At 73.3% G+C, this 57204-nt stretch carries 46 protein-coding genes (1 of these 46 only partly in view); 28 read left to right on the top strand and 18 right to left on the bottom strand.

The window, feature by feature from the left end; genetic code table 11:
* From ACFVDM_RS36605 to ACFVDM_RS36575, 7 genes are all read left to right on the top strand, one after another.
* Nucleotides 1–1154, top strand: the 3' portion of a protein-coding gene (locus tag ACFVDM_RS36605; RefSeq protein WP_383651004.1) for a bifunctional 3,4-dihydroxy-2-butanone-4-phosphate synthase/GTP cyclohydrolase II. It extends 145 nt beyond the left edge of the window; only the last 1154 of its 1299 coding nucleotides appear in the window; its start codon lies beyond the left edge, outside the window; it ends in the stop codon at nt 1152–1154.
* Nucleotides 1155–1191: 37 nt separating this feature from the next.
* Nucleotides 1192–1677, top strand: coding sequence for a 6,7-dimethyl-8-ribityllumazine synthase (gene ribH / locus ACFVDM_RS36600; protein WP_360857857.1), 486 nt, complete (start codon nt 1192–1194; stop codon nt 1675–1677).
* A gap of 35 nt (nt 1678–1712) precedes the next feature.
* Nucleotides 1713–1985: a phosphoribosyl-ATP diphosphatase gene (locus tag ACFVDM_RS36595; RefSeq protein ID WP_018524273.1), complete on the top strand. Its 273-nt coding sequence runs from the start codon at nt 1713–1715 to the stop codon at nt 1983–1985.
* A gap of 59 nt (nt 1986–2044) precedes the next feature.
* Nucleotides 2045–2893: an ATP phosphoribosyltransferase gene (gene hisG, locus ACFVDM_RS36590; protein WP_383651003.1), complete on the top strand. Its 849-nt coding sequence runs from the start codon at nt 2045–2047 to the stop codon at nt 2891–2893.
* A gap of 22 nt (nt 2894–2915) precedes the next feature.
* Nucleotides 2916–3368, top strand: coding sequence for a PH domain-containing protein (locus ACFVDM_RS36585; RefSeq protein WP_383651002.1), 453 nt, complete (start codon nt 2916–2918; stop codon nt 3366–3368).
* A gap of 186 nt (nt 3369–3554) precedes the next feature.
* Nucleotides 3555–4919 carry a hemolysin family protein gene (locus ACFVDM_RS36580; protein WP_383651001.1) on the top strand — a complete coding sequence of 455 codons (1365 nt, stop codon included), beginning with the start codon at nt 3555–3557 and terminating at the stop codon, nt 4917–4919.
* Nucleotides 4916–6013: a hemolysin family protein gene (locus ACFVDM_RS36575; protein WP_383651000.1), complete on the top strand. Its 1098-nt coding sequence runs from the start codon at nt 4916–4918 to the stop codon at nt 6011–6013. Before ACFVDM_RS36580 ends, ACFVDM_RS36575 begins: the two co-directional genes overlap by 4 nt.
* Before the next feature lie 53 nt (nt 6014–6066).
* Here the strand turns inward: ACFVDM_RS36575 and ACFVDM_RS36570 are convergent, their stop codons facing one another.
* Both ACFVDM_RS36570 and ACFVDM_RS36565 read right to left on the bottom strand, forming a co-directional pair.
* The gene (locus ACFVDM_RS36570; protein ID WP_383650999.1) at nt 6067–7986 is read right to left on the bottom strand and encodes an AAA family ATPase; all 1920 of its coding nucleotides are present in this window, start codon (nt 7984–7986) and stop codon (nt 6067–6069) included.
* Between the two features lie 359 nt (nt 7987–8345).
* On the bottom strand, nt 8346–8975 hold the full coding sequence (locus ACFVDM_RS36565) for a uridine kinase (RefSeq protein ID WP_383650998.1): 630 nt from the start codon (nt 8973–8975) through the stop codon (nt 8346–8348).
* Nucleotides 8976–9146: 171 nt separating this feature from the next.
* Here ACFVDM_RS36565 and ACFVDM_RS36560 point away from each other — a divergent pair, with 171 nt between their 5' ends.
* Both ACFVDM_RS36560 and ACFVDM_RS36555 read left to right on the top strand, forming a co-directional pair.
* Complete coding sequence (locus ACFVDM_RS36560) at nt 9147–10508, top strand: peptidase C39 family protein (protein WP_383650997.1); 1362 nt, start codon at nt 9147–9149, stop codon at nt 10506–10508.
* A 114-nt stretch (nt 10509–10622) separates the two neighbouring features.
* On the top strand, nt 10623–10775 hold the full coding sequence (locus ACFVDM_RS36555; RefSeq protein WP_383650996.1) for an SCO1431 family membrane protein: 153 nt from the start codon (nt 10623–10625) through the stop codon (nt 10773–10775).
* A 68-nt stretch (nt 10776–10843) separates the two neighbouring features.
* On the opposite strand, the gene ACFVDM_RS36550 is transcribed toward ACFVDM_RS36555, so the two are convergent.
* Nucleotides 10844–12106 carry a glycoside hydrolase family 18 protein gene (locus ACFVDM_RS36550; protein WP_383650995.1) on the bottom strand — a complete coding sequence of 421 codons (1263 nt, stop codon included), beginning with the start codon at nt 12104–12106 and terminating at the stop codon, nt 10844–10846.
* A gap of 381 nt (nt 12107–12487) precedes the next feature.
* Here ACFVDM_RS36550 and ACFVDM_RS36545 point away from each other — a divergent pair, with 381 nt between their 5' ends.
* Nucleotides 12488–13660, top strand: a complete 1173-nt coding sequence (locus ACFVDM_RS36545) for an acyl-CoA dehydrogenase family protein (protein WP_383650994.1) — start codon at nt 12488–12490, stop codon at nt 13658–13660.
* Between the two features lie 485 nt (nt 13661–14145).
* Here ACFVDM_RS36545 and ACFVDM_RS36540 read toward each other — a convergent pair whose 3' ends face one another.
* The gene (locus ACFVDM_RS36540) at nt 14146–14544 is read right to left on the bottom strand and encodes a hypothetical protein (RefSeq protein WP_383650993.1); all 399 of its coding nucleotides are present in this window, start codon (nt 14542–14544) and stop codon (nt 14146–14148) included.
* 202 nt (nt 14545–14746) lie between these two features.
* Here ACFVDM_RS36540 and ACFVDM_RS36535 point away from each other — a divergent pair, with 202 nt between their 5' ends.
* From ACFVDM_RS36535 to fxsA, 4 genes are all read left to right on the top strand, one after another.
* On the top strand, nt 14747–15187 hold the full coding sequence (locus ACFVDM_RS36535) for an Lrp/AsnC family transcriptional regulator (RefSeq protein ID WP_383650992.1): 441 nt from the start codon (nt 14747–14749) through the stop codon (nt 15185–15187).
* A gap of 77 nt (nt 15188–15264) precedes the next feature.
* Nucleotides 15265–16905, top strand: a complete 1641-nt coding sequence (locus ACFVDM_RS36530) for an amidohydrolase (RefSeq protein ID WP_383650991.1) — start codon at nt 15265–15267, stop codon at nt 16903–16905.
* A gap of 526 nt (nt 16906–17431) precedes the next feature.
* Nucleotides 17432–18199 carry a polyprenol monophosphomannose synthase gene (locus ACFVDM_RS36525; RefSeq protein WP_383650990.1) on the top strand — a complete coding sequence of 256 codons (768 nt, stop codon included), beginning with the start codon at nt 17432–17434 and terminating at the stop codon, nt 18197–18199.
* Between the two features lie 62 nt (nt 18200–18261).
* Nucleotides 18262–18837, top strand: a complete 576-nt coding sequence (gene fxsA / locus ACFVDM_RS36520; protein WP_383650989.1) for an FxsA family membrane protein — start codon at nt 18262–18264, stop codon at nt 18835–18837.
* Between the two features lie 423 nt (nt 18838–19260).
* Here the strand turns inward: fxsA and ACFVDM_RS36515 are convergent, their stop codons facing one another.
* From ACFVDM_RS36515 to ACFVDM_RS36500, 4 genes are all read right to left on the bottom strand, one after another.
* The gene (locus ACFVDM_RS36515) at nt 19261–19635 is read right to left on the bottom strand and encodes an RNA polymerase-binding protein RbpA (RefSeq protein ID WP_003959706.1); all 375 of its coding nucleotides are present in this window, start codon (nt 19633–19635) and stop codon (nt 19261–19263) included.
* A gap of 275 nt (nt 19636–19910) precedes the next feature.
* A complete protein-coding gene (locus tag ACFVDM_RS36510; protein ID WP_383650988.1) occupies nt 19911–21293 on the bottom strand; it encodes an MFS transporter in 1383 nt (460 codons plus the stop codon).
* A 45-nt stretch (nt 21294–21338) separates the two neighbouring features.
* The gene (locus tag ACFVDM_RS36505; protein WP_383650987.1) at nt 21339–22103 is read right to left on the bottom strand and encodes a glycerophosphodiester phosphodiesterase family protein; all 765 of its coding nucleotides are present in this window, start codon (nt 22101–22103) and stop codon (nt 21339–21341) included.
* Nucleotides 22100–22762, bottom strand: coding sequence for a YitT family protein (locus ACFVDM_RS36500; protein ID WP_383650986.1), 663 nt, complete (start codon nt 22760–22762; stop codon nt 22100–22102). The genes ACFVDM_RS36505 and ACFVDM_RS36500 overlap by 4 nt, the downstream gene beginning before the upstream one ends.
* A 100-nt stretch (nt 22763–22862) precedes the next feature.
* Between ACFVDM_RS36500 and ACFVDM_RS36495 the strand changes: the two genes are divergently transcribed.
* On the top strand, nt 22863–24362 hold the full coding sequence (locus ACFVDM_RS36495) for a PLP-dependent aminotransferase family protein (protein WP_383650985.1): 1500 nt from the start codon (nt 22863–22865) through the stop codon (nt 24360–24362).
* Nucleotides 24363–24424: 62 nt separating this feature from the next.
* On the opposite strand, the gene ACFVDM_RS36490 is transcribed toward ACFVDM_RS36495, so the two are convergent.
* Nucleotides 24425–26017 (bottom strand): hypothetical protein, encoded by a 1593-nt coding sequence (locus tag ACFVDM_RS36490; protein WP_383650984.1) that lies wholly within the window; start codon nt 26015–26017, stop codon nt 24425–24427.
* Between the two features lie 37 nt (nt 26018–26054).
* Entirely contained in the window at nt 26055–26249 is a 195-nt protein-coding gene (locus tag ACFVDM_RS36485; RefSeq protein ID WP_018103962.1) for a hypothetical protein, read from the bottom strand.
* A 298-nt stretch (nt 26250–26547) separates the two neighbouring features.
* On the opposite strand from ACFVDM_RS36485, the gene ACFVDM_RS36480 reads away from it, so the two are divergent.
* From ACFVDM_RS36480 to ACFVDM_RS36455, 6 genes are all read left to right on the top strand, one after another.
* A complete protein-coding gene (locus ACFVDM_RS36480) occupies nt 26548–26940 on the top strand; it encodes an ankyrin repeat domain-containing protein (RefSeq protein WP_383650983.1) in 393 nt (130 codons plus the stop codon).
* A 220-nt stretch (nt 26941–27160) separates the two neighbouring features.
* The gene (locus ACFVDM_RS36475) at nt 27161–28582 is read left to right on the top strand and encodes a HEAT repeat domain-containing protein (RefSeq protein ID WP_383650982.1); all 1422 of its coding nucleotides are present in this window, start codon (nt 27161–27163) and stop codon (nt 28580–28582) included.
* A 150-nt stretch (nt 28583–28732) separates the two neighbouring features.
* Complete coding sequence (locus ACFVDM_RS36470; protein WP_383650981.1) at nt 28733–32446, top strand: hydantoinase B/oxoprolinase family protein; 3714 nt, start codon at nt 28733–28735, stop codon at nt 32444–32446.
* A 72-nt stretch (nt 32447–32518) separates the two neighbouring features.
* Entirely contained in the window at nt 32519–34045 is a 1527-nt protein-coding gene (locus ACFVDM_RS36465) for a hypothetical protein (RefSeq protein ID WP_383650980.1), read from the top strand.
* An 85-nt stretch (nt 34046–34130) separates the two neighbouring features.
* Nucleotides 34131–35060 carry a hypothetical protein gene (locus ACFVDM_RS36460; RefSeq protein WP_383650979.1) on the top strand — a complete coding sequence of 310 codons (930 nt, stop codon included), beginning with the start codon at nt 34131–34133 and terminating at the stop codon, nt 35058–35060.
* 59 nt (nt 35061–35119) lie between these two features.
* The gene (locus tag ACFVDM_RS36455) at nt 35120–39859 is read left to right on the top strand and encodes a hypothetical protein (protein WP_383650978.1); all 4740 of its coding nucleotides are present in this window, start codon (nt 35120–35122) and stop codon (nt 39857–39859) included.
* Nucleotides 39860–39892: 33 nt separating this feature from the next.
* On the opposite strand, the gene ACFVDM_RS36450 is transcribed toward ACFVDM_RS36455, so the two are convergent.
* A complete protein-coding gene (locus tag ACFVDM_RS36450) occupies nt 39893–40387 on the bottom strand; it encodes a hypothetical protein (protein WP_383650977.1) in 495 nt (164 codons plus the stop codon).
* A gap of 401 nt (nt 40388–40788) precedes the next feature.
* On the opposite strand from ACFVDM_RS36450, the gene ACFVDM_RS36445 reads away from it, so the two are divergent.
* From ACFVDM_RS36445 to ACFVDM_RS36430, 4 genes are read left to right on the top strand one after another with little or no spacing between them, the layout of a single operon-like run.
* Nucleotides 40789–43614 (top strand): nitrate- and nitrite sensing domain-containing protein, encoded by a 2826-nt coding sequence (locus ACFVDM_RS36445; RefSeq protein ID WP_383650976.1) that lies wholly within the window; start codon nt 40789–40791, stop codon nt 43612–43614.
* Nucleotides 43611–44054, top strand: a complete 444-nt coding sequence (locus ACFVDM_RS36440) for a roadblock/LC7 domain-containing protein (RefSeq protein WP_383650975.1) — start codon at nt 43611–43613, stop codon at nt 44052–44054. The genes ACFVDM_RS36445 and ACFVDM_RS36440 overlap by 4 nt, the downstream gene beginning before the upstream one ends.
* Before the next feature lie 9 nt (nt 44055–44063).
* Nucleotides 44064–44486, top strand: a complete 423-nt coding sequence (locus ACFVDM_RS36435) for a DUF742 domain-containing protein (protein WP_383650974.1) — start codon at nt 44064–44066, stop codon at nt 44484–44486.
* Nucleotides 44467–45072 carry an ATP/GTP-binding protein gene (locus ACFVDM_RS36430; RefSeq protein ID WP_383650973.1) on the top strand — a complete coding sequence of 202 codons (606 nt, stop codon included), beginning with the start codon at nt 44467–44469 and terminating at the stop codon, nt 45070–45072. The genes ACFVDM_RS36435 and ACFVDM_RS36430 overlap by 20 nt, the downstream gene beginning before the upstream one ends.
* 19 nt (nt 45073–45091) lie before the next feature.
* Here the strand turns inward: ACFVDM_RS36430 and ACFVDM_RS36425 are convergent, their stop codons facing one another.
* From ACFVDM_RS36425 to ACFVDM_RS36410, 4 genes are all read right to left on the bottom strand, one after another.
* On the bottom strand, nt 45092–46282 hold the full coding sequence (locus ACFVDM_RS36425) for a lipid-transfer protein (protein WP_383650972.1): 1191 nt from the start codon (nt 46280–46282) through the stop codon (nt 45092–45094).
* Entirely contained in the window at nt 46279–46746 is a 468-nt protein-coding gene (locus ACFVDM_RS36420) for a Zn-ribbon domain-containing OB-fold protein (protein ID WP_383650971.1), read from the bottom strand. Before ACFVDM_RS36420 ends, ACFVDM_RS36425 begins: the two co-directional genes overlap by 4 nt.
* 48 nt (nt 46747–46794) lie before the next feature.
* Nucleotides 46795–47142 (bottom strand): Mpo1-like protein, encoded by a 348-nt coding sequence (locus ACFVDM_RS36415; protein ID WP_383650970.1) that lies wholly within the window; start codon nt 47140–47142, stop codon nt 46795–46797.
* A gap of 122 nt (nt 47143–47264) precedes the next feature.
* On the bottom strand, nt 47265–48071 hold the full coding sequence (locus ACFVDM_RS36410; protein WP_383650969.1) for a M15 family metallopeptidase: 807 nt from the start codon (nt 48069–48071) through the stop codon (nt 47265–47267).
* A 105-nt stretch (nt 48072–48176) separates the two neighbouring features.
* Between ACFVDM_RS36410 and ACFVDM_RS36405 the strand changes: the two genes are divergently transcribed.
* Nucleotides 48177–48686: an NUDIX domain-containing protein gene (locus ACFVDM_RS36405; RefSeq protein WP_383650968.1), complete on the top strand. Its 510-nt coding sequence runs from the start codon at nt 48177–48179 to the stop codon at nt 48684–48686.
* A gap of 124 nt (nt 48687–48810) precedes the next feature.
* Here the strand turns inward: ACFVDM_RS36405 and ACFVDM_RS36400 are convergent, their stop codons facing one another.
* Complete coding sequence (locus tag ACFVDM_RS36400; RefSeq protein ID WP_383650967.1) at nt 48811–51162, bottom strand: glycoside hydrolase family 31 protein; 2352 nt, start codon at nt 51160–51162, stop codon at nt 48811–48813.
* A gap of 250 nt (nt 51163–51412) precedes the next feature.
* Here ACFVDM_RS36400 and ACFVDM_RS36395 point away from each other — a divergent pair, with 250 nt between their 5' ends.
* Together ACFVDM_RS36395 and ACFVDM_RS36390 are read left to right on the top strand one after the other, a co-directional pair.
* Nucleotides 51413–53389: an acetoacetate--CoA ligase gene (locus ACFVDM_RS36395; RefSeq protein WP_383650966.1), complete on the top strand. Its 1977-nt coding sequence runs from the start codon at nt 51413–51415 to the stop codon at nt 53387–53389.
* Nucleotides 53390–53456: 67 nt separating this feature from the next.
* A complete protein-coding gene (locus ACFVDM_RS36390) occupies nt 53457–54377 on the top strand; it encodes a hypothetical protein (RefSeq protein WP_383651009.1) in 921 nt (306 codons plus the stop codon).
* An 85-nt stretch (nt 54378–54462) separates the two neighbouring features.
* On the opposite strand, the gene ptsP is transcribed toward ACFVDM_RS36390, so the two are convergent.
* Both ptsP and ACFVDM_RS36380 read right to left on the bottom strand, forming a co-directional pair.
* Entirely contained in the window at nt 54463–56133 is a 1671-nt protein-coding gene (gene ptsP, locus ACFVDM_RS36385) for a phosphoenolpyruvate--protein phosphotransferase (protein ID WP_383650965.1), read from the bottom strand.
* A 76-nt stretch (nt 56134–56209) separates the two neighbouring features.
* Entirely contained in the window at nt 56210–56659 is a 450-nt protein-coding gene (locus ACFVDM_RS36380; protein WP_383650964.1) for a PTS glucose transporter subunit IIA, read from the bottom strand.
* Nucleotides 56660–57204: the final 545 nt, after the last annotated feature.

Raw genomic sequence — 57204 nt, 5'->3', positions numbered from 1 at the left:
GCGACCTCGTCATCGCGGCCGAGAAGGCCACGCCCGAGATCGTCGCCTTCATGATGAGCGAGTGCCGCGGACTGATCTGCGCACCCATGGAGAACGACGAGCTGGAGCGGCTCGCCCTGCCGCAGATGGTCGACCACAACACCGAGTCGATGAAGACCGCCTTCACCGTCTCCGTCGACGCCTCCGGCGCCCACGGCGTCACCACCGGCATCTCCGCCGCCGACCGCGCCACCACGCTCCGGCTGCTCGCCGGCGGCACCGCCGGTCCCGGCGACTTCGTCCGGCCCGGCCATGTCTTCCCGCTCCGCGCCCGCAGCGGCGGCGTCCTCGTGCGCAACGGCCACACCGAGGCGGCCGTCGACCTCGCCCGGCTCGCCGGACTGCGCCCCGCCGGGGCGATCGTGGAGATCGCGGGCGAGGACGGCGTCATGCTGCGGCTGCCCCAGCTCGTCCCCTTCGCCCGCAAGCACGGACTGACGATCATCTCCATCGAGGACCTGATCGCCTACCGCCGCAGTTCCGAGCCGACGGTGCGCCGCGAGGCCGAGGTACGGCTGCCCACCGACTTCGGCTCCTTCACCGCCTACGGCTACCGCTCCACGGTGGACGGCGTCGAGCACGTCGCCCTGGTCCACGGCGACCTCGGGGACGGCGAGGACGTCCTGGTCCGGGTCCACTCCGAGTGCCTGACCGGCGACATCTTCGGCTCCCAGCGCTGCGACTGCGGCCCCCAGCTGCACGCGTCCATGCGCCGGATCACGGAGGAGGGGCGCGGCGTCGTCGTCTATCTGCGCGGGCACGAGGGCCGCGGCATCGGCCTGCTCTCCAAGCTGCGCGCGTACGAACTCCAGGAGCGCGGCGTCGACACCCTGGACGCCAATCTGGAGCTCGGACTGCCCGCCGACGCGCGGGACTACGCCGCCGGCGCGCAGATCCTCAAGGACCTCGGCGTGCACAGCCTGCGGCTGATGACGAACAACCCCGAGAAGACCGCGGCGATCGTGCGCCACGGACTGACCGTCACCGGCCGCGAGCCGATGCCCGTCCAGGCCGGTGAGCACAACCTCCGCTATCTGCGCACCAAGCGCGACCGCATGGGGCACGACCTGCCCTGGCTCGACGCCGCCACGGCGTCGACCTGCGGCAACCAGTGATCCACCCGCACGCATCAGGAACGGAACCAGGAGAGACATGAGCGGCAAGGGCGCACCCGAACTGTCCGTACGCAACTGCGGCGACCTGCGCGTCGCGGTCGTCGCGGCCCAGTGGCACGAGAAGGTCATGGACGGACTCGTCGACGGCGCGCTGCGCGCCCTGCACGAGCTGGGCATCGACGAGCCGACCCTGCTCCGGGTCCCCGGCAGCTTCGAACTCCCCGTCGTCGCCAAGGTGCTGGCCGGCCGCGGCTACGACGCGATCGTCGCGCTCGGCGTGATCATCCGGGGCGGCACCCCCCACTTCGAGTACGTGTCCCACGGCGTCACCAACGGCCTCACCCAGGTCGCCGTCGACACCGGCGTCCCCGTCGGCTTCGGCGTCCTCACCTGTGACACCGAGGAGCAGGCCCTCGATCGGGCGGGCCTGGAAGGGTCCAATGAGGACAAGGGGCACGAAGCGGTCACCGCCGCCGTCGCCACCGCCGCCACCCTCCGCTCGGTCAGCGAACCCTGGCGCTGAACGGGGGTCCCGGACCCCGTATTCTTGAGGGCATCATGGCGAACAAAACCTTCGAAGAGCTCTTCGCCGAGCTCCAGCTCAAGGCCGCCAACGGCGACCCCTCCACCTCCCGTACCGCCGAACTGGTGGACAAGGGCGTGCATGCCATCGGCAAGAAGGTCGTCGAGGAGGCCGCCGAAGTCTGGATGGCCGCCGAGCACGAGAGCAAGGACGCCGCCGCCGAGGAGATCTCGCAGCTGCTCTACCACGTCCAGGTGATGATGGTGGCGCGCGGGATCAGCCTCGACGACGTCTACGCCCACCTCTGATCACGACCTCCGCACCCGCCCGACGCCCCAGACCCCCTTCGCAAAGGAAACCCGACCTCATGCTGCGCATCGCCGTCCCCAACAAGGGTGCTATCTCCGGGCCTGCGATGGCGATGCTCCATGAGGCGGGCTACAAGCAGCGCAAGGAGTCCAAGGAACTCGTCCTGGTCGACCCGGAGAACCAGGTCGAGTTCTTCTACCTGCGCCCCCGCGACATCGCGATCTACGTCAGCTCCGGCCGCCTCGACATCGGCATCACCGGCCGCGACCTGCTGCTGGACAGCGGAGCCGACGCCGAGGAGATCCTTCAGCTCGGCTTCGCCCGCTCCACCTTCCGCTACGCCACCAAGCCCGGCACCGCCGCCGGCCCCGCGGACTTCGACGGCATGACGATCGCCACCTCCTACGAGGGCATCGTCGCCAAGCACCTGGCCGAGACGGGGGTCAACGCCTCCGTCGTCCACCTCGACGGCGCGGTCGAGACCGCCATCGAGCTGGGCGTCGCCCAGATCATCGCCGATGTCGTCGAGACCGGCACCAGCCTGCGCAACGCCGGCCTGGAGGTCATCGGAGAGCCGATCATGACCTCGGAGGCGGTCGTCATCCGCCGCACCGGCGCCCCCGCCGACGACGCCAAGGTCCAGCAGTTCCTGCGCCGCCTCCAGGGCGTCCTGGTCGCCCGCAGCTACGTGATGATGGACTACGACTGCCGCGTCGAGCACCTGGAGCGCGCGGTCGCCCTCACCCCGGGCCTGGAATCCCCGACCATCTCCCCGCTGCACCACGAGGGCTGGGTCGCGGTCCGGTCCATGGTCGCCTCGCGCGAGGCGCAGCGGATCATGGACGACCTCTACGACCTCGGCGCCCGCGCCATCCTCACCACGGCCATCCACGCCTGCCGCCTCTGACGGCCGGAGACAGAAGAGAACCATGCCGGCCCCCGCTCTCCCCGCCCTGCCCGTCACCTTCCGGCCCACCCGCACCCGGGTGGTGCTGCTCGGTGTCGGCGTGGTGATGTTCGCCGTGATCACCGCGGTCGCCTTCACCCTCGAACAGCTCAGCGGGGGAGAGCGGGTCAGCTTCGTCTTCACCGCCGCGCTCTTCCTCGGTGTGCTCGCCCTGCTCAGCCGCCCCAAGGTGGTCGCCGAGGACAGCGGGGTGACCGTGGTCAATCTCACCCGCACCCGACGGCTGTCCTGGCCCGAGATCGTGCGCGTCAACCTGCGGGCCGGCGACCCCTGGGTCTATCTCGACCTCAGCGACGGCACCAGCATGCCGGTCCTCGGCATCCAGCCCGGAATCGCCAAGGAACAGGCCATCCGCGACGCCCGTACGCTGCGCGCGCTCGCCGAGACCCGCGGCACCGGCACGGACAACGGCTGAGCCCCCTGCCCCACCGGGCCCGTTGTTGACTACTCTGGAGGACGGCGGCGCCCCGGTGCGCCCCGCCCCGCGTTGCACGGCCCCCGAGGCCGGCGGGGCTTTCCTTCGACCCGAGGAGTGACTCCTTCCAGCAATGGACGGATCGTCCGGTAGTACCTGCGCCGCCCCATCGACGGAGGCGGCGGCATGACCACCCCCCTGCTGCTTCTCAGTGCGGCATTCCTTCTCATCCTGGCCAACGGGTTCTTCGTGGCGGCCGAGTTCGGTCTCGTCACGGTGGAACGGGCGGACGCCGAGAGCGCCGCCACCCGGGGCGACCGACGGGCCCGCACCGTCGTCGACGCCCTGCGGGAACTCTCCTTCCAGCTCTCCGGCACCCAGCTCGGCATCACCATCACCTCGCTGGTGGTCGGCATGCTCGCCGAACCGGCCCTCGCCCGGCTGCTGGACGGCCCCCTCGCCCTGACCGGTCTCCCGGACGGCGCCGTCTCCGGCGTCAGCGTCGTCATCGGCATGCTGCTGGCGGCCGCCGTCCAGATGGTCATCGGCGAACTCGTCCCGAAGAACTGGGCGGTCTCCCGGCCGCTCCAGGTCGCCCGCTTCGTCGCCGGCCCCCAGCAGGTCTTCACCCGGGTGCTCCGCCCGGTCATCGGCCTGCTGAACACCGTCGCCAACCGGCTGGTGCGCCTCCTCGGCGTCGAACCGGCCGAGGAGCTGGCCTCCGCCCGCACCCCCGGCGAGCTGGTCTCGCTGGCCCGTCACTCGGCCGAGGCCGGCACCCTCGAACAGGACACCGCCGACCTCTTCGTCCGGACCCTGTCGCTGGCCGGGCTCACCGCCCAGCACGTCATGACCCCCCGGGTGAAGGTCAGCGCCCTTCAGTCCTCGGCGACCGCGGCGGACGTCCTCAACCTCACCCGCGCCACCGGCCTCTCCCGCTTCCCCGTCTACCGGGAGCGCATCGACGAGGTCATCGGCATGATCCACCTCAAGGATGCGCTGGCCGTGCCCGCCGAGGACCGGCTGCGGACCACGGCCGGGCGCATCGCCGTACCGCCGCTGCTGGTCCCCGAGACGCTGCCGGTCGAACAGCTGCTCCAGCGGCTGCGCAAGGAGCAGCCGATCGCCGTCGTGGTCGACGAGTACGGCGGCACCGCCGGGGTCGTCACCCTTGAGGACATCATCGAGGAACTCGTCGGCGAGGTCCGCGACGAGCACGACGCCGAGGGCGCCGACCGCCCCGAGCTGGCCCCCGCGGCCCCCGAGGACGGGCGTCCCGCCTGGGACGCCGAGGGCAGCTGCCGGGTGCTCACCCTGCGCCGGATAGGACTCGACGTGCCCGACGGGCCGTACGAGACGGTCGCCGGACTCGTCGCCGACCTGCTCGGCCGGATCCCCGCCCCCGGCGACCGGGCCGAACTGCCCGGCTGGCGGATCTCCGTCCGCCAGGTCGGCCACTACCGGGCCGAGAAGGTGCGCTTCGTCCGTACGGCCGAGGTGCCGTCCGCGGACGACGCGTCGTCCCACGGGGTGCTGGAGGCGGCCCGATGAGCCTCGTCCAACTCCTCTTCGCCGGACTCCTGGTCCTGGCGAACGGCTTCTTCGTCGGCGCGGAGTTCGCCCTCGTCTCCGTGCGCCGCAGCCAGATCGAACCCCTGGCGGCGGAAGGCTCGGGCCGGGCCCGGCAGGTGCTGTCCGGGCTGGAGAACCTGCCGCAGATGATGGCCGCCGCGCAGTTCGGCATCACCGTCTGCTCGCTGACCCTGGGCGCGGTCGCCGAACCCACGGTGGCGCATCTGCTGGAGCCGGTCTTCCACGCGGTCCACCTGCCCGAGGGGCTGGTCCACCCGCTGGGCTATGTGCTGGCCCTCGCCCTGGTCGTCTTCCTCCACCTCGTCATCGGCGAGATGGTCCCGAAGAACCTGGCGATGGCCGCGCCCGAGCGCACCGCGCTCTGGTTCGGCCCCGGCCTGGTCGGCTTCGCCCGGCTCTGCCGCCCGGTCACCTCGGCGCTGGGCGCCTGCGCCCGGCTGGTGCTCCGGCTCTTCGGGGTCGAGCCCAAGGACGAGGTGGAGGCCGTCTTCACCAGTGAGCAGCTCAACCGCCTGGTGGAGGACTCCGGACAGGCCGGGCTGCTGGAGCCGGAGGCGCAGGAACGGCTGGAGGACGCCCTGGAGCTGGGCAGCCGCCCGGTCACCGATGTGCTCCTGCCCCGCCCGAGCCTGGTGACGGTCGACCCGTCGGTCACCCCGCGCGGCATGGAGGAGCTGACCGTACGGACCGGTTTCTCCCGATTCCCGGTCTGCGCCGGGGGCGGCGGCCCGTTCATGGGCTATCTGCACGTCAAGGACGTCCTCGACCTGGAGGACCGGGAGCGGGCCGTTCCGCAGCACGTGTGGCGTCCGATGGCGACCGTACGGGCCGAGCTGCCCCTCGACGACGCGCTGACCGTGATGCGCCGCGCGGCGACGCATCTGGCGCAGGTCGCGGACGCCTCGGGCCGGATCCTCGGCCTGGTCACGATGGAGGACGTGCTGGAAACGCTGGTCGGTGAGGTACGGGACCCGGCGCACCGGGTCGCGGAGCCCCGCCGCACCGAGGAGCGCCCGGCCGGCTCCGACGACCGCCCCGTCCTGGCGGTCTGACCGTCCGGCTCCCGGCCCCGGCCCCCGCCCGTCCGGCGGGGGCCGGGGCCGTCTCACAGCTCGGGCGGCTCCGTGCGGCCCCGGCCCACCGGACCCCGGCCCGAGAGCACCTCGCCGTAGGCCTGCATCAGGTCCGGCAGCCGCAGCGTCGCCAGATCGTCGCGGGTCGGGACCGTCGTACAGCCCGAGAGCCGCAGATCGCGGTAGGCACAGCTCTTCTCGTACAGCGTGCGCAGGAAACGGCCGTTGCCCAGCTCGTCGAGCCAGCCCTGGTCGACGACATGGCCGCTGATCGAGCGCAGCTCCTCCAGCGACTCCTCGTCCCAGACGTCCCCGTTCTCGGCGGCCAGCACCTCGCCGATGGCGGTGAGTTCCAGGGGGCGGTAGCTGGGGAAGTCCACCCGGGTGGTGAACCGGGAGGAGAGCCCGGGGTTGGTGGAGAGCAGCCGGTCCATGCCCTCCGGATACCCCGCCAGGATGACGACGAGATGGTCCCGGTTGTCCTCGGCGCGTTTGAGGAGCACCTGAAGGGCCTCGTCGCCGTACGCGTCGCCCTTGCTGTACCCCGTGTTGGCGAGGCTGTACGCCTCGTCCACGAAGAGCACCCCGCCGAGCGCGGAGTCGATCAGCTCATTGGCCTTGACCGCGGTCTGCCCCAGGAACTCGCCGACGAGGTCGGCCCGTTGGGCCTCCACCAGATGGTCGCCGCCCAGCAGTCCGAGCGCGTAGAAGACCCGGCCGAGGATGCGGGCCACGGTCGTCTTGCCGGTCCCGGACGGCCCGGAGAAGACGAAGTGCCGTTTCGGGGGCTGGACGGGCAGGCCCTGGCCGGCCCGCAGCCGCGCCATGTTCAGCTGCGCGGACAAGGCCTTGACCTGCCGTTTCACCGGCTCCAGCCCGACCATCCGCTCCAGCTCCGCCAGGGCCTCGGCGAGCAGGACGGGATCGCTGGGGCCGGCGGGGAAGGGCTGCGGGGCGGACTGTCCGGGTACGACGGTCTTCCGCCGCGCGCCGGCCGGTGCGGGCACCCGCCCGAGACCCGGCAGCTCCGGCTCCTCGCCGCCCGGCCGCAGCTCCCGGCCGTCGACCAGATCGGTGCCCAGCGGTCCGTCGGCGTCCGGCTGCGTGCCGGCGAAGGCGCTGTCCGCGCCGGGGCCGCCCATCGGCACGGTGGCCAGGCCCGCCGCCTCGTCCGCCCCCTCCTCCAGCCCGTCGTAGTCCGCGATGGCCGCGAGCCGGGCGGAGGTGTCCATGAACGCGGGGTCGATCCGGTGGACCGCCCGGTACAGGGGGAGGGCGGCGGCGCTGCGGCCGGTGCCCTCGTGGGCGCGCGCCAGCCAGTAGCGCAGCTCCTTGCGCTGCGGCTGCTCGCTGCGGCAGCGCATCAGCGCGGTGGCGAGCAGCGGTTCCGCCTGCCCGTACATCTCCAGCCGCACCCGGGCCATGCCGCCGAAGAGCCCCGCCTCGATGCCGAGGAGCTGATCGTCGATCAGGGGCTCGGTGTGGCGGACGAGCTGTTCCCAGTCCTTGACCAGGTAGGAGCGGCAGGCGTGCAGGAAGCGGACCTGGGGGTCGGTGTCGACCGGGGGGAGTCCGGCGAGCGCGCGGTCCAGCTCGGCGACGTGCCGGCCGTCCAGCCAGTGCGAGGCGTGGGCCAGTAAGAGGTCGCGCGGGCTCTCCAGCACCGGCTGCACCCACCAGCCCAGCCAGTACCAGGAGTTGAGGGTACGGCGGTGCCGGGCGCGCTGGTCCCCGAAGCGGTCGCGGTGCCGGTACATCTGCAGCAGCGCGGTCGTCGTGTCGACCCGCAGCGCGTGGAGGCCCAGCCAGGCGTCCGCCATGCCGGGATCCATGCGCACCGCCGCCGCGAACTCCTCCTCGGCCTGCGGATAGGCGCCCATGGTGCAGGCGTCCACGCCGCGCAGCCACGCGAGGTCGGCCGGGGCCTGTGCGCCCTGCGTGCCGATGTCCATCAGGCCCCCCACAAGCCGTGCCCCCAGGATGTCCCGCCGCGCGACGGCCCGCGGGGGCGCGCCGAATCACTGTGCAATGGACGGGAATTGACCGCACCGAGAGGCATCGTACCTGCGCAGGGAGTGTGCGACTAAGGGCGCCGCAGGCCGAAGAGGGACCGTGACCCACGGTGAGCGGAGAGCGGTGACGCGCGGCGGGAAGGACCGGCCGGGCACAGGACGAAGCCCCCGATCACGGGGGAACAACCGGGGGCTTCGCGTCTGTGGGGGCTCCGAAAAGCCGCACATTGAGAACGTAAGACCTGTACCGCCCCCGGGTCAAGCGGAGTTGGGGTACTTCCCGAGCGATTTCCGACTGCTCAGTATGTCGGCCCGTGGTGATCACGGTGGGTGACGGAATGGTTTATTCCTGCTTCCGTACCGGTTCTCTCCAGCCACTCGTATCCCACAGGCAACTGCCGTATCAGGGCATCGGCCGAGGGGCGCGAGGGATCTGCCGCGAAGTGGTCCGTTTCGGCCGCCGTCCAGCCGTTCCAGAAGGTGTGCTGCGCCGGTCCGTCCCGCCGCCGGCCGCGCTCCCAGGCCGCGGCGGCCGGCAGATCCATCCACAGCAGCCGGGCGAGCAGCGGGCGCAGCGCCCGGCGGCCGGCGCCCACCCCTTCGACGAGGACCACCGGCGCGGCCGGCAGCGCGCGCGGCGGGCCGAAGGCACGCGCGGTCCAGTCGTACGGGGTGTAGCGGGCGGTCTCGCCCCGGGAGAGGGGCCCGGCCACCTGGTCGTGGAACCGGCCGGTCCAGTCGAACAGATGCTCGTGGGAGGCGAGGTCGTCCAGATGCAGGACGGGGGTCCCGCCGAGCGCCGCGGCGAGCCGGGCGGCGAAGGTGGTCTTGCCGGATCCCGCGTGCCCGTCGACGGCGATCAGCCGGACCGGTCCGCAGGACGGCGGCAGGGCACGCAGCCGCGCGGCGTGGCGGGCGAGGTCGTTCATGGCCCCAGCCTACGAGGCGCGCCGAAGCAGTCGCAGGTCACGCCAGTGGTCCAGTCCAATATTGGTTCTTCGGCGCGAGGCGAATCGCTGGCAGAACCGGGTCCGCAACCGCGATAGTTGGCGCACTGTCGTGCACCGCAGCCCCCTCCGCCGACGACCGGGAGTCCCGCCATGCCCAGTCCGACCTCACGCAGAACCCTGCTCACCGCCGCGATCGCGGCGGCCGCCGGAGCCGGAACGGCCGGGGCCGCCGTCCCCGCCTCGGCTGCCCCGGCCCGGCCCGACGCGTCCCCGGCGGCGGCCTCCCTCGTGGACAACCGTTTCTGGAGCAGCTACACCGACTGGCGCTGCGGCTCGGGCGAGGGCACCCGCGCGGTCGCCGGCCGCCGGGCCGGACTGGTCATCGGCCATCCGCAGGGCCGCACCGAGTACACCGACCCGCACACCGGGACCACCGCCGCCTGGGACTACGCCACCTGGACCTCCCCGGTGCACCGTTCGAGCGTCCCCGCCACCGAGGTGATCGCCTCCTGGAACGCGCACACCCCGGCCGGCACCTGGATCCAGATCGAACTGCGCGGCACCTACTCGGACGGCACGGAGACCCCCTGGTACGTCATGGGCCGCTGGGCCGCCGGCGACGGCGACATCCGCCGCACCTCGGTCGACGACCAGAGCGACGGCAAGAGCTCCGTATGGACCGACACCTTCTCCGTGGACGACGCGGCGAGCGGTCTGCGCCTGCTCTCCTACCGCCTGCGCCTCACGCTCCACCGCACCCCCGGTACCGCGCTGACCCCCACGGTCTGGCGGGTGGGCGCGATGGCCTCGGACATCCCCGACCGCTTCACCGTGCCCGCCTCGGTGTCCGGCCTCGCCCGGGAACTGCCGGTGCCGCGCTACTCGCAGAACGTGCACGTGGGGCAGTACCCCGAGTACGACAACGGCGGCGAGGCGTGGTGCAGCCCCACCTCCTCGCAGATGATCATCGAGTACTGGGGCCGCACCCCCTCCGCCGAGGACCTGGCCTGGGTCGACCCCGCACTGCCGGACCCGCAGGTCTGCCATGCCGCGCGGTACACCTACGACTACCAGTACGAGGGCTGCGGGAACTGGCCGTTCAACGCCGCCTACGCCGCCACCTACCGCGACATGAGCGCCGTGGTGACCCGGCTGGGCTCCCTGACCGATGTGGAGACCCTGATCGGGGCGGGCATCCCCGTCATCACCTCGCAGTCCTTCCTCAAGGAGGAACTGACCGGCGCCGGATACGGCACCTCCGGCCATCTGATGACGGTCATCGGCTTCACCGCGAACGGCGACGTGATCGCCAACGACCCGGCCTCCCCGAGCGACGAGGCGGTGCGGCGGGTCTATCTGCGGCACGAGTGGGAGACGATCTGGCTCCGCACCAAGCGCCGCAACGCGAGCGGCACTGTGGTGTCGGGCACAGGCGGCGTCTGCTACGTCTACTTCCCGGCCCACCCCACGCCCCGCCAGCGCCGGGCCCTGGCGGCCGTCGGCATCTGCTGACCCCGCGCGGCGGTCCCGGGGGAGTGACGAGCGTCTCTACCCCGGGGCGCGTCGGGCTGGCACTGTGGATCCGTCCTCGGGGGACATCACCGCAGGCCGACCGAACGAGATGCCATGACCGCGACCGCCGCCGCCCTCACCGCCCCCGCCCGTCGCCGTGCGCGCACCGGCGGGCCCGACGACCGCTCGAAGCTGCTGGAGCACGTCCTCGGCTGGACGCTCGTCGTCGTCATCGCGATGCTCGTCACCCAGCTCGGCCTGATGTGACGCGCTGGGCATGACGGGGGCGGGAAGCCGGTCCGGCTCCCCGCCCCCTCGACGCCGCCGCGAGCGCGTCAGTCGATGGCCTTGATCAGCTCACCGTTCGTCGTGTCCCCGCTGAGCTCCCAGAAGAAGGTGCCTCCCAGGCCCTGCTGGTTCTTGTACGCCATCTTGGTGCCGATGGTGGCGGGGGTGTCGTAGCTCCACCAGTTGGTGCCGCAGTGGGCGTACGCGGTGCCGGCGACGGTGCCGGTGGTGGGGCAGCTGTTCTTGAGGACCTTGTAGTCCTCGATGCCCGCCTCGTAGGTGCCGGGGGCGGCTCCGGTGGCGGTGCCGCCGGGAGCGTCCTGGGTGACGCCGGTCCAGCCGCGGCCGTAGAAGCCGATGCCGAGCAGCATCTTGGACGCCGGGACGCCCTGCGCCTTCAGTTTCTCGATGGCCGCCTCGCTGGTGAATCCCTCCTTGGGGATGCCCGTGTACGAGGTGAGCGGGGAGTGCGGGGCCGTCGGGCCCTTCGCGTCCCAGGCGCCGAAGAAGTCGTACGTCATCGGGTTGTACCAGTCGACGTACTGGGACGCGCCCCCGTAGTCGACGGCGTCGAGCTTGCCGCCGTCGGAGCCGTCCGCGCTGATCGCCGAGGTGACCAGGTTGTTCGCGCCGAACTTGCTCCGCAGCGCCGACAGCAGCTCGCCGTAGGCGTCGCGGCCGCTGGTGTCGCAGGTGAGACCGCAGGCGTTCGGGTACTCCCAGTCGATGTCGATGCCGTCGAAGACATCGGCCCAGCGCGGGTCCTCGACCAGGTTGTAGCAGGACTCGGCGAACGCGGCCGGGTTCTTCGCCGCCTCGCCGAAGCCGCCGGACCAGGTCCAGCCGCCGAACGACCAGATCACCTTGAGATCCGGGTGCAGCTTTTTCAGCTTGCGCAACTGGTTGAAGTTGCCCCGCAGTTCCTGGTCCCAGGTGTCGGCGACGCCGTCGACCGACTGGTCGGCGGTGTAGGCCTTCTCGTAGTCGGCGTAGGAGTCGCCGATGGTGCAATTGCCGCCCTGGACGTTGCCGAAGGCGTAGTTGATGTGGGTGAGTTTGTCGGCCGAGCCGGAGGTCTCGATGTTCTTGACGTGGTAATTGCGCTGGTAGACACCCCAGTTGGTGAAGTATCCGACCACTTTGCCACCGGCCGCTGTGGGGGCGGCCGGTGCTGCTGCCGGTGCGGCGGCGGGCGCCGCGCCGGCCTGTCCGGTGCCCGCGACGCCCAGCAGGGCGGCGCCGAGGGCGGCGGTACAGGCGGTGGCGGCGAGTGCCCGGAGACGGGCTCCCGTGCGGTGCGATCCGGTCATGGGTTGCTCCTCGTGGGGGAGGGGACGTGCCGGTGGACGACCGGCCGCGCACGCTCGATTTGGCATGAACGCGCAAAGCCGGTCCGCTCGGAACCGTAGATGGACTAGACCAGTTGGGTCAATGGTGCGGACCAAGTCCGATGATCGACTCGGCCGTCTCCGGGCAGGCCCCGGCGTTTTCGATCACCCGGTGACGGATGCCGTCCGATCGGGCATACTCGACCCGCCACAGCCGCCTGCCGCCTCGTCCCGCAATCCGGGAGGGCACCATCGGCTGGGCCCAGTGTTTTCCGGGCATCGTCCGGAGATCCCCCCGGCGGCGCCCGCGCACACCCCGCGCGCGCGACCGCCGCAACGCCCGACAGGGAGGAGAGCGCCGTCATGTCCGACCGTGCCCCGCAACCGGTGGAACGCCGTCTGCCCACCGAGGAGTCCAGGCAACTCCTCACGCTCGTCCGCGACATCGCCCAGCGCGAGATCGCGCCGAAGGCGGCGGAGGAGGAGGACGCGGGACGTTTCCCGCGCGAGATCTTCACCCTGCTCTCCGAATCCGGCCTCCTCGGACTGCCCTACGACTCCGCCCACGGCGGCGGCGACCAGCCGTACGAGGTCTACCTCCAGGTCCTCGAAGAGCTGAGCGCCGCCCGGCTCACCGTCGGACTCGGCGTCAGCGTCCACTCCCTCGCCTGTCACGCGCTCGCCGGTTACGGCACCAAGGAGCAGCAGGCCGCGCACCTCCAGTCGATGCTCGCGGGGGGTCTGCTGGGCGCGTACTGCCTCTCCGAGCCGGCCTCGGGCTCCGACGCCGCCTCGCTGCGCACCAAGGCCGTGCGCGACGGCGAGGACTGGGTCCTGAACGGGACCAAGGCGTGGATCACGCACGGCGGCATCGCCGACTTCTACACCGTCCTGGCCCGCACCGGCGTCGACGGCCCCCGCGGGATCACCGCCTTCCTCGTCCCGGGCGACGCCGAGGGCCTGGGTGCGGCCGTCCCCGAGAAGAAGATGGGCATGAAGGGCTCGCCCACCGCTCAGCTCCACTTCGACGGGGTGCGGGTCTCCGACGCGCGCCGGATCGGCGAGGAGGGCCAGGGCTTCGCGATCGCCCTGTCCGCGCTCGACTCCGGCCGGCTGGGCATCGCCGCCTGCGCCATCGGTGTCGCCCAGGCGGCGATGAACGAGGCCGTCGCCTACGCCACCGGGCGCAAGCAGTTCGGCCGGCCCATCGCGGACTTCCAGGGACTGCGGTTCATGCTGGCCGACATGGCCACCCAGATCGAGGCGGGCCGCGCCCTCTACCTTGAGGCCGCCCGGCTGCGCGACGCCGGGAGCGCCTTCTCGCGCCAGGCGGCGATGGCCAAGCTGTTCTGCACGGACGCGGCGATGCGGGTCACCACCGACGCCGTCCAGGTGCTCGGCGGATACGGCTACACCCTGGACTTCCCCGTCGAGCGGCTGATGCGCGAGGCGAAGGTGCTGCAGATCGTCGAGGGCACCAACCAGATCCAGCGGATGGTCATCGCCCGCCATCTCGCGGGTCCGGAGACGCGCTGACCGCGGGCGCCCGGTCCGCCCAGACCGGTGTCGTCATGATCCGGTTCCACTCCTGGTCGTGACGGCCCGGCAGGGTCCTGCCCGTCTTCTCCCAGTGCCGCAGCAGCGAGCGGTAGATGGGCGGGTCGGCCGCATGCGGCGAGGCGCGTCGCTCCGTACGTCGCGCCTCGGGGGACGCGGAGGCGATACGGGTCTGAGGAACCGATTCTTCGGAGGCGGAACCGGCGAGCCGGCGGCGGCCCGGACCGGCCGTGGAGTGCAGCGGGGTCATACCGGGCCAACTCCGCGGGGCGGCGCAGGGTCACTGCCGGGCCGAATCGGGAGCCTGTTCGCCGTGGAGCGAGAAGCGCCGAAGCTCCGCGAGCCCCGCCTGATCCGAACGGCAGCCCCCTGGGTGCCGATGCCGACGCGGTCGCGGTGGCACGGGGCCCCGGTTCCGGTCCGCTCGCCGGCGGCCGTCCGGCCGCCGGAAGGCGGGGCGGGTCTCAGGCGGCCTCGCGCCGCAGCTGCCGGGGCACCCGGATCGGCCGCGAACCCGCGCCCCCGGCGTGCGAGAACGGCTGCATCCGCCAGTCGAGCCCCTGCGGGAGCGTCAGCAGCTGCGCCGTCTCCGGCTGGGCGCCCGCCGACTCGTCGGCCGGTCGCGCGTCCGACGCGGCCCGGCCCGTACCCGCGCACACGGTCAGGACGAACGGGTTCCACGCGGTCGGGCACAGGGCGTGCTCGGGGAGCACGTCCTCGTCCGCCAGGAGCGCGATGGGCTGCGCGCAGTCCGGGCAGACCACCCGGTAGATCTCGAACGTGTCGTACGCGTCGGGAGCCGTGTCCTCGAACGGATCAACGGGCTCCGGTTCGGTACGTCCGGTGAGCTTCAGGCTCTGCATGGGATGTTCCCCCCTCGGGTGGGCCGACATGGCGCCGCGGCCGCGACCACAGCAAGCACTTCCCGTCGGGAATCTGCCGTAACCGCGAGAGGCCCGGCTACTGGTCCGTAAACCTGTGGCGTTCGTCACACGGCTGCCGCAGGTGCCCTTCCCGGCCGCTCATGGCTGTGCCTGGAGGGCCCTGGGCCATAGATTGATCCATATGGAGGAGCTGGACCGTCACATCGTGGAGTTGCTCGTCAAGGACGGGCGGATGAGCTACACCGACCTGGGCAAGGCCACCGGCCTGTCCACCTCGGCCGTTCATCAGCGCGTCCGCAGGCTGGAGCAGCGCGGGGTGATCCGCGGCTACGCCGCGGTCGTCGACCCCGAGGCCGTCGGCCTGCCCCTGACCGCGTTCATCTCGGTGAAGCCCTTCGACCCGAGCGCCCCCGACGACATCGCGGAACGTCTCGCGGGCGTCCCGGAGCTGGAGGCCTGCCACAGCGTCGCCGGTGACGAGAACTACATCCTCAAGGTGCGTGTGGCCAGCCCCCTGGAGCTGGAGAACCTGCTCACCCGGATCCGCTCGCTGGCCGGCGTCTCCACCCGCACCACCGTCGTCCTCTCGACCCCCTACGAGGCGCGGCCGCCGCGGATCTGAGCCCGCCGGGGGGCCGACGGCGGCTCACCAGGGGGTCGCGCACGGTGCGCGCCCCCGCAGGCGGGAGACTGGTGCCCATGACCGAGAGCACCGCCCCCCAGAGCGAACACCGCACCGTGCTGCTGCGCGGTGGAGACGTCCACAGCCCCGCCGACCCCTTCGCCACCGCCATGGTGGTCGAACGCGGCCATGTCGCCTGGGTGGGCTCCGAGGGGGCCGCCGACGCCTTCGCGAGCGGCGTGGACGAGGTGATCGACCTCGAAGGGGCCCTGGTGACCCCGGCGTTCACCGACGCGCACATCCACACCACGTCGACGGGGCTGGCCCTGAGCGGTCTCGATCTCTCCGGCGCCGGCAGCCTGGCCGAGGCGCTGGAACGTGTCGCGGACCATGTGGCGGCGCACCCCGCCGACCGGGTCGTCCTGGGCCACGGCTGGGACGCCACGCGCTGGCCGGAGGGGCGCGCCCCCTCCCGCGCCGAGCTGGACGCCGCCGCGCCGGGCCGGCCCGTCTACCTGCCCCGGATCGACGTGCACTCGGCCGTCGTGACCACCGCGCTGCTGGACCTCGTCCCCGGCGTCACCGCGATGACGGGCTACCGGCCCGACGGGCCGCTGACCGGCGCCGCCCACCACGCCGTGCGCGCCGCGGCGCACGCGGCCGTCTCGCCCGCGCAGCGCGCGGCCGCCCAGCGCGCCGCACTGGACCGCGCCGCGTCGCTGGGCATCGGCTCGGTCCACGAGTGCGGCGGCCCGGACATCTCCGACGAGGAGGACTTCACCGCACTGCTGCGGCTCGCCGCCGAGCGCCCCGGCCCCCGGGTCTTCGGCTACTGGGCCGAGCGGGTCGCCGACGAGAAGGACGCGCGGCGGGTACGGGAGCTGGGCGCCGTGGGCGCGGCCGGCGACCTCTTCGTCGACGGCTCCCTCGGCTCGCACACCGCCTGCCTCCACGCGCCCTACGCGGACGCGCCCGGCACCGGCTCCGCCCATCTGGACGCCGAGCAGATCGCCGCCCACACCGCGGCCTGCACCGAGGCCGGGCTCCAGGCCGGCTTCCACGCCATCGGCGACGCGGCGCTCTCCGCGGTGGTCGAGGGGGTCCGGGCGGCGGCCGGGAAGGTCGGCCTCGCCCGGGTGCGGGCCGCCCGGCACCGCGTCGAGCACGCCGAGATGCTCACCCCCGAGACCGTGGCCGCCTTCGCCGAACTGGGGCTCACCGCCTCCGTCCAGCCGGCCTTCGACGCCGCCTGGGGCGGTACGGACGGGATGTACGCCGCGCGGCTGGGCGCCGAGCGGGCCGCGACCCTCAACCCGTACGCCGCGCTCCTGAGGGCCGGTGTGCCCCTCGCGTTCGGGTCGGACAGCCCGGTGACCCCGCTGGACCCCTGGGGGACCGTACGGGCCGCCGCCTTCCACCACACGCTCGACCACCGGATCTCCGTACGCGCCGCTTTCACCGCCCATACGCGCGGCGGCTGGCGGGCCCTGGGCCGCGACGACGCCGGGACCCTGGTGCCGGGCGCCCCGGCCGACTACGCGGTCTGGCGGACCGACGCGCTGGTGGTGCAGGCGCCGGACGACCGGGTGGCCCGCTGGTCGACCGATCCGAGGTCGGGCACTCCGGGCCTTCCGGACCTGAGTCCGGGTGCCGAACTCCCGGTCTGCCTGCGCACGGTTGTCTTCGGACAAACGGTCTACGTACGACCGAACGAGTGACGTCGGGACATTTCGTACCGCCGGCCGAGGGCGCCCCGGCTCTCCCGCGACCTGGGGATCTTCGGGACTGACCAGGGAGTTTCGGTCAATGGTGCAGGTCAGACACCTATTGACAGGATGTGCCCATCGGCCGGTAGGTTCGGCCGAGTCCACCACAGGACGTCCGACCGGTTGGGCCTCCACGCAGTCGTCGAACGCCGCTGGGTCACGGGGTGGTGTGCCGCACCGGCGCACCATCACTGACAGCCAGGTTCAGCGCCCGCGCCTCGGGGGCGAGGGAAGGTTTCAGCCGGACGGAGGTGCGACCCGGGTGGGGCCCGGACGTTCAGTAGACAACGGCTCTAGGTCGACCCGCAGCCAGCGGGTCCCAGGTCGGCCCGAAGGGCGCCGGGCCCCGATCCGCAGTTCTGTCCGTACTTCGGCACTTCTGTCCGCCACCGCTTTCCGCCCCGCCCGACCGGGTCGCCGGGTGACCGCGCCACGCTCGATATGGTGTGCATCTGCGTACGGACTTAAGGGGCAGTAAGTGAACGACGGCGGTCAGAGGCGATACGGCCCGCTCGGCAGAACCCTGGTGATCATTCCGACCTACAACGAGGCCGAGAACATCAAGCCGATCGTCAGCCGGGTGCGCGCCGCCGTGCCGGAGGCCGACATCCTGGTCGCCGACGACAACAGCCCCGACGGCACCGGCAAGCTCGCCGACGAGATCGCGGCGGCCGACGACCAGGTGCACGTCCTGCACCGCAAGGGCAAGGAAGGCCTGGGCGCGGCCTATCTGGCGGGCTTCCGCTGGGGCATGGAGCACGAGTACGGCGTCCTCGTCGAGATGGACGCCGACGGCTCCCACCAGCCCGAGGAGCTGCCCCGGCTGCTGACCGCCCTCAAGGGCGCCGACCTGGTGCTCGGCTCCCGCTGGGTCCCCGGCGGGCGCGTGGTCAACTGGCCGAAGTCCCGCGAGATGATCTCCCGCGGCGGCAGCACCTACTCCCGGCTGCTGCTCGGACTGCGCACCCGGGACGTCACCGGCGGCTACCGGGCCTTCCGTGCGGAGACCCTCAAGGGCATCGGTCTGGACGAGGTCGCCTCGCAGGGCTACTGCTTCCAGGTCGACCTGGCCCGGCGCTCGATCGAGGCCGGATACCACGTCGTCGAGGTCCCGATCACCTTCGTGGACCGTGAGGTCGGCGACTCCAAGATGAGCCGGGACATCCTCGTCGAGGCGCTCTGGCGCGTGACGGCCTGGGGCGTCACCACCCGCGCCAACAAGGTGCTCGGCCGCCGGCCCTCCTGATCGCCGGGGCCGGCCGCCCTCCCCTTACCGCGTCCGGACACGTGTCCAGGCACACTGGGGGCATGACGACCGGTACCCCGCCCCCGACCGCCCGCAGACGCTCGCGCGTCCGCACCATCGTGCCCCTCGCCGTCGCCGCCTGGGCGGTGCTGGAGATCTGGCTGCTCACCGTGGTGGCCGACGCGGCGGGCGGATTCACCGTGCTGCTGCTCCTGGCCGCCGGGGTGGTGCTGGGCGCGGCGGTGATGAAGCGGGCGGGCCGCCGGGCCTTCCGCAACCTCACCGAGACGCTTCAGCAGATGCCGGGGCAGCCGGGGGCCGACGGCTCCACGGCCGCTCCCACGGGCACCCGGGGCAACGGGTTCCTGATGCTCGGCGGACTGCTGATCATGATTCCGGGGATGATCTCGGACGTGGCCGGGCTGCTGCTCCTGGTGCCGCCGGTCCGCTCGGCCCTCAGCCGGTTCGCCGAGCGCTCCCTGGAGCGCCGGATGAACGCGGCTCCCGCCGGCAGCTTCCCCGGCGCCTTCCAGCAGGCCCGTATGCACCGCCCGGACGGCAAGGTCGTCCAGGGCGAGGTCGTCCGCGACGAGCCCGCGGGCCCGGAGGACGAGCCCCGGCCGCCGCTCACGCCCTAGGGCATGCCCGGAAAGTAGCGCCGTCCGCCCGTAGGGCGGGCTCGGCGGCGTCTGGTGCGTGCGATCGCAAGGCGGAGGGTCGCCCCGATACTGGGCGTATCGGGGTGATCCCGACAACGCGGCGAGCGTGCGTGCCAGGCGTCGCCGAGCAGGCGGGACTTTCCGGACACGCCCTAAAGGCTGTCCCGTAACTCTGGAGACCGTTTACCAATGTCCGGTTCGACCTGCTTGGCCTGAATCCCGATGAGGCCGCGAGCCGGGATAGAACCGGACAAGTCGATCTGGCTGTGGCGGCCTACTGGCCATTTCCCCGAGTTGCGGGACAGCCTTTAGGCCCGGTCCCGGGCACGACAAGAGCCGAGGGCCGCGACACGGTGGGTGTCGCGGCCCTCGGCTCTTGTGTCGCGGTGGTGTCCGCCCCGGTCAGGCGGACTTCCTGCTGTCCCGCGGATGCACGGCGATGTTCATGGCGCCGGAGCGCAGGACGGCCAGCCTCTCGGCCAGCACCTCCTCCAGCTCCTCGCGGGTGCGCCGCTCCATGAGCATGTCCCAGTGCGTACGCGCAGGCTTGCCCTTCTTCTCCTCGGGGCCGTCCCCGTCCACCAGGAGTGCCTGGGCGCCGCACGCCTTGCACTCCCACTCCGGCGGAATTTCCGCCTCTACCGAGAACGGCATCTCGAATCGATGTCCGTTCTGGCATGCGTACTCCACCGCCTGGCGCGGGGCCAGATCGATGCCGCGGTCCGTCTCGTAGCTGGTAACCACGAGTCGCGTGCCGCGGAGAGCTCGCTCACTCATGAATCGTGCCTCCCGGGCTTGTCGCCCACAGGACAGGTGTCGCTGTCGTCGTCATCCGGTCAACGTCCGGTCGGCGGCAAAGATTCCCGTTGCCGGTCATGCGTCGCCCGTCGTGCCGCTAGCTTTTTCAGGTCTGCGAGTGTTCTCGTACCCGCCCATGCCCGGTTTGTCACCTCTGGCGGAAGTTGTCACCCAGTGTTTCGGGTTCCACCGCTCGCAGTAACGCTCCTCCGGGCAGGCCAAAGGCGTACACTACCGGCCTTTCACTTCAACGTCTAAATCCGTTCGGGTACGGGATTCCCCGCCGCCGCCACGGCCCGCCGTACCGGCACCCGGGCGAGCAGGACCGAACCGACGAGGAAGAAGACCACCAGCGAGATGATCGCGTCCCGGTAGCTGCCGGTCAGCTGGTAGGCGAGCCCGAAGACCAGCGGTCCGAGCCAGCTCAGCCCGCGGTCGCTCATCTCGTACGCCGAGAAGTACTCCGCCTCCTTGCCGCGCGGCACCAGATGCGAGAACAGCGAGCGGGAGAGCGCCTGGCTGCCGCCGAGGACCAGGCCGATCGCCGCCGCGAGGACATAGAAGAAGACCGGCGAACGGGCGGGCAGGAAGTATCCGGCGACCAGGATCAGGGTCCAGACGGCCAGCGAGCCGAGAACGGTGTGCTTGGCGCCGTACACCCGGGCCAGCCGGCCCATGCCCAGTGCCCCGGCGACCGCCAGGACCTGGACCAGCAGGACCGCCGTGATCAGCGTCGTCTGGCCGAGGCCCAGCTCCTCGGAACCGAACACGGAGGCCTGCGAGATCACCGTCTGCACCCCGTCGTTGTAGACCAGGTACGCCAGCAGGAACGCCAGGGTGAGCGGATGGCTCCGCATGTCGCGCAGCGTGGCCCTCAGCTGCTTCCAGCCGGAACGGACCTCGCCGGTGCCCGCCGGGCGCCCGCCCGCGGCTCCCGTGCGCCGGTCGCGCAGCCGGCGCAGCGGCACGATCGTGAAGGCGCCCCACCAGACACCCGCCGAGGCCAGACAGATCCGGACCGCCTCCGACTCCGACAGGCCGAACGAGTCGTGGCCGGTGTAGAGGACCAGGTTCAGGACCAGGACCAGCGCCCCCGAGGTGTAGCCGAAGGCCCAGCCCCGGGAGGAGACCGCGTCCCGTTCGTCGGGCTCGGCGATCTGCGGCAGATAGGCGTTGTACAGCACCATCGACACCGAGATCGACGCATTGGCCACGATCAGCAGCAGCAGGCCCAGCAGATAGCGGTTCCCGTCCAGGAAGAACATCGCGGCGGTCGCCGTGGCGCCCGTGTAGGCCGCCGCCGCGAGCAGCGGCTTCTTGCGTCCGCTGCGGTCGGCCGCCGCGCCCGCGAGCGGCATCAGGATCACCGCGACGACGAGCGAGGCGGACACCCCGTACGCGAAGACCGAGCCGGCCCGCACCGGGATGCCCAGCGGGTGGACGTACCCGTCGGCGTCGGCGGCGGCCTTGGCGACCGAGGTCAGATAGGGGCCGAGGAACACCGTCAGGACGCTCGTCGAGTAGACGGAGCAGGCGAAGTCGTAGAAGTACCAGCCGCGCTGCTCCCGCTTCCGGTCCTCGGCCGCCACCGTCCCGGTGTCCGCCGTTCCGGCGGTGTCCGCGGTCTCGGCGCTCATCGCCCACCCCTCGTCGCTGCCCGTGGAGACGTCACCGGGCCGGCGTCAGGCCCAGGCCCCCCGCTCGCTCAGCACCGTGCGCAGCGTCTCGATGTGATCGGTCATGATGCCATCCACGCCGAGGTCCAGGAGCGCCGCCATCCGATCCGGTTCGTTCACCGTCCACACGTGCACCTGGAGCCCGCGCGCGTGGGCCGCGCGCACGAAGCGCCGGTCCACCACCCGGACGCCGCCCTGGCTCTCCGGGACCTGCGCGCAGACGGCGCCCGCCCGGACGGCGGCCGGGATCCCATAGGAGCGCAGCCGCAGCCCGAGGACGCCCCGGACGCCGTAGGAGGTCGCCAGTCGGGGGCCCGCCAGCCGGTGCGCCCTGGCCACCCGTGCCTCGGAGAACGAGCCGACGCACACCCGGTCCCAGCAGTCCGTCCGGCGGATCAGCTCCACCAGGGGTTCGAGGGCGGACTCCGCCTTGAGGTCGACGTTCCACCGGGCGTCGGGGAACTCCTCCAGCAGTTCCTCGAAGAGCGGCAGCGGCTCGCGCCCGGCGATCCGGGCCCGCCGTATCTCGCTCCAGGGCAGCTCCGCCAGCCGCCCCCGGGCGTCGGTGACCCGGTCCAGGGTGGTGTCGTGGAAGGCGATCAGCCGGCCGTCCGCCGAGGTGTGCACATCCGTCTCGAAGTAGCGGTACCCGGCGCCGGCCGCGCGGCGGAACGCGGCCGCCGTGTTCTCGATGCCGTCGGCGGCCCCGCCGCGGTGGGCGAACGGCAGCGGGCCCGGATGGTCCAGGTAGGGGTGGCGTAGGTCGGTCACCGCGGCAGTATGGCCTGTCCCGGTGTCCGGCCGGCGACCGCGGTGCCACTGGCGTCGGAGATCGCGAAGAACCGCAGGAAGAACTGGGCGAGCGGTCCGATGGCCAGGGCGTACAGGACGGTGCCCGCGCCCAGCGAGCCGCCGAGCAGGAATCCGGTGGCCACGACCGCGATCTCGATCGCCGTGCGGACCAGCCGGATCGAGCGGCCGGTGCGCCGGTGCAGCCCGGTCATCAGGCCGTCGCGGGGGCCGGGCCCCAGCCGGGCGGCGATGTAGAGGCCCGTCGCCACGCCGTTGAGCACGATCCCGGCGGCCATCACCCCGGTCCGCGTCAGGGCCCCGTGCGCATCGGGGACCAGTGCGAGGGTGCCGTCCATGGCGAGACCGACGACGAAGACGTTCGAGACGGTGCCGAGGCCCGGCCGCTGCCGGAGCGGTATCCAGAGCAGCAGCACGACGGCCCCGACGGCGATCGAGACGACCCCGATGCTGATCCCCGTCCGCTCGGCGATGCCCTGGTGCAGCACCCCCCAGGGCTCCAGCCCGAGCCCGGCGACGACCAGCAGCGCCGAACTCGCCCCGTACAGGGCCAGTCCGGCGTAGAGCTGGCTCAGCCGCCGGACGAGGTGGCGCCCCTGCGGTGCCGCGGAACTGGACATGGTGCCCCCTGGTGTGGTGGTCGTGGACTGCCGCATGTCACTCTGTGGCAGGGGATTGGCTGCCGAATACGGCCAATCCGAGGAAGGTGGACTGATTCTCATGGCGCAGTGGACCTCGGCCGTCGGCGCGGCGCAGCTCGCCCGCCAGCTGCACGCCCAGCAGCCCCGGCCCGCGGGCCCCGGCACCCGCAGGCCGCCCGCCTACCGGGCGCTCGCCGACGGTGTCCGGCTGCTCGTCCTGGAGGGCCGTGTCCCGGTCGCCGCCCGGCTGCCCGCCGAACGCGAGCTGGCCCTCGCGCTCTCCGTCAGCCGGACCACGGTCGCCGCCGCCTACGAGGCGCTGCGCTCCGAGGGCTTCCTGGAGTCGCGGCGCGGCGCCGGCAGCTGGACGGCGGTCCCCGCGGGCAATCCGCTGCCCGCCCGCGGACTGGAACCGCTGCCCCCCGAGGCGCTGGGCTCGATGATCGACCTGGGCTGCGCCTCGCTGCCCGCCCCGGAACCCTGGCTGACCCGGGCCGTCCAGGGCGCCCTGGAGGAGCTGCCCCCGTACGCCCACACCCACGGCGACTACCCCGCCGGGCTCCCCGCGCTGCGGCGGATGATCGCCGACCGGTACACCGAGCGCGGCATCCCGACGATGCCCGAGCAGATCATGGTCACCACCGGGGCGATGGGCGCGATCGACGCGATCTGCCATCTGTTCGCGGGGCGCGGTGAGCGGATCGCGGTGGAGTCCCCGAGCTACGCCAACATCCTCCAGCTGATGCGGGAGGCCGGGGCCCGGCTGGTGCCGGTGGCGATGGAGGAGGGGCTCGGCGGCTGGGACATGAACCGCTGGCGCCAGGTGCTGCGCGACGCCGCCCCGAGGCTCGCGTACGTCGTGGCCGACTTCCACAACCCCACCGGGGCGCTGGCCGACGAGGACCGCCGCCGCGCGCTGGTGGACGCCGCCCGCTCGGCCGGTACGGTCCTGGTCGTCGACGAGACGATGAACGAGCTGTACCTGGACGAGGACGTGGACATGCCCCGCCGGGTCTGCGCCTTCGACCCGGCGGGCAGCACCGTCCTCACGGTGGGCTCGGCCAGCAAGGCGTTCTGGGCGGGTATGCGGATCGGCTGGGTGCGCGCGGCGCCGGACGTGATCCGCAGCCTGGTCGCGGCCCGCGCCTACGCCGACATGGGCACCCCGGTCCTGGAGCAGCTGGCCGTCAACTGGCTGATGCGCACCGGCGGCTGGGAGCAGGCCGTGGGAATGCGCCGGGAGCAGGCGCGCGAGAACCGCGACGCGCTCGTGGCGGCGGTGCGCCGGGAGCTTCCCGACTGGGAGTTCACCGTGCCGCGCGGCGGACTGACGCTCTGGGTCCGCACCGGCGGCCTCTCCGGCTCGCGCCTCGCGGTGGCGGGGGAGAGCGTCGGGGTGCGGGTGCCGTCCGGGCCGCGGTTCGGGGTCGACGGGGCCTTCGAGGGCTATGTCCGGCTGCCGTTCACCGTCGGCGGTCCGGTGGCCGACGAGGCCGCGCAGCGGCTGGCGGCCGCCGCCCGGCTGGTGGGTTCCGGCGCGGGGGCGGGCGCGGAGACGCCCCGTACCTTCGTGGCCTGAGTGCCGGACGCGCGAGGAGGCCCGTGGGCCTTCGGGTCCACGGGCCTCCTCGCGGGGCCGGATCAGTCGCTGAGGGCCAGGCCCTCCACGCCGACCGAGGCGGTGACGGCGTCACCGGTGGCCGGGTCGGGCAGGCTCGCCTCGACGGCCGTGCGCCGCTCGGGCAGCAGATCGAGGACGGCCCGGCGCTGTGCCTCGCTCGTCGCGTCGTCGTACGGGTCGGGCGTGGCCGGCACCTGGATGCGCAGCACCGGGCCGGTGCCCAGGCGCGCGTAGCCGCGGCCCGGCGGAACGTCCGGGGGCGGGGTGGTGTGCGGTCCGAGACCGAGGACGGACTCGATCTGGTCCGGGGTGCAGTGACCGAGCACCACCCGGGCCCTGGTGTGCGAGCGGACGGTGGCGTCCAGTCCGTCGAGGCCGTCGAACTGCTCGGTCATCACCACGGTGACGCCCGCGGCCCGGCCGTGCCGCAGCGGGACCTGGAGCAGCTCCTGCGGATCGGGGCCGCCGTCGGCCGAGGAGAGGTGGCCGAGCACGCTCGGCCGGTCCAGCAGGATCCAGAGGGGGCGGCGGATGTCCTCGGGAGCGGGCCGGCCGGCCTGGCGGGCCCGGTCGGCCTCGATCAGCCGCCGTTCGGTCTCACTGGCCGCCCACTCCAGCGTGGACAGCGCCCCGGCCAGCCCGGACTCGACGGCCAGGACCCCTTCGCGCCCGGTGAAGCACGCGTACTCGCCGGTGCCGCTGCCCTCGACGATCAGGACGTCGCCGTGCTGGAGCGCCTGGAGGGCGACGGAGCGCAGCAGGGTGCTGGCCCCGCTGCCGGGCTGGCCCACGGCGAGCAGATGCGGCTCGGTGGAGCGCAGACCGGTGCGCCACACCACCCCGGGGGCGTCCCGGGTGTCCTCGCCGTCGGTGACCGGCACGGTGCGCGGCGCGGCGTCGTCGTCCGTGAAGCCGAGGACGGTCTCGCCCGGGGCGGTGACGAAGCGCTGGGCGGTGACCGAGGTCGGCAGGGCGTCGAGCACGCTCATCACGAGGCGGTTGCCCTCCTCGTCCCAGTCGAAGCGGTACTCCCGGCCCCGGCCGGACTTGGCGTGCAGCAACTGCTCGATCCGGGCCCGGGAGGCGGGCTCGCTGTCGGGGAAGTAGGCGGGGTAGGCCACTCGCAGCGCGCTGATGCGGCCGTCGCCGTCGAACGCGTACGCGCTGAAGACCTGCTCCCAGTCGCCGCCGTGGGCGAACAGCGGACCGGGGTCCTCGGGAGTGGAGAAGTACGGGACGAGCGCCTCGTACAGGGCGCGCAGGCGCGCGGTCTCGGCCTCGTCGGGGCCGGTCCTCACGGGGGTGCGCTCCCGGCCCGTCCACGCGGCGGCGCCCATCACGGCGGCCAGGGCGATGAACGGGCCGTACGGGAGCAGTGCGATCACGAGGACGCAGGCCGCGACGAGGAACAGCGTGGGGCCGCGCCGGTCCTTGGGCGTCGCGGCCCACTTCTGCCGTCCTGCACCTGCCAGCAGCCGCAGACCACGAGTGATCATGATCAGCGGATGGAGCACGTCGGTGGCGCTGTCGGCGGCCGTGCGCGCGAACTCGCGACCGCGAGTGATCGAAGCGCTGCCGCTGCTCAGAATGCGGGGGAGTGGTCGCCGGGCCACGTCTGTCTCCTGAGGGGGTGGGAACGGGGGCGGAGGGTCAGAACTTGATCCCGCCCAGGAGTCCGGCCAGGCTCGCGCCGCCCGCGGTGATGCTCGGTGCGATGGCGGTTCCGGCCAGGTAGAAGCCGAACAGGGCGGTGACGAGGGCGTGCGAGGCCTTGAGCCCGTCCTTCCTGAAGAACAGGAAGACGATGATGCCGAGGATGACGACGCCTGACATGGAAAGGATCATGAGTGGTTCTCCTGGTCGGGGGGACAGTCACCATGAGTCCTTCCAAGCTCACCGGAAGTATCTATAGGATAAAAGTCGCAAACGGGTGAAAAGTCGGTTTTTTCACTGGAGTGGCGCACGGAGGGGCGGTGCCGGCCGGGGTGCGCGAGCGGTACACCCGCCGCCGTCACCCGACGTGATCTTTTGCCATGGGCGGGCCGGGGTAGAGGAGCCTGCGGGCAGTACCCTGTCGATTCACTCGTCCGGCCCCGCACGGGGTGCGGCACGGCACACCACGGTCCATGGAAGGCGGTCCACGATGAGCGAAGCACCCGATCCCGAGGTGGTCGAACTGGCGGCCAAGGTCTTCGACCTGGCCCGCCGGGGCGACGCCGACGCACTCGCCGCCTATGTCGACGCCGGCGTGCCGGTCAACCTCAGCAACGACCGGGGCGACTCCCTGCTCATGCTCGCCGCCTACCACGGCCACGCCCCCGCCGTCGCCGCCCTGGCCGGCCGCGGCGCCGACCCCGACCGCGCCAACGACCGCGGGCAGACCCCGCTCGCCGGAGCCGTCTTCAAGGGCGAGGACGAGGTGATCAAGGCCCTGCTCGACGCGGGTGCCGATCCCGCGGCCGGAACGCCCTCCGCCGTGGACACCGCGCGCATGTTCGGCAAGGCCGACCTGCTGGAACTCTTCGGCACGCGCTGAAAGGGGTTCGCCGTAAATGTGGTCGCGGTGGCGAAATGGCTGGGTCATCATGACGTCGCGGGCCCGATCAGGGTCACTCGACGAGAGGCAGAGGAAGATGCTCTACACCAAGCGGAAGACGGCGGTCGGCCGATCATGTTGCTGCGCTGCCTAGTGCCCGCCCGGCACGTGGAACTGCACAGTCCCGGTTGCGTCGACAGCTTGATGTGAGGCCTTTCCCATGTTCGATCCGTTCATAGCGCCGAGCGGCACCCTGCTCGGCCTGCTGCAGAGGGGCCGCGGCGACGGCACCCTGCACGCACTCGCCGCACCCCGCCCCGAGGCCCTGGCGGCCCTCAACCACTGTGTCCTGAGCGACCCGCGCCACGACTGGCAGGTCGAGAACCGCTCCCTGTACTACGCACGCCTCTATCTCGACCTCGACGGCGGGATCGAGGAGATCGACCGGCACCTCTTCGACGCCGACGACCACCTCGACACCGAGGACTCACGGACCGGTCTCGCGCTCTCCGTCCTGGGCCACCTCGCCTCGTACGGCCGCGAGGACGCCCTCGCCCTGCTGCGGCGCTACGCCGCGACCGGCTCCAACTGGGCCTGGGCCCTGGACGAGCTCGCGCTCCGTGACGACGACGCCGGACTGCGCTCGCTCGCCGCACCCGTCCTCGGCCGGTTCCCCGACACCGACGAGGGCCGTGCCGAACTGGCCGCCACCGTCCGCGACGCCTACGAGCCGCGTCCCTGGCGGCTGTGGGCCGACGACCCGCGCCCCTTCGTGGGCGCCCGGGTCCGGGCCGCGTCCGAACAGGGCTCCTTCGACCGCTGGCAGCGCCAGATGCGCCCCGGCGGCCCCCGCCCGGGGTGGAGCGTCCGCTCCGTCCTCGACTGGGCGCAGGAAGGACTCGACCGGGGAGCCGTGCTCCACGTCCCCGCCGCCCGCTGCCTCTCCGCCGTCGCGGGCCCCGAGGACCGGCCCGCGATCGTCGAGGCCGCCCGCAGCGGATCCGACGGCGCCCGCTGCGCCGCGCTCCACTACCTCGCCGCCGAGGTCCGGGACCCCGCCGTGCTCGATCTGATCGAGACGGCGGTCTCCGGGGCCTCCCACACCGTCGCCGAAGCGGCCGTCGCCGCCTTCGAGCGGATGTGCGGGGAGGCCGCGGTGGAACGGGCCCGCCGCTGGGCCCGCCGCCCCGACGCCCTCGGCGCCTCGGCCGCCGGGGTCCTGGCCGGCCGGGGCACCGCCGCGGACGCCCCGCTCGTCCTCGGCGCCCTGCGCGACGCGGTACGCGGAGAGGGCCCCGACGCGCCCCGGCTGTGGGCACTCGTCGACGGCGCCGGACGGCTCGGCATCGTCTGCGCCGCACCCGTCCTGCGCCACGTCTACCGGGAGACCTCCTCCTCCCAGCTGCGCGGCCGGGCCGCGTGCGCCCTCGCCGCCACCGACCCCTCCTTCGCCACCGGCTTCGCCGTCGAATGCCTCTGGGACTGCGAGGAGACGACCCGCGAGGTCGCCGCCCGGCACGCGGAGACCGGCGACATCAGGGTGGCCGAAAGGTTGCGCCGGCTGGCCGCCGACCCCGCCGAGGAGGCCGAGGTCCAGTCGGCGGTGCGCAGCAGGATCGGACCGGACGCCCCGGCCGTCTGACCGGCCCCGGCACCGGCCGGGCAACCGCACGAGGAGCAGCGCGTCGGGGGCGCGCCGCCCCCTCCGCACCACCCCGGGGCCCGCGACACCCGGGCCGCCGCCCCGCCGCTCCTGCGCCCGGATCGAGCCGACGGGCGCCACTATGGAGGAATGACCGGACGCTGGGAGTTCTGGATCGACCGCGGCGGCACGTTCACCGACGTGGTGGGCAAGGACCCCGACGGCCGTCTGGTCACCCGCAAGCTCCTCTCCCACGACCCCGACCGCTACCGCGACGCCGCCGTGGCCGGAATCCGACTGATGCTCGGCATCGGACCCGATGAACCCGTCCCCGCCGACCGGGTCGCCGCCGTCAGGATGGGCACCACCGTCGCCACCAACGCCCTGCTGGAGCGGCGCGGCGAACCCACCGTGCTCGTCATCACCGAGGGCTTCCGCGACGCCCTGCGCATCGCCTACCAGAACCGCCCCCGCCTCTTCGACCGGCGCATCCTCCTCCCCGAGGCCCTGTACGAGCGGGTGATCGAGGTCCCCGAACGGATCGGCGCGCGCGGGGAGACCGTCCGCCCGCTCGACCCGGGCCCGGTCGCCGAGCGGCTGCGGGCGGCCCGCGCCGACGGCATGGCCGCGGCGGCCGTCGTCCTGATGCACGGCTACCGCCACCCGGCCCACGAGAAGGCCGTCGCCGCCGAGGCCCGCGCGGCCGGATTCCCGCAGGTCAGCTGCTCCCACGAGGTCAGCCCGCTGATCAAGCTGGTCCCGCGCGGCGACACCACCGTCGTCGACGCCTACCTCTCGCCGATCCTGCGCCGCTACGTCGACGGGATCGCCGCCGAACTCGACGGCATCCGTCTGATGTTCATGCAGTCCAACGGAGGTCTGCGCGAGGCCGCCCACTTCCGCGGCAAGGACGCGGTGCTCTCGGGACCGGCCGGAGGCGTCGTCGGCATGGCCCGGACCTCCGGACAGGCCGGCCACGACCGGGTCATCGGCTTCGACATGGGCGGCACCTCCACCGACGTCTCCCACTACGACGGCGCCTTCGAACGCGAACTGGACACCGAGGTCGCGGGCGTCCGGATGCGCGCCCCCATGATGAGCATCCACACCGTCGCCGCGGGCGGCGGCTCCGTGCTCCACTTCGACGGCAGCCGCTTCCGGGTCGGACCCGACTCGGCGGGCGCCGACCCCGGCCCGGCCTGCTACCGCAGGGGCGGACCGCTGACCGTCACCGACGCCCAGGTGATGCTCGGCCGGATCGGGCCCGCCCACTTCCCCGCCGTCTTCGGCCCGGACGGCGACCTGCCGCTGGACGACGGCCTCGTGCGCGCGCGCTTCGAGGACCTGGCCGAGGAGGTCGCCCGCACCACCGGGACCCGACGGTCGGCGGCGGCGACCGCCGCGGGCTTCCTGGAGATCGCCGTCCTCAAGACCGCCAACGCGGTCAAACGGATCTCCGTGCAGCGCGGCCACGACATCACCCGCTACGCCCTCACCGGCTTCGGCGGCGCCGGCGGCCAGCTCGTCTGCGCCGTTGCCGACGCCCTCGGCATCGACACCGTCCTCGTCCCCCCGCTGGCCGGGGTGCTCTCCGCGTACGGCATCGGCCTGGCCGACGCCACCGCCATGCGCGAGCAGTCCGTGGAGGCGCCGCTGGACGAGGCGGCCCCGGACCGGCTGGCCGCGCTGGACGCGGAACTGGCCGCCCGCACCCGCGCCGACCTCAGGGCCGACGGCGTACCCGACCGGGACATCACCACCCGGGCCCGCGTCCTGCTGCGCTACGAGGGCACCGACGCGAGCCTGCCCGTCGATCTGGACACCGCGACCGCCATGACCGCGGCGTTCACCGCCGAGCACCGCGCACGCTACGGCTTCACCATGGACCGCGCGCTCGTCGCCGAGGCACTCTCCGTCGAGGCGACCGGCGCGGCGGGGGAGCGGTCCGCCCCGCGCGCACCCCGCCCCGCACCCGGCGACGAACCCCGCCCGCCCGGGACCGCGCGGATGTACGCCGAGGACCGCTGGCAGGACGCCGCGCTGTACCGCCGGGCGGACCTGCGGCCCACGGACACCGTGACGGGACCCGCCGTCGTCGCCGAACCCGACGCCACCACCGTCGTGGACCCCGGCTGGCAGGCCGTCCCCGCCGCGAGCGGGCATCTCGTCCTCACCCGCGCCGTACCCCGCCCCGGACGCCGGGCCGTCGGCACCCGGGTCGACCCGGTGATGCTGGAGGTCTTCAACAACCTCTTCATGTCCATCGCCGAGCAGATGGGCGTACGCCTGGAGAACACCGCCCGCTCCGTCAACATCAAGGAGCGGCTCGACTTCTCCTGCGCCCTGTTCGACGCCGAGGGCCGTCTGATCGCCAACGCCCCGCACATCCCCGTGCACCTCGGCTCCATGGGCGAATCCATCAAGGAGGTGCTGCGGCGCAACGGCGACGGCCTGCGCCCCGGCGACGTGTACGCCATCAACGACCCGTACCACGGCGGCACCCACCTGCCCGACGTCACCGTCGTCACCCCCGTCTTCGACGAGACGGACGGCGCGCCCGTGCTGCGGTTCCTGGTCGCCTCGCGCGGCCACCACGCCGAGATCGGCGGCATCACCCCGGGCTCCATGCCGGCCTTCAGCCGCACCGTCGACGAGGAGGGGGTCCTCTTCGACAACTGGCTCCTGGTCCGCGACGGCACCTTCCGCGAGGAGGAGACCCGGCACCTGCTCACCAGCGCCCCGCACCCCTCCCGCGACCCCGGCACCAACCTCGCCGACCTCCGCGCCCAGATCGCCGCCAACGAGAAGGGCATCGCCGAACTGCGCCGGATGACCGACCAGTTCGGCTCCGAAGCGGTCCGCGCCTACATGGGACACGTGCAGGACAACGCCGAGGAGTCCGTACGCCGCATCCTCGCCGGGCTCCACGACGGCCACTGCCGCTACGAGACCGACAACGGCGCCGTCATCGAGGTGACCCTGACCGTCGACCGCGAGGCCCGCAGCGCGGTCGTCGACTTCACCGGCACCTCACCGCAGCAGCCCGGCAACTTCAACGCCCCCAGGTCCGTCGTCACGGCCGCCGTGCTCTACGTGTTCCGGACCCTGGTGGACGACGACATCCCGCTCAACAGCGGCTGCCTCACCCCGCTGGACATCCGGATCCCCGAGGGCTCCATGCTCTCCCCGTTGCCCCCGGCGGCCACCGTCGCCGGGAACGTGGAGACCTCCCAGGCCGTCACCGGAGCACTCTACGCCGCCCTGGGCATCCAGGCCGAGGGCTCGGGGACCATGAACAACCTCACGTTCGGCAACGACCGCGTGCAGTACTACGAGACCGTGGCCAGCGGCTCCGGTGCCGGACCGGACTTCGACGGCACCGACGCCGTGCAGACCCATATGACCAACTCGCGCCTCACCGACCCGGAGATCCTGGAGTGGCGCTACCCGGTCCGGCTGGACTCCTTCGCGGTGCGCGAGGACGGCGGAGGGCGGGGCCGGCACCGGGGCGGCCGCGGGGTGGAGCGCCGGATGCGCTTCCTCGAACCGGTCACCGCCACACTGCTCTCCCAGCACCGCCGCGTCCCGCCGTACGGCATGGCGGGCGGGGAGCCGGGAGCCCTGGGCAGCCAGCACGTCGAGCGGGCCGACGGCACCCGCACCCCGCTGGACGGCTGCGACACCGTCGAACTGGCGGCCGACGACATCCTGGTCGTCCGCACCCCCGGCGGAGGGGGATACGGGACGCCGCCCGGGGACACGGAGTCCGCGGCGGAGACCGGCACCCGCGGGACGCGCGACGACGCCGGCGACCCCGCCGGCGGACGGCACGACCCCGCCGCCGGACCGGGCGACGGCGCCTGACCGACTCCGGGGCAACCGGCCGCATCTGCGCCGTTTCGACCGTTGTCAGTCCGAGGACCTAATCTGTGCAGCGTGACTTCGCCTGCCTACACGGACACCGCTGCGCCCCAGCTCAGCGCGGGACCGCGGCCCGCCCCGGGCCCGGCCGCCGACGAGGGGCTCTCGCGGCGGCTGCGCGCGCTCGCCTGCACGGCGCCGCTGCACGACCTGGACGTGCGCAAGGCGAACCTCGCCGGGGAGTACACGGTCTACGCGATGGCCGAGGTCGCCCTCGCCGCGATCGACCACGTCACGCTCAACATGGACTTCGACACCGGGGCCGACCACGACCAGATAGTGGCCAGACTGCTTCCCCGCGTCGCCGCCCAGGCCCCGGCCCGCCCGGCCGCCGAGCACGAGCGGGTCGCCCGCTGGGTCCTGGAGAACCTGATCAACGTCGGCAGCGTCGACCGGGGCTTCCGCGCGGTCTACGGCACCTTCGGCCCCGACGGCGTCTACGTCCGCCGCGACTACGACTTCAAACTGATCGAGGAGGTCCCCGGCCACGGCGGCAGCGTCTATCTGAGGGCCACCGACGAAGCGGTCAACGTCCTGGTCGGAGCCCTCGACACGGACGTCACCAGCGCCCAGATCGCCGCCGAGGTGAAACTGGAGGTGCTGATCAGCCGGGGCCGCCTGGCCGACGCCCAGCTCGCCGCCGAGCAGGCCCGCTACCGGACCGTGCAGTACGCGGAAACCCTCCGCAAGACCCTCGACGCCACCCGCCGCAACGTGCGCGCGGTCGACTGGCTCAACGCCGTCCCCGACATGATCGCCGAGGCCCTCGACCACGTGGCCGACCGCTACCGCCACGAGAACGCGATCCTCACCAACATCCGCAAGGCCCGCGACGAGGCCGAGGAGCCCGAGCACAAGCGGCGCGCCGCCGAGCTGGTCGACATCGTCAAGGACTGCATCCGCCGCCACACCCAGCTCCAGTCCCGCCTGCTGGAGGCCGGCCCGCTCTTCCGCGCCGAACAGGACCGCCAGGCCTTCGCCGCCCCCGCCGCCCGCACCGGCCTCGACCTCTACGGACAGCTCCTCGCCCCGCTGCTGCCCCTCCCCGTCGAACAGTCCATCCGTGCCACCGACGCCTTCTTCGCCCACGGCACCGGACTGCGCACCCCGGCCTCCGTCCGCCTCGGCGACCTGGTCGAGCTGCTGCTCACCCCGCCGCTCGAACGCGAACACCTGGGCGCGGAGATGCCCGAGCCCGATCTCATCGCCACCCCGGACGACAGCCGCTTCAGCGAGGAGCAGCTCGCCTCCGCCATGGACCTGCTCGACCTGGAGCACGACGCGCCGCGTCGGCTGTCAGGACTGCTGGCGGAGGCCCGGCGCCGCGACCCCGATCTGCCCTACCTCGTCGCCCTGCTCGCGGTGCACGCCGCGAGCCCCCCGGTCGGCACCGCCTACCGGCAGGGCGAACGCCGTCTGCTGTTCTCCGTCGACGACGGCACCCCGCTGGAGGACGCCGAGTTCGGCGGCGCCGACCTCATCGTCGGCACGGCCCTGCTGGACGCCGCCGGCATGGCCGTGGACCGGTCCGAGGCCACATGACCACCACCCGGCCCGCCCACGGCCCGCTCTCCGCCGTGCCCGGCCACCCCGTACCGAAGACGTCCCGCAGCAAGGAGCACGCGTCGTGAGCGACCACCGCGCAGAGCACACCGACGCCTGGAGCGAACCGTCCGCGCACCCGGCCGACCGGACCCCGTCCGGATACGGCGCCGAGCGCCCCGCCCCGCCCGCCGCCGTCACCCCGGCCGACGCGGCCGACGCGGCCCGGCTCGTCGCCTTCGGACTCCAGCCCAAACTGCTGCCCGCCCGCGACGCCGAGTACGCCGAACTGCTGCGCCGGTACCGGGACGAGCCCGCCTTCGCCCGCCTCGCCGACGCCGTGGCCACCGGGCTCGGACTCGTCGTGCTGGAGGTGTCCACCCGAGCCGGCATGGCCGTGACCGCGGGCGAGGACTCCGTCTTCGCCGTGCGCATGGGCGACTACGCCCGCCGCGCCTCCTCGGACTCCGCCGACCGCTTCCTGCACGGCCTCGCGCATCTGGCCGTCGCGGCGATGGCCTTCCCGCGCCCCGAGGACCTCGCCGACGACGCCTACATCGGCCGGATCACGGTCAACGGCGTCGACGCCTTCGTCCGTCAGGCCTGCCACCGGCTGGAGGAGCGGGCGGACCGGGACGGCGACAACAGCGACCCGGCCAGCGACGCCCCCGGACTGGAGGCCGGCTGGCGGATCTACGCCCGGCGCAGCGCGACCGGCGCCACCAAGGACGCCCGGCGGCTGGCCGGCTCCACCACCGGCATCGTCGGCAAGGCCGTCGCCTTCCTCACCGACTCCGGCTTCCTCCAGCGCACCGGCGACGACGCCGGAGGCGCCTTCCGCACCACCGCCCGCTACCAGCTCCAGGTCCGCGACATGGCCGGCAGCGCCGCCATGGCCGAACTGCTGGAGCTCGGCGTGGTCCCCGTCACCGACGGCTCGGCGACCCTGCTCCCGCCGCCCGACCCCGACGGCATGGAACTGGCGGCCGGCGCAGGCCTGCCGTTCCACGGCTGACCCGCAGCCCCGCCACCGACGCCTTCCTTCCGCCGCCTGAACGACGAGAGTCCGCCGCCATGTACGAGCTGTCCCGGGTCCGCCTCTACTCCATCGGACCGGCCGGCGCCCGCTACGCCGACACCGTGCTCGACCTGCGCGGGGTCGGAGAGCCCGTGCCCCGCCCCGCACCGGCCCAGGCGGAGTTCTTCGAGGACGAGCCGGTCGGCCCGCCGCGCCGCCCCGCCCCCGCCGGCGTGCTCTTCCTGGAGAACGGCGGCGGCAAGTCCGTCCTGCTCAAGCTGATCTTCTCGGTGATGCTGCCCGGCCACCGCAACACCCTCGGCGGCGCCAGCTCCGGCGTCCTGCGCAAGTTCCTGCTGGCCGACGACTGCGGCCATGTCGCGCTGGAGTGGCAGCACACCCTGACCGGCGAGTGCGTGGTCGTCGGCAAGGTCAGTGAATGGCGCGGACGCCAGGTCTCGAACGACCCCAGGAAGTTCGCCGAGGCCTGGTACTCCTTCCGGCCCGGCCCGGGACTCAGCCTGGACTCGCTGCCCGTGGCCGAGGCCGGCGCCGTCGGCCGTCCCGCCGAGGGAGCCTCCGGCGCCCGCGGCCGGCGCCGCACCATGAAGGGCTTCCGCGACGCGCTCACCGAGGCCGGGAAGTTCTACCAGCACCTCGACGTGCACTGGGAGGAGATCCACGACCGCTGGAACGAGCACCTGGGCGATCTCGGCCTGGACCCCGAACTCTTCCGCTACCAGCGCGAGATGAACGCCGACGAGGGCGAGGCCGCCGGGCTCTTCGCGGTGAAGAAGGACTCCGACTTCACCGATCTGCTGCTGCGCGCCGTCACCGACACCCGCGACACCGACGGCCTGGCCGATCTCGTCGGGGGCTTCGGCAACAAGCTGGGCCGCCGCGCCGAGCTGACCGCCGAACGGGACTTCACCGCGGGCTCCGTCGACCTGCTCGGCCGCATCGTCGAGGCCGCCCGGACCCGGGCCACCGCACGGGACATCCACGCGGGCGCCGAACGCCGCACCCGCACCCTGGCCCGCCGGCTCTCCGCCCGCGCCGGCGAGGAACGCGGCCGCACCGCCGTACTCGCCGAGCAGGTCACCGCCGCCGCCCACACCGTCACCGGCGCCGAGGAGACCCGGGGCCGCAGCGCCCTGATCGCCGCCGAACTCGCCTACCGGCACGCCTCCCTGGCGCTGACCGCCGCCGAGAAGAGCGCCGCCGCCCAGCGCCGCGAACTGGGCGACGCCCGCACCCTGCACTCCGCCTGGCAGGCTGCCGAGGCCGTCCTGCGCCACCGTGCCGCGGCCGACCGCTCGGCCCGCGTCGCCGCCGCCATCCGCGAGGCCGAACGGGACGCCGCCCCGGCCCTCGCCGCCCGTGCCACCGCCGCCGCCGACCTCGTCCGGGCGCTGCACACCGCCGCCGAGGCGGGCGAGCAGGTGGCCAACGAGGAGGAGGAGCGCTCCGACGCCCTCCAGAGCGCGGGCGAGGCCGCCCACCGGGACGCCACCACCGCGGCCACCGAGGCCCAGCGCGCCCGCAGCGAGGCCGGCCATCTGCGCCAGCGCCTGGCCGAGGTGGAGCAGGAGACCGCCGAGGCCGTCCGCGCGGGCTGGCTCGACGACACCGCCCCCGACGCCGACCCGGCCCGCGCCGCGCTCGCCGCCAACGACGCCGAACAGGCCGCGGTGGCCGCCTGGGACACCGCCCGTGAGGCGGCTTCGGCCGCCGCCGACCGCTCCCGGCAGGCGGCCGCCGCCGAGAGCCGGGCCGAGCTGGCCGAGGCCCGCGCCGCCGACGCGGCCCGCGCGGCCGAGCAGGCCTACGAGGCCGAACTGCGGGCGGCCGAGTCCATCGCCGCCGACCAGCGCCTGGCCGACCTCCTGGGCCTGCCCGCCGCGGGCGGAGTGCCCCGGCCCCGGCGCGGCGCCCAGGACGGCCCCGACGGAGCGGAGGAGACGGACTCCGGGACCGGCCCGGCGGACGCCGGAGCGCCGCTCACCGCCGACGCCTTCGACCGCAACGCCGACGAACTGCGCGACCTCCTCGACCAGGGCGTGGCCGCCGCCGAGCGCCGCCTGTTCGAACTGCGCACCGCCGCCGCCGACGACGCCCGCATCCTCGGCGCCCTCGGCGACGGAGGACTGCTGCCCCCCGGCCCCGACGTCCTCGCCACCGTGGAGTACCTCGGCGAGCACGGCATTCCGGCCCTGCCGGGCTGGCGCTACCTCGCCCAGGCCGTCGACCCCGCCGACCACGCGGCCGTCCTGGCGGCCCGGCCCGAACTCGTCGACGGCGTCGTCATCACCGACCCGGACGCCCACGCCCGCGCCCGCGAGGTGCTGGGCGCCGCGGCCCTGCTGCCGCGCTCCGCCGTGGCCGTGGGCACCGCCGCCGCTCTGCTCGCCCCCGTCCCGGAGACCGGCACCGGGACCCTCCGGGACGCCGAGGGAGTCTTCCTCGTCCCGCCGAACCCGGCCATGCACGACGAGCACGCGGCCGACGAGGAACGGCAGGCGCTCCGCACCCGGGCCGCCGCCCGCGACGAGGACATCCGCACACTGGCCGCCCGCCTGGCCGCCGACCGCGCGCTCGCCGCCCGGATCGCTTCCTGGCGCGCCGACTGCCCGCCCGGCATGCTCGCCGAACTGGCCGGGGCCGCCGGAGCCGCCCGTACCGCCGCCGGGACGGCGACGGCCGCACTGGCCGAGGCCCGCACCGCACGGGCCGAGGCCGACGAGGCGGCGGCGGACACCGCCCGGGTCCGCGAGGAGCGCCAGGAGGCCGCCCAGCGCGCCCGCCGCGCGGCCGACGCCCTGGCGGGTCTCGCCCACCGGCTGCGCGAACGGGCCGGCTGGCAGGCGAAGCTGCGCGAACTGGCCGACGAGGCGGCGGAGTCCGAGGCGCGGGCCACCGCCTTCCTGGAGCGGGCCCGCGCGGCCGACGAGGACCGCAGGGCCGCCCAGCGCGCGGCCGACGACGCCCGCCGCACCGCCCGCGCCCTGCGCGCCGAGCGGGCCGAGATCGCCGGCGCCCCCGAGCACCTCCCCGAGCAGGGGACGGACACCCCGCGCCAGGCGCTGCCCGCCCTGCGCGAGGCGTACCGCGCGGCGTCCCAGCTGTACGAGAAGGTCGGCGTCGGCGCCGACCTGCGCGCCGAGCAGGCCCGCGCGGAGAGCGACGAGAGCGCCGCCCTGGCCGAGCTGGACAGGCTGACCAACAAGGTCCGCACCCGGGCGGCCCAGCTCCTGGAGGGAACGGACGGTGCCGACGGCCCGTCCCGGCAGGCCGCCGCCGCCCGCGCCGAGTCACTGGTGCAGCTCCTGGAGAGCCGCGCGTCCGCGGCCAGCGAGCAGCTGGGCCGGCTGCGCGGCGAGGCCGAGCGGCTCGCCCCGGCCGACGGCGAGAGCCTGCACACCGAGCTGCCCGAGGACCGCGTCCCGGCCGACGCCGAACAGGCCCAGGCACTGCTGCGGACCGCCACGGGTGAGCTGGCCGCCGCCACCGCGGCCCTGGAGACCGCGCGCGCCGCGCACGCCGAGCTGCTCCGCGCCCACCGCACCGCGGAGGACTCCGCGGGCGGCTTCGACGAGACCGCGGCCCTGCTGCGCGATCTGCTGCGCGACCACGCCCCCGAGGAGGACGGAGAGACCCCCGAGCCGTACCCGGGCACGCTGGAGGAGGCCCGCCGGTCCGCCGCCGAGGCCCGCCGCTCCTTGCGCGGCTGCGCCGCCGATCTGTCCACCGCGGAGGCGGCCGTCCGCGAGACGAGCGACGTCCTCGTCCGGCACGCCAACTCCACCCGGTACGAACAGGTCCGCACCCCGGCCCGCCAGCAGATCCGCGAACTGCCCGCCGCCGCCCTGCCCGAGCACGCGGAGAAGTGGGCGGCCGCCTTCGCGCCCCGGCTGCGCGTCCTCACCGACGAGCTGGCCCAGCTGGAACGCAATCGCGACTCCATCGTCGACCGGCTGCGCGGTCTGGTGGAGTCGGCGCTCACCACGCTGCGCTCCGCCCAGCGGCTCTCCCGGCTGCCCGAGGGCCTGGGGGAGTGGTCGGGCCAGGAATTCCTCCGGATCCGCTTCGAGGAGCCCGACCAGGCGACCCTCACCGAACGGCTGGGCGAGGTCATCGACGAGGCCACCAAGGCGGCCCTGCGGAAGAACTCCGATCTGCGCAGGGACGGCATGTCCCTGCTGCTGCGCGGGGTGCAGGCGGCCCTGGAGCCCCGGGGGATCGCCGTGGAGATCCTCAAGCCGGACGCGGTGCTGCGCGCCGAGCGGGTGCCCGTCGGTCAGATGGGCGACGTCTTCTCCGGCGGTCAGCTGCTCACCGCGGCGATCGCCCTGTACTGCACGATGGCGGCGCTGCGCAGCAATGACCGGGGCCGTGACCGGCACGAGCACCGCCATGCCGGGACGCTGTTCCTGGACAACCCCATCGGCCGCGCCAATGCGACCTATCTGCTCGAACTCCAGCGGGCGGTGTCCGACGCGCTCGGAGTTCAGCTGCTGTACACCACGGGTCTGTTCGACACCACGGCGCTCGCCGAATTCCCGCTCGTGATCCGGCTCCGCAATGACGCCGACCTGAGGGCCGGGCTGAAGTACATCAGCGTCGAGGAGCATCTGCGTCCCGGGCTGCCCGATCAGGACCCGGACGGCGAGACCGTGCACGGCGAGATCACGGCCACCCGCATGTTCAAGCGCTCGGCGACGACCGCCGACGTACCGGCGGCACGCAGTGGGAACGACCCGCGCACGGTGTCCTCCGAGGCCGAACGGTCTCGGTGAACGAGGCACGGTGACCCGGGAGCGGGGCGCCGGTCAGGCCCGTGAGAGGCGGCGACCGGTGTCCCGCCCGCGTATCGCCGTGCCGTCCCGCCCGGCGGCGCGCTCCGCGCGCCTGGCCCTGCGCCGCTCCCGGCGCAGCCGCCGCGCCGAACTGCTGGGCACCGACACCACGCCGTTGCGCTGGTTCCACACCTGGCGGGTGACCCAGACGTCCAGCACCGACCAGGTGGCCACCACCGTGCTGGCCACGCTGCTGAGCACCATCGGGAAGGCCAGCCAGGACCCGGCCAGCGACGCCAGGAAGGCGACCATGGCCTGCACGAGGGTCAGCGCCAGGATGAGCACCGCCCGCACGGCGGCCCTGCGCACCGGGTCCGGCATCCGCCGCCGCCCGGCCGGGTCCTCGACCCAGAGCTGCGGCCGGGGCGGCTGCGGAGGGCCGGCCGTCCGCGCGGCCGGAACGCCCGTCTCCGTCGACGTCCGGGCCGGTGGCAGCTCCACCGCACCATGACGCGCCTGCGTGTCCAAGGTCTTCAACTCCCCACCACTGTCCGACTTCAGGGTTGCTGCCCCGCATGCACCCTTTCTACGCCGCCGGGCCGCCCCGGCCGTGCCCGGGGGCACCGTGCACCTCTTCCGCCTCGTACGGAATGACGAGTGGCGGACCGTGAAGATTCCCCCGAAGCGGTATGGAACGCATACTTCCAGCCAACCGGGAGGGTGTGGAAATTGTCGCTCCGACTGGCCTCTTCTGCCGTATTCGCGAATTTCATCTCCCGGAATACGCGGACAACTCAAGGTCAACTGCCAGTAAGGCGGCCGAAAATCGTCCGGACATGCCTTCGAGTTGTCTGTGAGTCGGTAGTAGGCTCGCGCCGTTTGTTGACGGAACACCGTCCCCGCCCACCGGGGTCGAGCTGGGGGAGACCATGCGCTTTCGCGGAAAGTCCATCCGCAGGAAGATCGTGGCCCTGCTCCTGGTGCCGCTCGTCTCGCTCACCGGGCTCTGGGGCTTCGCCACCTATCTCACCGGCCGCGAGGCCGGACAGCTGCTGAGCGCGAGCGCCGTCGTCGACAAGGTCGGGCACCCCCTGGAGGACACCGTCCGGGCCGTCCAGAGCGAACGCCGCCAGACCCTGGTCTTCCTCGCCGACCCCCGCGCCTCCGACGCCCTCCCCGTCCTGCGCCGCCAGCGCGCGGCCACCGACCGGGTCGTGGCCCGCGTCACCTCGGGAGCGCACCAGAAGGACATCCGCGACGCACTGAGCTCCGACGCGGCCGCACAGCTCGGCTCCATCCTCGGCGCCGTCGAGGAACTGGGCGCGCTCCGCGACTCCGTGGACCGGCGCAGCATCGGCCGGGACAGGGCGATGGACTACTACAACCGCCTGATCGACCCCTGCTACCGCTTCCTGACCGGCCTGCACACCATGGAGAACGTCTCCATGGACAAGCAGGTGCGTGCGCTGACCGGGGTCTCCCAGGCCCGCGAGATGCTCGCCCGCGAGGACGCCCTCGTCGCCTCCGGCCTCCTGGCCGGGCGGTTCACCGCCGCCGAGCTGCGCCGGATCTCCGACCTCGTGGCCAACCGGAAGCTGCTCTACGAGGTCAGCCTCCAGGTGCTCCCGGCCTCTGAACGCGACCGGGTCCAGCAGTACTGGTCGGGTCCCGACAGCGAGCCGCTGCGCACCGCCGAGGAGAAGCTCCTCGCCCAGGGCCCCACCGAGAACTCCCGCGCCGTGGACGCCGCGCGCTGGCAGGAGGTGGCGCCCCCGGTCCTGGACCGGCTCGCCAACGACTCGACCGAGATGAACAACCGCTTCCAGGACCGCGGCCGCCCCGCCGGCTACGGCGTCCTGATCAAGGCGGGCATCGCCGGTGTCCTCGGCTTCCTCGCCCTGCTGGTCTCGGTCTTCGTGTCCGTACGGATCGGCCGCGAGATCGTCCGCGACCTCGCCCGGCTCCGCAAGGACGCCCACGAGGTCTCCGGTGTCCGGCTGCCGAGCGTGATGCGCCGCCTCGCCGCGGGCGAACAGATCGACGTCGAGACCGAATCGCCGCACCTGAGCTACGAGAAGGACGAGATCGGCCAGGTCGGCCAGGCCCTCAACACGCTCCAGCGCGCCGCCGTCGAGGCGGCCGTCAAACAGGCCGACATGCGACGCGGCGTCTCCGAGGTCTTCGTCAACCTCGCCCGCCGCAACCAGGTCCTGCTGCACCGCCAGCTGACGCTCCTGGACACCATGGAACGCCGTACCGAGGACACCGACGAACTCGCCGACCTCTTCCGCCTCGACCACCTCACCACCCGCATGCGCCGCCACGCCGAGGGCCTGGTGATCCTCTCCGGAGCCGCCCCGTCGCGGCAGTGGCGCAAGCCGATCCAGCTCATGGACGTCGTCCGCGCGGCTGTCGCCGAGGTGGAGGACTACGAGCGGATCGAGGTCCGACGGCTCCCGCGGCTCGGCGTCGGCGGCCCCGCCGTCGCCGACCTCACCCACCTCATCGCCGAACTCCTGGAGAACGCCACGGTGTTCTCGCCCCCGCACACCGCGGTCCAGGTCCACGGCGAACAGGTCGCCAACGGCTTCACCCTGGAGATCCACGACCGGGGCCTCGGCATGCCGCCCGAAGCGCTCCTGGACGCCAACCTCCGGCTGGCCGAGACCCCCGAGTTCGAACTCTCCGACACCGACCGGCTCGGCCTCTTCGTGGTCAGCCGTCTCGCCCAGCGCCAGAACGTCCGGGTCTCCCTCCAGACCTCGCCCTACGGCGGCACCACCGCGGTCGTCTTCATCCCCGCGGCGCTGCTCACCGACGCCCCGGAGTCGCACGGCACGGGGTTCCGCCTGGACCGCAGGTCCGAGAAGGCGATCGCCAGCAGCAGGCCCGGTGGCGAACCGGCGACGGACCGGGACGAGGACCCCTCCGAAGCCCGCCGGCCGCGGCCCGTCGGCGCGCAGGACCGGCCCGGAAGCCTCGCGCCCGTGCCCAGCGGTCTGCTCGACGGCCCCGTGGAACTCGAAGGCCCGGTCCGACCCCTGGACTTCGACCGCGACCCGCTGCTCGAAGCGGTCGCGGGCCGGGGTCCCGCGCGGACGGAGGACGGCGTCCACGATCTGGAGGACACCGAGAGCGAGCGCGGTGGCATCTTCCGCGCCCGCGAACTGCGCCGCGACGGCGACCGGGACCAGCACCAGCAGGCCGCCGACCGCACCTCGGGGCCGGACGCGGTGCGCCCCCTGCGGCCGGGCGGCGCTCGCCCGCTGCCCCGCCGCACGCCCCCGACGCTGGTCAGCGACCGGGGCCGCCGGGTCGACGAGGACGGCCGCGCCCATCCCACCGGCGGCGACCGGGAGGCCGCGCGCCCCGCGACCGGACCCGTCCCGGCCGAGATCGCTCGCCGCCCCGCCGAACCCCCGGCGACGCCGCCGGTCCCGGCCCCCCGGTCCGCCGCACCCGCCGCGGCCCCCGTGCCGCCCCCGCCCGCCGCGTCCGACACCGTGGGCGGTCTGCCCCGGAGGGTCCGGCAGGCCAGCCTCGCCCCGCAGCTCCGCGACGAGCCGGCCGGCCGCACCGCCGTACCGGACCGGGTGGAGAGCATCGAGGACATCGAGCGCGACGCGGACGAGGTACGCGACCGCATGGCCTCGCTCCAGCGCGGCTGGCAGCGCGGACGCCGGCAGAACGCCGAGGACACGACCCGCCCCGGCGACCCAGCACGAGGAACCACACCAGGAGGGGACGGTCCATGACCGCACCGCACGCCTCAGCACTCAACACCGCACGTCAGGGGTCGGGTGAGCTCAACTGGCTGCTCGATGAACTGGTCGGGCGCGTCACCAGCGTCCGCAAGGCGCTCGTGCTCTCCAGCGACGGTCTGCCCACCGGCGCCTCCCAGGAGCTGACCCGTGAGGACGGCGAGCACCTGGCCGCCGTCGCCTCGGGGTTCCACAGCCTGGCCAAGGGCGTCGGACGGCACTTCGACGCGGGCCGGGTCCGCCAGACGGTCGTCGAACTCGACGAGGCGTTCCTCTTCGTCACCGCGGCGGGCGACGGCAGCTGTCTGGCCGTGCTGGCCGACTCCGACTCGGACGTGGGCCTCGTCGCGTACGAGATGACGCTCATGGTCAAGCGCGTGGGCGCCCATCTGGCCAACGCGCCCCGTACGTCCGGTCCGTCCTCCGGAGGGTGAGTGGACGCAATGAGCGCCGGCCGATCCGGCACCCCGGACATCCCGGGCGATCCGCAGTCCTCGCGCTGGTACGACGCCGACGCGGGGCCGGTGGTCCGCCCGTACGCGATGACGAGGGGACGCACCAGCAGTGCGTCGCGTCACCGCCTCGACCTGATCGCGATCGTCGTGCCCGAACCCGCGGCCGACGATCCCGGACGGGACCAGATGCTCTCGCCCGAGCATGTGGAGATCGTCGAACTCTGCAGTGCGATGCCCCAGTCGATCGCCGAGCTGGCGGCCGGACTCGACCTCCCCGTCGGGGTGGTCCGGGTCCTGGTCGGTGACCTCGTCGAGGACGAGCTGGTGCACGTGACCCGTCCCGTTCCGCCGGCCGAACTGCCGGACGTGAACATTCTTCGCGAGGTGATCAATGGCCTTCGGGCGCTCTAGCCGCAACAGGCGGCCCGTGGAGCCGGTTACCCTCAAGATCCTGGTGGCGGGCGGCTTCGGCGTGGGCAAGACGACCCTGGTCGGGGCGGTCAGCGAGATCAAACCGCTGCGCACCGAGGAGCGGCTGACCGAGGCGGGGCGTCCGGTGGACGACCTGGACGGTGTCGAGGCGAAGACCACGACGACCGTGGCGATGGACTTCGGCCGGATCACCCTCCGCGAGGACCTGGTCCTCTATCTCTTCGGGACCCCCGGACAGGACCGGTTCTGGTTCCTCTGGGACGAGCTGGCGCAGGGGGCGCTGGGCGCGGTGGTCCTCGCGGACACCCGGCGGCTGGCGGACTGCTTCGCCGCGGTCGACTACTTCGAACGGCGCGCGATCCCCTTCGCCGTCGCCGTCAACTGCTTCGAGGGCGCCGAGCGGTTCGCCGCCGGGACGGTGCGGGCCGCGCTCGATCTGGACCCGCAGGTGCCGGTGCTGATGTGCGACGCCCGGGACCGCCCGTCGGTGCGCGACGTCCTGGTCGCGGTGGTGGAGCACGCGGTGGCCCAGGTGGAGGCGGTACGCGAACCCGCCGCCACCTGAGCCGTGCGGCGCGCCGCGCTCAGCGCACCGCCACGATCGCCGAGCCGTGGCCGAACAGCCCCTGGTTCACGGCCAGACCGGTCCGGGCACCCGGGATCTGCCGCTCGCCCGCCGTGCCGCGCAGCTGCCGGGTCAGTTCGCAGACCTGGGCGATGGCCTGGGCCGGCACGGCCTCGCCGAAGGAGGCCAGGCCGCCGCTCGGGTTGACCGGTACCCGCCCGCCGAGCGCGGTGGCCCCCGAGCGCAGGAGCGCCGCGCCCCCGCCCGGGGCGCAGAGTCCGATGTCCTCGTACCACTCCAGCTCCAGCGCGGTCGACAGGTCGTACACCTCGGCCAGCGAGAGTTCACCGGGGCCCAGGCCCGCCTCCTCGTAGGCGGCCCGCGCGATCGAGGCGCGGAAGCCGGTGGCGGCGGGCTCGACGGCGAGGGCGGAGTCCGTCGCGATGTCGGGGAGGTCGAGCACGGTCCTGGGGTAGACGGGGGTCACCGTGGCCACGGCGCGGATGCGGACCGGGTCGGCGGCCCCGTGGCGCCGGGCGAACTCCATGCTGGACAGCACCAGGGCGGCCGCCCCGTCGGAGGTGGCGCAGATGTCGAGCAGCCGCAGCGGATCGGCCACCACGGGGGAGGCCGCGACCTCCTCGGCGGTGACCGGGGTCCGGTAGCGGGCGTCCGGGTTCAGCGCCCCGGCCGCCGCGTTCTTCACCTTGACCCGGGCGAAGTCCTCCGGGGTGTCCCCGTACAGCGCCATCCGGCGGCGGGCGTACAGGCCGAAGTACGCGGGGTTCGTCGCGCCGAGCACCCGGAAGCGCAGCCAGTCGGGATCGTCGGGCCGCTCGCCGCCCGCCGGGGCGAAGAAGCCCTTGGGCGCCGCGTCCGCGCCCACCACCAGCACCACATCGGCCTGTCCGGCCAGGATCTGGGACCGGGCGGTGGCGACGGCCTGGGCGCCCGAGGCGCAGGCCGCGTACACACTCGTGACCCTGGCCCCCTGCCAGCCCAGGGCCTGGGCGAAGGTGGCTCCCGCCACGTATCCGGGATAGCCGCCGCGCACGGTGTCCGCGCCGACGACGGAGCGTACGTCCCGCCACTCGACGCCCGCGTCCGCGAGCGCGGCGCGGGCCGCGGTCGTTCCGTACTCGACGAAACCACGGCCCCATTTGCCCCAGGGGTGCATCCCCGCCCCGAGGACGGCCACGTCCCCGCTCATGCCTCACCCTCCCCGGGAGCGGCCGGTACGGGGCGCCAGTGCCAGGTGGCGCGTTCGTCGCCGGTTCCGGCGGCCAGGACGCCCGGCACCACCTCGACCGTCATGCCGACCGCGAGGTCCGAGGGACGGACGCCCGGGGCGGCCTGCCCCAGCACCACCATCCGCTCGGCCGCCAGCTCCACCGCGACCAGGGTGTACGGCTCCCAGGGCGCGTCCGGGTCCGAGAGGTAGGGGGCGGGCGGCCGGTAGCGGCCGTCGGTGTACGACCAGACGGTGCCGCGCCGCGACAGCGGCACGTCGACCGGCTCGTCGCCCGTACAGCCGGGATTGCGGCAGAAACCGCGGTGGGGCGGGAAGAAGACCGAGGAGCAGCGCGGGCACCGGGTGCCCAGCAGCCGGAACTCCTCCTCCGTACCGTCCGTGGTGAACCACCCGGCCACCACAGGTATGCGCTCGCGCGGCAAAGCCCCTCCCGGCACTGGATCTGACGGAACGTCAGAAGTGTGCCACGGTCAGCTGTTGTCGGCGAGCCACTTGGCGGCGGTATCGGCCAGCTCCTGGTCCCGGCCGGCCAGCATCATGCCGATCATCTGGGCGTCGCCGCGCAGCGACCACGCGGGGTGGCCGAAGGTCGCCGGGTTGTTCTTCTCGATCAGGAAGTGCGCGGGCCAGGCGGTTCCGTACCCGATCAGGGGCAGCGCGAGCGCGTACCGCTTCCGGCCGCGCGCCAGCCCGTAGGCGGTGAGGGCGAGACCGGTCACGGTGCCGGTCAGATGGACCCAGCGGGTCGCCGCGCGGGAGTGCATAGCGACGTAGTAGGGCCAGAACTCTTCGTACGAATCGAACGTCTGCTGAGACATAGGGGCACCGTAATGGCTGGACCGGCAACCGGATACGGCGGATCCGCGTCCGAGTAGACGAGCGGCCGGCCGGAACCCACGGGGGTGGTCCCGGCCGGCCGCTCGTCCGGATCCGGCGCCCGTCAGTGGCCGGCGACCGACCTGCGGGCCACCGGGAAGTCGAAGTAGGTGTCCGGGAAGGCCTCCGGCTTGAAGGTGTAGTGCCACCACTCCTCGGCGAGGTTCACGAAGCCCAGGTCCGTGAGGGTCCGCTTGAGGAACTGGCGGTTGGCCCGCTGGACGCCCTGGATTCGGGGATCGTCGGTGTGCGAGAGGGTGTCGAAGCAGTCGAAGCCGGTCCCCATGTCGACCGAGTTGTCCGGAAAGCGCTCGGCCCGGGGTGCGAAGCAGGGAACGAGCGGTTCACCGGGGCGGTACGGCCGGGTCGGCGCCGCGGGCAGCCGGACCAGGGTCAGGTCCACCGTGCTGCCCCGGCTGTGCCCGGACTTCTCGGCGATGTAACCGTCGGCGAACAGCCGGGTCTTGTCGACCCGCGGATAGAACTCGCCCTTCATCGTCTCGTCGTCGAGGTCCTTCGCCCACCGCACGAAGTGGTCGACGGCCCGCTGCGGCCGGTAGCAGTCGTAGACCTTGAGCGAGTAGCCCTGCGGCCGCAGCCGCTGCTGCGCGCGGTGCAGGGCCTCGGCGGCCGGGCGGGTCAGGATGCACAGCGGCTGCCGGTACCCGTCCACCGGCACCCCCATGAAGTCGTGCTCCGTGGGGTAGCGCATCTCCTGGATGATCGTGGGATCCACGGAGGAGAGCGCCACGAACGCGTCGGGGGCCTTCGGTTCGGGTCTCGCCTGCGCCGCCGGGGTGGCGACGGTGGCGGCGAGCAGAGCGGCGGCAGCGGTGGCCAGGACACGGGAGGCGGAAGCAGTACCTGTCATGAGCACATCGAACACTAGGCGGGCCCCGTCCGGAGGGACATCGGATACAGTCCGCGCGTCCCCGCGACGACGCGGCGGCCGGACACGAGGAAGGCGGAGGAACCCGTGATCCACTCCCACTGCGGCGACTGCGGAACGCCCTACACCGGGCTCCCGTCCCCGGGCGCCTGGCCCCGCACCTGCGCCGCCTGCGGCACCACCGCCTACCGCAACCCCCTGCCGGTCGCCGTCGCCCTGCTCCCCGTCACCGGCCCGGACGGCACCGGACTCGTCGTCATCACCCGCACCATCGCGCCCCACATCGGAGGCACCGCCCTGCCCGGCGGCTTCGTCGACCACGACGAGGACTGGAAGCACGCCGTCGTCCGCGAACTCCGCGAGGAGACCGGGATCGCGGCCGCCGCGGCCGAGGTCCGCCTCGCCGACGCGCTCAGCGACACCGCGGGGTACCTCCTGCTCTTCGGACTGCTCCCCGCCCGGCCGCTCGCCGCCCTCCCGCCGTCCGCCCCCACCGACGAGACCTCCGGTTACGCGATACTCCGCGCCCCCGCCCCGCTCGCCTTCCCCCTCCACACCGAGGCCGCCGACGCCTGGTTCGCGGGCCGCTACCGCTGAGGGCCGGGCCGGGGACCGGTCCGCCGCCGAGGGGGCCGCACCCTTGTCCGGACCGGCGGGCCGCTATCCGGACCGGGCCGCCCGGAGCGTCCCGCACACGGACCGGCAGGCCGTCCGGAGCGCCTCACACCCCCCGCACCCGGACCGGCAGATCCACCGCCGTTCCCTCGCCGTCCCGCTCCACCACCACCCGGCCCTCCGACCACCGCGAGGCGTACCGCTCGACCACCACCGGCTCCCAGCCGTCGCCCGGGTCGCGCACCACCGAACCACCGCCCGTACGGCCCCGGACCGGAGCCCACACCTCCAGTTCCAGCGCTCCGTCCGCACCCCGCACCGGAAGCACCGCACCCGCCCGCGCCAGCACCGGCACCCGCGTCAACGGAGCCTCGACCTCCACCCGCCCCGGCCCCTCGTACACCGCGCCGCTCACCGTGTCGTACCACCGCCCCGGCGGCAGCCGCACCGGCCGCCGCGACACCCCGGGCTCCAGCACCGGTGCCACCAGCAGCGCCTCGCCCAGCAGGAACGCGTCCCCGCACTCCCGCAACAGCCGGTCGCCCGGCGTCGACCACCACAGCGGACGCACGTACGGGGAGCCCGTCAGCCACGCCAGCCGGGCCAGCGTCGTCCAGTACGGACGCAGCCGCTCCCGCTCCCTCAGCACCGCCCGCGCCCCCTCCAGCACCAGCGGCCCGAACTCCCACGGCTCCCGGCGCCCCGCGTCGATCGCCGCGTGCGTACGGAACAGCGGAAGATACGCCCCCAGCTGGTACCACCGCAGATACAGCTCCGGCGACGGGGACCCGTCGAAACCGCCCACGTCCGGCCCCGAATAGGGCACCCCGCACAGCCCGAGACCCAGCACCAGCGCCAGCGAGGCCCGCAGCCCCGGCCAGCCCGTCGCCACATCACCCGACCAGGTGCCCCCGTAGCGCTGCATCCCCGCCCACCCCGAACGCGAGAACAGGAACGGCCGCTCGGCGGGACGCAGCCGGGCCAGTCCCTCGTACCCGGCGCGCGCCATGGCCAGGCCGTACACGTTGTGCGCCTCGCGGTGGTCGCCGCCCCGCCCCTCCAGGACGTGCCGCGCCGACCGCGGCAGCGTCGTCCCGCCGAACGCGGCGAACGAAACCGGCTCGTTCATGTCGTGCCAGACACCGGAGAACCCCTGTGCCAGCCGTTCCTCGTACCACCCGCCCCACCACGTGCGCACCTGCGGATCCGTGAAGTCCGGATACACGCACTCACCCGGCCACACCTCCCCGCGCACCGCCCGCCCCCGCGCGTCCCGCACGAACGCCCCCGCCGCACCGACCGCCGCACCCGAATCGAACACCGGATCACCCGGCTTCGCCGTCACCGCCGGATCCACGATCGACACCAGCCGCACCCCGTCCTCGCGCAACTCCTTCGCCAGCCCCGGAAGATCGGGGAACCGCTCCCGGTCCACCGTGAAGACCCGGTGCCCGTCGAAGTGGTCGATGTCCAGATGCAGTCCCGACAACGGCAGCCCCCGCTCCCGGTACCCGGCCGCCACCCGGCGCACCTCCCGTTCGCTCCCGAAACCCCACCGGGCATGCTGCGGCCCCAGCGCCCACGACGGCGGCACCGCCGGCGCGCCCGTCAGCGCCGTCCACCCCTGGAGCACCCGGGCCGGCGTCCCCGCCACCACCCAGCAGCGCAGCGGCCCGCCCTCCATGCGCACCTCGGACGCGCCCGGCCGGTCGTGCCCCGAACCCTCCCCCTCCTCGCCCTCGCGCAAGGTCACCCGGCCCGCCCACGGATTGTCGTGGAACGCCAGATGCGTCCCCGCGTCCGAGACCACCATCTGCACCGGCATCGTCAGATACAGCGGATCGTCCCCCGGCCCGAACCGTCCACCCGGATCGGTGTTCCACAGCGTGTAGACCCCGTCCCCCAGCCGGGGACCCGAAGCCCGCCCGCCCAGCCCGAAGAACCGCGCGTCCGCCGGAAGCTCCGACCGCTGCACCCACCGCGCCGGACCCCCCGCCACCGGCTCCCACCACCGCGGCGGCAACTCCCGCCGCAGCACCACCCCGCCCGGCGTCCGCAGCTCCACCGCGCCGTGCCGCGACACGGCCACCGTCAGCCGCTCCGACACCACCTGCCAGCCGCCGTCCTTGTCCGGTTCCAGCACCGCGCGCGGATCGGCCTCCGGGACCTCGTCCGGCAGCGCGTACGACGGCAGCGGCTCCGCCACGTCCCAGCCCCAGAACACCGCCCCGCCCACCGCCACCCGGATCCGCAGCTCCGAACGGGCGAACCGCACCGTGCCGCCCCCGGGCCCCGGCTCCGCGTCCACGACGGTCCCCGGCACCCGTGCCCGTTCCGGTCCCCGCGCGGGCAGCGCCCGCGCGTCCGTCCGGGCCCGCCGCCACGCCGAGCGCACCGTGCGCAGCCCCTGCCTCGAACCGACCAATTTCACCGAGCGCACCAGGTCACGACCGTCCATGCGGCTCACCCTGCCACCCGGCGATCCGGGAACGGGTTCTGTTCAACTTCCGTTCACCCGCGATCCGGCATGTCACCACCCGCCGGCACGTGGCCGGGCCACATACCGGGACACGCGACCGTGGTCCGGCAGCCCTGGTGCGAAGGACGATCACATGGCATCGTCCGTGAGGCCGCCTCACGCGCACACCCCGGCCCGTGCGCGCGACACACGCACACACCGCGTACCCGTACCGTCAGGGAGCAGCCCCATGACCTCAGCAGCCGACGAAGCCCCTCTGTGGCAGCCCGGCCCGGACCGCATCGCGGCCGCGGCCGTCACCCGCTTCCAGAGCTGGGCGGCCGAGCACCACGGAGCCCCGGCCGACGGCGGCTACGCGAGCCTGCACCGCTGGTCCGTCGAGGAACTCGACACCTTCTGGCAGGCCGTCGCCGAATGGTTCGACGTACGCTTCTCCACCCCGTACGAGACCGTCATCGGCGACCGGACCATGCCCGGCGCCCAGTGGTTCCCCGGCGCCACCCTCAACTACGCCGAACACGCGCTGCGCACCTCCGAGGACCCCTCGCGGGCCGACGCGCCCGCCCTGCTCCACGTCGACGAGACCCACACCCAGGTCCCCGTCGCCTGGTCCGACCTGCGCCACCAGGTCGGCTCCCTCGCCGCCGAACTCCGCGCCCTCGGCGTCACCCCCGGCGACCGGATCAGCGGCTACCTCCCCAACATCCCGCAGGCGGTCGTCGCCTTCCTCGCCACCGCTGCCGTCGGCGCCGTCTGGACCTCCTGTGCCCCCGACTTCGGCGCCCGCAGCGTCCTCGACCGCTTCCAGCAGGTCGAACCCGTCGTCCTGTTCACCGTCGACGGCTACCGCTACGGCGGCAAGGAGCACCACCGCGCGGACACCGTCGCGGAACTCCGCCGCGAACTGCCCACGCTGCGCGCCGTCGTCCACATCCCGCTGCTCGGCACCGAGGCCCCCGAGGGCACCCTGGAATGGTCGGCCCTCACCTCCGCCGCCACCGAGCCGGTCTTCGAACAGGTCCCCTTCGACCACCCGCTCTGGGTCCTCTACTCCTCCGGCACGACCGGCCTGCCCAAGGCCATCGTCCAGTCCCAGGGCGGCATCCTCCTCGAACACTTCAAGCAGATCGGGCTCCACTGCGACCTCGGCCCCGAGGACCGCTTCTTCTGGTACACCTCCACCGGCTGGATGATGTGGAACTTCCTCGTCTCCGGCCTCCTCACCGGCACCACCCTGGTGCTGTACGACGGAAGCCCCGGATTCCCGGACGTCGGCGCCCAGTGGCGCGTCGCCGAACAGACCGGCGCCACCCTCTTCGGCACCTCCGCCGCCTACGTCATGGCCTGCCGCAAGGCGGACATCCACCCCGGCCGGGACCTCGACCTCTCGCGCGTGCAGTGCGTCGCCACGACCGGCTCGCCGCTGCCGCCCGACGGCTTCCGCTGGCTCCACGACGAGGTCGCCGACGACCTGTGGATCGCCTCCGTGAGCGGCGGCACCGACGTCTGCAGCTGCTTCGCCGGAGCCGTCCCCACCCTCCCCGTCCACATCGGCGAACTCCAGGCCCCCTGCCTCGGCACGAACCTCCAGTCCTGGGACCCGGCCGGCACCCCCCTGACCGGCGAGGTCGGCGAACTCGTCGTCACCCAGCCCATGCCCTCCATGCCGGTCCGCTTCTGGAACGACCCCGACGGCAGCCGCTACCACGACAGCTACTTCGACATGTACCCCGGCGTCTGGCGGCACGGCGACTGGATCACGATCACGGACCGGGGCTCCGTCGTCATCCACGGCCGCTCCGACTCCACCCTGAACCGCCAGGGCGTGCGCATGGGTTCCGCCGACATCTACGAGGCCGTCGAGCGCCTGCCCGAGATCCGCGAATCCCTCGTCATCGGCCTGGAGGAGCCCGACGGCGGCTACTGGATGCCGCTGTTCGTCCACCTCGCCGAAGGCGCCACACTCGACGACGCCCTGCGCGACAGCATCAAGCGGACCATCCGCGAGAACCTCTCCCCGCGCCACGTCCCGGACGAGGTCATCGAGGTCCCCGGCATCCCGCACACCCTCACCGGCAAGCGCATCGAGGTTCCGGTCAAACGCCTCCTCCAGGGAACGGCCCTGGCCAAGGCCGTCAACCCCGGCTCGATCGACAATCTGGAGCTCCTCCACTTCTACGAGAAGCTGGCCCGCGACCGCCGCTGAAACCGCCACTGTCAGTGCCCATGGTTACGCTGAGTGAGCAAAGTTGGACAGCGTACTGGGGGACATCATGGCGCAGACCAGGAACAAGCGGCCCACCAACCGCGGCCGGACCGGCACCACCACCCTGCGACGCACGCTGCGCCGCGAAGCACCACGCACCATCGGCCTGCTGGCCGACGCGCAGGACTTCGCGGCGATGCGGCGCTACCGCAGCTTCACGTTCGACGACCACGCCGTCTATCTGGAGCAGGTGGAGAGCCTGCTCAAGACCTTCGCCGCACAGGGCACGCACACCACCGTCGCCCTCTTCGACCCCGAGGAATACGCGCAGTACTGCAGCGAGTCGGGCATCGCACCCGACACCCCGACCGGCCGCAGCAGGTTCACCGCGGAGATCGCCGCCTGCGGCGCCACCGTCGCCTACACCGGACAGCCGCTCGACACCCTCATCCCCCTCCTCGTCTCCCGGGCCGCCCGCCGCGCCACCTGGGAGTACGCCACCGTGCTGCTCGCCGGACTGGGGGACTGCGCCGACTGCGGCCAGGACATCGGCCGCGCGGCCTTCGACCGCGCCTCCCATCTGCTGCTCCGGCTGCTGGCGGCGGCCGGCCCCGGCACCCACCATCTGGTGTGCAGCACGCCCACCGACAACGAACAACTGCTGGCCGCCCTGCACACCGCACGCGACACCACCGGCCCCGCCCATCTCGACACGGCCGAGGGCGCAGAGTTCGTGACGGTCCTGGCCGTCGGCATCGGGCTCGACCGGCACGGGGGAGTGGTCCTGCGGACCAGCGCCCCCGACGCCCCCGACCGGGTCCACGGCTGGCGACTGTCGGGCGGTGTCCTCCATCCGCTCACCGCGGGCGAGGTCTTCAGCGCCTACTGCACCGACGCCGAGACCGGCGAACCCGTCTCCCCGGAGCCGGGCGTGGAGTACTGCGCGGGATTCGACATCGGAGCCGACGAACCGGAGGCACACCGCTGAAACGACGGAAGGGGCTCCCTGCCACCATCGGCGGGAAGCCCCTTCCCCTCGCACCGGCCGCGACCGCGGACCGGAACGGACGGTCCTACTCGCCCGAGAGCACCGCCTGCGCGGCGACCCGCGCCTCCTCGGCGGAGTCCGCGGCCCGCGCGGCCGAAGCGGCCCGCTCGCACTGGGCGAGCGTGTGCTTGGCCAGCGTCGCGCGCACATACGGGATGGATGCGGCGCCCATCGACAGCGACGTCACACCCAGCCCGGTCAGCACACAGGCGAGCAGCGGATCGGAGGCGGCCTCACCACAGACACCACAGCTCTTGCCCTCGGCCCTCGCGGCCTCGGCGGAGAACGCGACCAGGTCGAGCAGCGCCGGCTGCCACGGGTCCTGGAGCCGGGAGACGGCGCCCACCTGACGGTCGGCGGCGAAGGTGTACTGCGCCAGGTCGTTGGTCCCCAGCGAGAGGAACTCGACCTCCTTCAGCACCGAACGGGCCCGCAGCGCGGCGGACGGGATCTCGACCATGGCCCCGAACTTGGCCTGCAGCCCGGCCGCACGGCACGCGTCGGCGAAGGCCTTCGCGTCGGCGCGGTCGGCGACCATCGGCGCCATGACCTCCAGGTGCACCGGCAGCCCTTCGGCGGCCTTGGACAGCGCCGTCAGCTGGGTGTTGAGCACATCCGGGTGGTCCAGCAGGCTGCGCAGACCGCGCACGCCCAGCGCCGGGTTCGGCTCGTCGGCGGGGGTCAGGAACTCCAGCGGCTTGTCCGCGCCGGCGTCCAGCACCCGCACCACGACCCGGCCTTCGGGGAAGGCCTCCAGCACCGCGCGGTACGCGGCGACCTGCTTCTCCTCGGACGGAGCCTGCTTGCTGTCGTCCAGGAACAGGAACTCGGTACGGAAGAGGCCCACGCCCTCCGCGCCCGCCTCGACCGCCGCCGGCACGTCACCGGGCCCCCCGACGTTGGCCAGCAGCGGCACCTTGTGTCCGTCGGACGTCGCGCCCGGCCCCGTGGAAGCGGACAGCGCCGCCTTGCGGGCCGCGGCGGAGGCCTCCATCTCGGCGCGCTTCTCGGCGCTCGGCTCGATGAAGATCTCGCCGGTGCTGCCGTCCACGGCGACGACGGTGCCCTCGGCCAGTTCGCCGGCACCGGGGAGCGCCACGACCGCGGGCACACCGAGGGCACGGGCCAGGATGGCGCTGTGGCTGGTGGGCCCGCCCTCCTCGGTGACGAAGCCCAGCACGAGCGCGGGGTCCAGCAGCGCGGTGTCGGCCGGAGCCAGGTCACGCGCGATCAGCACATAGGGCTCGTCGCTGTCCGGCACACCGGGCATCGGCACCCCCAGCAGCCGGGCGACGATACGGTTCCGCACGTCGTCCAGGTCCGCGACCCGCCCGGCCAGGTACTCCCCGGCCCCGGCGAGCAGCGCCCGGTACGAGGCGAACGCGTCGTACACACCCCGCTCGGCGGTGCTCCCGACAGCGATACGCCGGTCCACGTCCGCCATCAGCTCGGGGTCCTGGGCCATCATGGCCTGGGCCTCCAGCACGTGCTGGGCCTCGCCCCCGGCGAGGTTGCCGCGCGCGATCAGGTCGGCGGCCACGGCCTCCACGGCCTGCCGGGCCCGCCCTTGTTCGCGCTCGGCCTCCTCGGCGGGGATCTGCTTGGCCGGCGGTTCGAGCACAGCCGTGCCCATGTGCCGTACCTCGCCGATCGCCACACCGTGGCTGACGCCTACGCCTCGCAGCGTTGTCTGCATTTCACCCGTCTCCGGTTGTGCGGTGGCCCCTGCCCCCGCGATGGATATCCAGTCGGCTGTCACTGCGCCGAACGTGTCACTGCCAGGCGAACAGGGAGTCGCCGACCTTGACCTCGCCGTCCTCGACGACTCCGGAGAGGGAGTCGGCGGTGGCCTCCAGGGCCACGACGGGGCAGATCGGTGACTTGCCGGCCGCCTCGACGGCCGCCGGGTCCCAGCGGACGACGGACTGACCGCGGGTGACGGTGTCCCCCTTGTTCACGAGCAGCTCGAAGCCCTCGCCGTTGAGCTGGACGGTGTCGATGCCGAGGTGCGTCAGAACTCCGTGTCCCTCACCGTCCACGACCACGAACGCGTGCGGGTGGAGGGAGACGACGATGCCGTCGACGGGCGAGACGGCCTCCGAGCGCTCGCGCACGGGGTCGATCGCGGTACCGGGACCGACCATCGCTCCGGAGAAGACCGGGTCGGGTACGGCGGTGAGCCCGATGGCACGCCCGGCGAGAGGGGACGTCACAGTGGTCATGGGGGGCCTCCCAGAGTGGAGCTTCGTTGGCGCCGCCGCGACGGGTGGAGGACGGCCTTACTGCTCAGCAGCGTAAGTCATAAGAAGTCCCGGTTCCGCCCGACTCGTGGCGGTTCGAGGACCTAGGGGTGCACCGGAAACGATTTGCCTCGACTCCCGGCGCCCTGTACTGTCGTACTCCTGCCTGGCCCCAACGCGACTTTGAGTCGGGGGTCGGCGGCACCGATTGAGTCCAAACCCTAACCCGAAATCGGGCAGACGCATGTCTGCGGGGGGTTGGTCGGAGGGCCCGGAAGAGCCTGATACAGTCGGTCCGGCCGAAAGGGAAAACGCGAAAGCGAATTCCTGAAAGGCAAAAGCTTGACCCGCTTCGACCGGGAATCGGACACGAAAGAGTCTGATAGAGTCGGAAACGCAAGACCGAAGGGAAGCGCCCGGAGGAAAACCCGAGAGGGTGAGTACAAAGGAAGCGTCCGTTCCTTGAGAACTCAACAGCGTGCCAAAAGTCAACGCCAGATATGTTGATACCCCGACCTGCCGAAGGC

The sequence above is a fragment of the Streptomyces sp. NPDC057682 genome (assembly GCF_042799575.1).
Lineage (GTDB): Bacteria > Actinomycetota > Actinomycetes > Streptomycetales > Streptomycetaceae > Streptomyces.
Note: the sequence above shows the minus strand (reverse complement) of the source record. Positions and strands in the feature narration are given on the sequence as shown.

What these genes read in the sequence shown, in the direction of transcription:
- ACFVDM_RS36515 (WP_003959706.1), bottom strand. Translation starts at nt 19,635, where the DNA reads ATGAGTGAGCGAGCTCTCCGCGGCACGCGACTCGTGGTTACCAGCTAC.
- ACFVDM_RS36535 (WP_383650992.1), top strand. Translation starts at nt 14,747, where the DNA reads ATGGAGGAGCTGGACCGTCACATCGTGGAGTTGCTCGTCAAGGACGGG.
- fxsA (WP_383650989.1), top strand. Translation starts at nt 18,262, where the DNA reads ATGACGACCGGTACCCCGCCCCCGACCGCCCGCAGACGCTCGCGCGTC.
- ACFVDM_RS36400 (WP_383650967.1), bottom strand. Translation starts at nt 51,162, where the DNA reads ATGGACGGTCGTGACCTGGTGCGCTCGGTGAAATTGGTCGGTTCGAGG.
- ACFVDM_RS36415 (WP_383650970.1), bottom strand. Translation starts at nt 47,142, where the DNA reads ATGTCTCAGCAGACGTTCGATTCGTACGAAGAGTTCTGGCCCTACTAC.
- ACFVDM_RS36565 (WP_383650998.1), bottom strand. Translation starts at nt 8,975, where the DNA reads ATGAACGACCTCGCCCGCCACGCCGCGCGGCTGCGTGCCCTGCCGCCG.
- ACFVDM_RS36380 (WP_383650964.1), bottom strand. Translation starts at nt 56,659, where the DNA reads ATGACCACTGTGACGTCCCCTCTCGCCGGGCGTGCCATCGGGCTCACC.
- ACFVDM_RS36575 (WP_383651000.1), top strand. Translation starts at nt 4,916, where the DNA reads ATGAGCCTCGTCCAACTCCTCTTCGCCGGACTCCTGGTCCTGGCGAAC.
- ACFVDM_RS36410 (WP_383650969.1), bottom strand. Translation starts at nt 48,071, where the DNA reads ATGACAGGTACTGCTTCCGCCTCCCGTGTCCTGGCCACCGCTGCCGCC.
- ACFVDM_RS36550 (WP_383650995.1), bottom strand. Translation starts at nt 12,106, where the DNA reads ATGACCGGATCGCACCGCACGGGAGCCCGTCTCCGGGCACTCGCCGCC.
- ACFVDM_RS36595 (WP_018524273.1), top strand. Translation starts at nt 1,713, where the DNA reads ATGGCGAACAAAACCTTCGAAGAGCTCTTCGCCGAGCTCCAGCTCAAG.
- ptsP (WP_383650965.1), bottom strand. Translation starts at nt 56,133, where the DNA reads ATGCAGACAACGCTGCGAGGCGTAGGCGTCAGCCACGGTGTGGCGATC.
- ACFVDM_RS36580 (WP_383651001.1), top strand. Translation starts at nt 3,555, where the DNA reads ATGACCACCCCCCTGCTGCTTCTCAGTGCGGCATTCCTTCTCATCCTG.
- ACFVDM_RS36570 (WP_383650999.1), bottom strand. Translation starts at nt 7,986, where the DNA reads ATGGACATCGGCACGCAGGGCGCACAGGCCCCGGCCGACCTCGCGTGG.
- ACFVDM_RS36495 (WP_383650985.1), top strand. Translation starts at nt 22,863, where the DNA reads ATGGCGCAGTGGACCTCGGCCGTCGGCGCGGCGCAGCTCGCCCGCCAG.
- ACFVDM_RS36445 (WP_383650976.1), top strand. Translation starts at nt 40,789, where the DNA reads ATGCGCTTTCGCGGAAAGTCCATCCGCAGGAAGATCGTGGCCCTGCTC.
- ACFVDM_RS36500 (WP_383650986.1), bottom strand. Translation starts at nt 22,762, where the DNA reads ATGTCCAGTTCCGCGGCACCGCAGGGGCGCCACCTCGTCCGGCGGCTG.
- ACFVDM_RS36470 (WP_383650981.1), top strand. Translation starts at nt 28,733, where the DNA reads ATGACCGGACGCTGGGAGTTCTGGATCGACCGCGGCGGCACGTTCACC.
- ACFVDM_RS36475 (WP_383650982.1), top strand. Translation starts at nt 27,161, where the DNA reads ATGTTCGATCCGTTCATAGCGCCGAGCGGCACCCTGCTCGGCCTGCTG.
- ACFVDM_RS36390 (WP_383651009.1), top strand. Translation starts at nt 53,457, where the DNA reads ATGGCGCAGACCAGGAACAAGCGGCCCACCAACCGCGGCCGGACCGGC.
- ACFVDM_RS36455 (WP_383650978.1), top strand. Translation starts at nt 35,120, where the DNA reads ATGTACGAGCTGTCCCGGGTCCGCCTCTACTCCATCGGACCGGCCGGC.
- ACFVDM_RS36540 (WP_383650993.1), bottom strand. Translation starts at nt 14,544, where the DNA reads ATGCAGAGCCTGAAGCTCACCGGACGTACCGAACCGGAGCCCGTTGAT.
- ACFVDM_RS36425 (WP_383650972.1), bottom strand. Translation starts at nt 46,282, where the DNA reads ATGAGCGGGGACGTGGCCGTCCTCGGGGCGGGGATGCACCCCTGGGGC.
- ACFVDM_RS36545 (WP_383650994.1), top strand. Translation starts at nt 12,488, where the DNA reads ATGTCCGACCGTGCCCCGCAACCGGTGGAACGCCGTCTGCCCACCGAG.
- hisG (WP_383651003.1), top strand. Translation starts at nt 2,045, where the DNA reads ATGCTGCGCATCGCCGTCCCCAACAAGGGTGCTATCTCCGGGCCTGCG.
- ribH (WP_360857857.1), top strand. Translation starts at nt 1,192, where the DNA reads ATGAGCGGCAAGGGCGCACCCGAACTGTCCGTACGCAACTGCGGCGAC.
- ACFVDM_RS36510 (WP_383650988.1), bottom strand. Translation starts at nt 21,293, where the DNA reads ATGAGCGCCGAGACCGCGGACACCGCCGGAACGGCGGACACCGGGACG.
- ACFVDM_RS36485 (WP_018103962.1), bottom strand. Translation starts at nt 26,249, where the DNA reads ATGATCCTTTCCATGTCAGGCGTCGTCATCCTCGGCATCATCGTCTTC.
- ACFVDM_RS36395 (WP_383650966.1), top strand. Translation starts at nt 51,413, where the DNA reads ATGACCTCAGCAGCCGACGAAGCCCCTCTGTGGCAGCCCGGCCCGGAC.
- ACFVDM_RS36560 (WP_383650997.1), top strand. Translation starts at nt 9,147, where the DNA reads ATGCCCAGTCCGACCTCACGCAGAACCCTGCTCACCGCCGCGATCGCG.
- ACFVDM_RS36530 (WP_383650991.1), top strand. Translation starts at nt 15,265, where the DNA reads ATGACCGAGAGCACCGCCCCCCAGAGCGAACACCGCACCGTGCTGCTG.
- ACFVDM_RS36430 (WP_383650973.1), top strand. Translation starts at nt 44,467, where the DNA reads ATGGCCTTCGGGCGCTCTAGCCGCAACAGGCGGCCCGTGGAGCCGGTT.
- ACFVDM_RS36440 (WP_383650975.1), top strand. Translation starts at nt 43,611, where the DNA reads ATGACCGCACCGCACGCCTCAGCACTCAACACCGCACGTCAGGGGTCG.
- ACFVDM_RS36435 (WP_383650974.1), top strand. Translation starts at nt 44,064, where the DNA reads ATGAGCGCCGGCCGATCCGGCACCCCGGACATCCCGGGCGATCCGCAG.
- ACFVDM_RS36480 (WP_383650983.1), top strand. Translation starts at nt 26,548, where the DNA reads ATGAGCGAAGCACCCGATCCCGAGGTGGTCGAACTGGCGGCCAAGGTC.
- ACFVDM_RS36585 (WP_383651002.1), top strand. Translation starts at nt 2,916, where the DNA reads ATGCCGGCCCCCGCTCTCCCCGCCCTGCCCGTCACCTTCCGGCCCACC.
- ACFVDM_RS36555 (WP_383650996.1), top strand. Translation starts at nt 10,623, where the DNA reads ATGACCGCGACCGCCGCCGCCCTCACCGCCCCCGCCCGTCGCCGTGCG.